At 65.2% G+C, this 55116-nt stretch carries 56 protein-coding genes and 1 pseudogene (2 of these 57 only partly in view); 17 read left to right on the top strand and 40 right to left on the bottom strand.

All coding sequences use genetic code 11. The features are described 5' to 3' along the window. Positions 1-107 carry the end of an SDR family NAD(P)-dependent oxidoreductase gene (locus NJ75_RS16090; RefSeq protein ID WP_039336279.1) on the top strand. Its footprint begins 667 nt before the window's first position, so only the last 107 of its 774 coding nucleotides appear in the window; the start codon falls outside the window, past its left edge; it ends in the stop codon at positions 105-107. A 23-nt stretch (positions 108-130) separates the two neighbouring features. On the opposite strand, the gene NJ75_RS16085 is transcribed toward NJ75_RS16090, so the two are convergent. Continuing rightward, a complete protein-coding gene (locus tag NJ75_RS16085; protein ID WP_236727167.1) occupies positions 131-2221 on the bottom strand; it encodes a protein-disulfide reductase DsbD family protein in 2091 nt (696 codons plus the stop codon). Positions 2222-2287: 66 nt separating this feature from the next. Between NJ75_RS16085 and NJ75_RS16080 the strand changes: the two genes are divergently transcribed. Next, the gene (locus NJ75_RS16080; protein ID WP_039336275.1) at positions 2288-3973 is read left to right on the top strand and encodes an alkaline phosphatase family protein; all 1686 of its coding nucleotides are present in this window, start codon (positions 2288-2290) and stop codon (positions 3971-3973) included. Beyond that, the gene (locus tag NJ75_RS16075; protein ID WP_039336273.1) at positions 3970-5187 is read left to right on the top strand and encodes a UbiH/UbiF/VisC/COQ6 family ubiquinone biosynthesis hydroxylase; all 1218 of its coding nucleotides are present in this window, start codon (positions 3970-3972) and stop codon (positions 5185-5187) included. The genes NJ75_RS16080 and NJ75_RS16075 overlap by 4 nt, the downstream gene beginning before the upstream one ends. A gap of 170 nt (positions 5188-5357) precedes the next feature. On the opposite strand, the gene NJ75_RS16070 is transcribed toward NJ75_RS16075, so the two are convergent. The 4 genes from NJ75_RS16070 to hemC form a co-directional block, all read right to left on the bottom strand. Next, positions 5358-5585: a hypothetical protein gene (locus NJ75_RS16070; protein WP_039336270.1), complete on the bottom strand. Its 228-nt coding sequence runs from the start codon at positions 5583-5585 to the stop codon at positions 5358-5360. A 132-nt stretch (positions 5586-5717) separates the two neighbouring features. Further along, the gene (locus tag NJ75_RS16065) at positions 5718-6653 is read right to left on the bottom strand and encodes an MICOS complex subunit MIC60 (protein WP_052242574.1); all 936 of its coding nucleotides are present in this window, start codon (positions 6651-6653) and stop codon (positions 5718-5720) included. A gap of 29 nt (positions 6654-6682) precedes the next feature. Continuing rightward, the gene (locus tag NJ75_RS16060; protein WP_039336268.1) at positions 6683-7360 is read right to left on the bottom strand and encodes a uroporphyrinogen-III synthase; all 678 of its coding nucleotides are present in this window, start codon (positions 7358-7360) and stop codon (positions 6683-6685) included. Further along, positions 7357-8292 (bottom strand): hydroxymethylbilane synthase, encoded by a 936-nt coding sequence (hemC, locus tag NJ75_RS16055; protein WP_039336266.1) that lies wholly within the window; start codon positions 8290-8292, stop codon positions 7357-7359. The genes NJ75_RS16060 and hemC overlap by 4 nt, the downstream gene beginning before the upstream one ends. Positions 8293-8337: 45 nt before the next feature. On the opposite strand from hemC, the gene tsaD reads away from it, so the two are divergent. The 4 genes from tsaD to NJ75_RS16035 are packed head-to-tail and all read left to right on the top strand — an operon-like array spanning position 8338 to position 12535. Continuing rightward, positions 8338-9483, top strand: coding sequence for a tRNA (adenosine(37)-N6)-threonylcarbamoyltransferase complex transferase subunit TsaD (tsaD, locus tag NJ75_RS16050; RefSeq protein ID WP_039336264.1), 1146 nt, complete (start codon positions 8338-8340; stop codon positions 9481-9483). Further along, entirely contained in the window at positions 9480-10475 is a 996-nt protein-coding gene (locus NJ75_RS16045) for an NAD(P)H-dependent glycerol-3-phosphate dehydrogenase (protein ID WP_039336262.1), read from the top strand. The genes tsaD and NJ75_RS16045 overlap by 4 nt, the downstream gene beginning before the upstream one ends. Continuing rightward, positions 10468-11946, top strand: coding sequence for a lipopolysaccharide biosynthesis protein (locus tag NJ75_RS16040; protein ID WP_039336260.1), 1479 nt, complete (start codon positions 10468-10470; stop codon positions 11944-11946). Before NJ75_RS16045 ends, NJ75_RS16040 begins: the two co-directional genes overlap by 8 nt. A 31-nt stretch (positions 11947-11977) precedes the next feature. Next, positions 11978-12535: a hypothetical protein gene (locus tag NJ75_RS16035; RefSeq protein WP_407668295.1), complete on the top strand. Its 558-nt coding sequence runs from the start codon at positions 11978-11980 to the stop codon at positions 12533-12535. Between the two features lies 1 nt (position 12536). On the opposite strand, the gene NJ75_RS16030 is transcribed toward NJ75_RS16035, so the two are convergent. The 4 genes and pseudogenes from NJ75_RS16030 to uvrB all read right to left on the bottom strand — a co-directional run bounded on the left by NJ75_RS16030 (position 12537) and on the right by uvrB (position 16032). Continuing rightward, positions 12537-13103: a hypothetical protein gene (locus tag NJ75_RS16030; RefSeq protein WP_052242573.1), complete on the bottom strand. Its 567-nt coding sequence runs from the start codon at positions 13101-13103 to the stop codon at positions 12537-12539. Positions 13104-13110: 7 nt separating this feature from the next. Then, positions 13111-13395 carry an addiction module antidote protein gene (locus NJ75_RS16025; protein WP_039336258.1) on the bottom strand — a complete coding sequence of 95 codons (285 nt, stop codon included), beginning with the start codon at positions 13393-13395 and terminating at the stop codon, positions 13111-13113. Beyond that, positions 13376-13579: pseudogene (locus tag NJ75_RS25380) on the bottom strand (type II toxin-antitoxin system RelE/ParE family toxin); the annotation flags it as partial. The pseudogene NJ75_RS25380 and the gene NJ75_RS16025, both read right to left, overlap by 20 nt. A gap of 263 nt (positions 13580-13842) precedes the next feature. Next, entirely contained in the window at positions 13843-16032 is a 2190-nt protein-coding gene (gene uvrB, locus NJ75_RS16015) for an excinuclease ABC subunit UvrB (protein ID WP_039336256.1), read from the bottom strand. Between the two features lie 133 nt (positions 16033-16165). Here uvrB and NJ75_RS16010 point away from each other — a divergent pair, with 133 nt between their 5' ends. After that, entirely contained in the window at positions 16166-16714 is a 549-nt protein-coding gene (locus NJ75_RS16010; protein WP_039336254.1) for a DUF3617 domain-containing protein, read from the top strand. Between the two features lie 14 nt (positions 16715-16728). Here NJ75_RS16010 and NJ75_RS23830 read toward each other — a convergent pair whose 3' ends face one another. Further along, positions 16729-16905: a DUF1674 domain-containing protein gene (locus NJ75_RS23830; RefSeq protein ID WP_082013427.1), complete on the bottom strand. Its 177-nt coding sequence runs from the start codon at positions 16903-16905 to the stop codon at positions 16729-16731. 73 nt (positions 16906-16978) lie between these two features. Here NJ75_RS23830 and NJ75_RS16005 point away from each other — a divergent pair, with 73 nt between their 5' ends. Continuing rightward, on the top strand, positions 16979-18238 hold the full coding sequence (locus tag NJ75_RS16005; protein WP_039336252.1) for an RsmB/NOP family class I SAM-dependent RNA methyltransferase: 1260 nt from the start codon (positions 16979-16981) through the stop codon (positions 18236-18238). Between the two features lie 146 nt (positions 18239-18384). Then, complete coding sequence (locus NJ75_RS24425) at positions 18385-18834, top strand: hypothetical protein (RefSeq protein WP_156135836.1); 450 nt, start codon at positions 18385-18387, stop codon at positions 18832-18834. A gap of 177 nt (positions 18835-19011) precedes the next feature. On the opposite strand, the gene NJ75_RS15995 is transcribed toward NJ75_RS24425, so the two are convergent. The 3 genes from NJ75_RS15995 to NJ75_RS15985 form a co-directional block, all read right to left on the bottom strand. Further along, positions 19012-19314, bottom strand: a complete 303-nt coding sequence (locus NJ75_RS15995) for a GIY-YIG nuclease family protein (RefSeq protein WP_039336248.1) — start codon at positions 19312-19314, stop codon at positions 19012-19014. A gap of 152 nt (positions 19315-19466) precedes the next feature. Further along, positions 19467-20111: a hypothetical protein gene (locus NJ75_RS15990; RefSeq protein ID WP_039336328.1), complete on the bottom strand. Its 645-nt coding sequence runs from the start codon at positions 20109-20111 to the stop codon at positions 19467-19469. 35 nt (positions 20112-20146) lie between these two features. Then, complete coding sequence (locus NJ75_RS15985) at positions 20147-21154, bottom strand: sterol desaturase family protein (protein WP_039336326.1); 1008 nt, start codon at positions 21152-21154, stop codon at positions 20147-20149. 282 nt (positions 21155-21436) lie between these two features. On the opposite strand from NJ75_RS15985, the gene NJ75_RS15980 reads away from it, so the two are divergent. After that, a complete protein-coding gene (locus NJ75_RS15980) occupies positions 21437-21967 on the top strand; it encodes a biliverdin-producing heme oxygenase (RefSeq protein WP_039336244.1) in 531 nt (176 codons plus the stop codon). After that, positions 21964-24534 carry an HWE histidine kinase domain-containing protein gene (locus NJ75_RS15975; RefSeq protein WP_236727166.1) on the top strand — a complete coding sequence of 857 codons (2571 nt, stop codon included), beginning with the start codon at positions 21964-21966 and terminating at the stop codon, positions 24532-24534. Before NJ75_RS15980 ends, NJ75_RS15975 begins: the two co-directional genes overlap by 4 nt. A 177-nt stretch (positions 24535-24711) precedes the next feature. On the opposite strand, the gene NJ75_RS15970 is transcribed toward NJ75_RS15975, so the two are convergent. The 4 genes from NJ75_RS15970 to glnE form a co-directional block, all read right to left on the bottom strand. Then, positions 24712-25425, bottom strand: a complete 714-nt coding sequence (locus tag NJ75_RS15970) for a M23 family metallopeptidase (RefSeq protein WP_039336239.1) — start codon at positions 25423-25425, stop codon at positions 24712-24714. Positions 25426-25610: 185 nt separating this feature from the next. Then, complete coding sequence (locus NJ75_RS15965; RefSeq protein ID WP_039336237.1) at positions 25611-26408, bottom strand: ferritin-like domain-containing protein; 798 nt, start codon at positions 26406-26408, stop codon at positions 25611-25613. A gap of 15 nt (positions 26409-26423) precedes the next feature. Then, positions 26424-26897 carry a peroxiredoxin gene (locus NJ75_RS15960; RefSeq protein WP_039336323.1) on the bottom strand — a complete coding sequence of 158 codons (474 nt, stop codon included), beginning with the start codon at positions 26895-26897 and terminating at the stop codon, positions 26424-26426. Beyond that, a complete protein-coding gene (gene glnE / locus NJ75_RS15955; RefSeq protein ID WP_039336233.1) occupies positions 26897-29569 on the bottom strand; it encodes a bifunctional [glutamate--ammonia ligase]-adenylyl-L-tyrosine phosphorylase/[glutamate--ammonia-ligase] adenylyltransferase in 2673 nt (890 codons plus the stop codon). The genes NJ75_RS15960 and glnE overlap by 1 nt, the downstream gene beginning before the upstream one ends. Positions 29570-29678: 109 nt before the next feature. On the opposite strand from glnE, the gene NJ75_RS15950 reads away from it, so the two are divergent. Next, complete coding sequence (locus NJ75_RS15950) at positions 29679-30677, top strand: agmatine deiminase family protein (protein ID WP_039336231.1); 999 nt, start codon at positions 29679-29681, stop codon at positions 30675-30677. Positions 30678-30804: 127 nt separating this feature from the next. On the opposite strand, the gene wecC is transcribed toward NJ75_RS15950, so the two are convergent. Both wecC and wecB read right to left on the bottom strand, forming a co-directional pair. Further along, the gene (gene wecC, locus NJ75_RS15945; protein WP_039336229.1) at positions 30805-32109 is read right to left on the bottom strand and encodes a UDP-N-acetyl-D-mannosamine dehydrogenase; all 1305 of its coding nucleotides are present in this window, start codon (positions 32107-32109) and stop codon (positions 30805-30807) included. Continuing rightward, positions 32099-33223, bottom strand: a complete 1125-nt coding sequence (gene wecB / locus NJ75_RS15940; protein WP_039336227.1) for a non-hydrolyzing UDP-N-acetylglucosamine 2-epimerase — start codon at positions 33221-33223, stop codon at positions 32099-32101. The genes wecC and wecB overlap by 11 nt, the downstream gene beginning before the upstream one ends. A gap of 106 nt (positions 33224-33329) precedes the next feature. On the opposite strand from wecB, the gene NJ75_RS15935 reads away from it, so the two are divergent. Together NJ75_RS15935 and NJ75_RS15930 are read left to right on the top strand one after the other, a co-directional pair. Further along, complete coding sequence (locus tag NJ75_RS15935) at positions 33330-34667, top strand: nucleotide sugar dehydrogenase (protein ID WP_236727165.1); 1338 nt, start codon at positions 33330-33332, stop codon at positions 34665-34667. A gap of 127 nt (positions 34668-34794) precedes the next feature. After that, positions 34795-35793, top strand: coding sequence for a GDP-mannose 4,6-dehydratase (locus NJ75_RS15930; protein WP_039336222.1), 999 nt, complete (start codon positions 34795-34797; stop codon positions 35791-35793). 123 nt (positions 35794-35916) lie between these two features. Here the strand turns inward: NJ75_RS15930 and NJ75_RS15925 are convergent, their stop codons facing one another. Further along, positions 35917-36588 (bottom strand): glutathione S-transferase family protein, encoded by a 672-nt coding sequence (locus NJ75_RS15925; protein ID WP_039336219.1) that lies wholly within the window; start codon positions 36586-36588, stop codon positions 35917-35919. Positions 36589-36719: 131 nt separating this feature from the next. Here NJ75_RS15925 and NJ75_RS15920 point away from each other — a divergent pair, with 131 nt between their 5' ends. After that, the gene (locus NJ75_RS15920; RefSeq protein ID WP_039336216.1) at positions 36720-38648 is read left to right on the top strand and encodes a beta-L-arabinofuranosidase domain-containing protein; all 1929 of its coding nucleotides are present in this window, start codon (positions 36720-36722) and stop codon (positions 38646-38648) included. Here the strand turns inward: NJ75_RS15920 and NJ75_RS15915 are convergent. The 10 genes from NJ75_RS15915 to NJ75_RS15870 all read right to left on the bottom strand — a co-directional run bounded on the left by NJ75_RS15915 (position 38645) and on the right by NJ75_RS15870 (position 47337). After that, the gene (locus NJ75_RS15915; protein ID WP_156135835.1) at positions 38645-39055 is read right to left on the bottom strand and encodes a DUF1801 domain-containing protein; all 411 of its coding nucleotides are present in this window, start codon (positions 39053-39055) and stop codon (positions 38645-38647) included. The two genes, NJ75_RS15920 and NJ75_RS15915, sit on opposite strands and share 4 nt — an antisense overlap. 43 nt (positions 39056-39098) lie before the next feature. After that, entirely contained in the window at positions 39099-41198 is a 2100-nt protein-coding gene (locus tag NJ75_RS15910) for a TonB-dependent receptor plug domain-containing protein (RefSeq protein ID WP_039336212.1), read from the bottom strand. 90 nt (positions 41199-41288) lie between these two features. Further along, positions 41289-41540: a hypothetical protein gene (locus NJ75_RS15905; RefSeq protein ID WP_039336211.1), complete on the bottom strand. Its 252-nt coding sequence runs from the start codon at positions 41538-41540 to the stop codon at positions 41289-41291. A 21-nt stretch (positions 41541-41561) separates the two neighbouring features. Further along, positions 41562-42005 carry a chemotaxis protein CheW gene (locus NJ75_RS15900; protein ID WP_039336209.1) on the bottom strand — a complete coding sequence of 148 codons (444 nt, stop codon included), beginning with the start codon at positions 42003-42005 and terminating at the stop codon, positions 41562-41564. Between the two features lie 22 nt (positions 42006-42027). Continuing rightward, positions 42028-42399 (bottom strand): response regulator, encoded by a 372-nt coding sequence (locus tag NJ75_RS15895; protein WP_082013426.1) that lies wholly within the window; start codon positions 42397-42399, stop codon positions 42028-42030. 23 nt (positions 42400-42422) lie between these two features. Further along, entirely contained in the window at positions 42423-42980 is a 558-nt protein-coding gene (locus NJ75_RS15890; RefSeq protein ID WP_052242571.1) for a chemotaxis protein CheD, read from the bottom strand. A 1-nt stretch (position 42981) separates the two neighbouring features. Then, complete coding sequence (locus NJ75_RS15885; protein ID WP_039336208.1) at positions 42982-44001, bottom strand: protein-glutamate methylesterase/protein-glutamine glutaminase; 1020 nt, start codon at positions 43999-44001, stop codon at positions 42982-42984. Further along, a complete protein-coding gene (locus NJ75_RS15880) occupies positions 43998-44867 on the bottom strand; it encodes a CheR family methyltransferase (protein WP_039336206.1) in 870 nt (289 codons plus the stop codon). The genes NJ75_RS15885 and NJ75_RS15880 overlap by 4 nt, the downstream gene beginning before the upstream one ends. After that, the gene (locus NJ75_RS15875) at positions 44864-47080 is read right to left on the bottom strand and encodes a chemotaxis protein CheA (protein WP_039336204.1); all 2217 of its coding nucleotides are present in this window, start codon (positions 47078-47080) and stop codon (positions 44864-44866) included. The genes NJ75_RS15880 and NJ75_RS15875 overlap by 4 nt, the downstream gene beginning before the upstream one ends. Then, positions 47077-47337: an STAS domain-containing protein gene (locus NJ75_RS15870; RefSeq protein ID WP_052242570.1), complete on the bottom strand. Its 261-nt coding sequence runs from the start codon at positions 47335-47337 to the stop codon at positions 47077-47079. Before NJ75_RS15870 ends, NJ75_RS15875 begins: the two co-directional genes overlap by 4 nt. Positions 47338-47538: 201 nt before the next feature. Between NJ75_RS15870 and NJ75_RS15865 the strand changes: the two genes are divergently transcribed. Next, positions 47539-48567 (top strand): chemotaxis protein CheB, encoded by a 1029-nt coding sequence (locus NJ75_RS15865; RefSeq protein ID WP_039336202.1) that lies wholly within the window; start codon positions 47539-47541, stop codon positions 48565-48567. Positions 48568-48680: 113 nt separating this feature from the next. Here NJ75_RS15865 and NJ75_RS15860 read toward each other — a convergent pair whose 3' ends face one another. The 10 genes in view from NJ75_RS15860 to NJ75_RS15815 are tightly spaced (at most 53 nt apart) and all read right to left on the bottom strand, a layout consistent with a single transcriptional unit that may run on beyond the window. Then, positions 48681-49064, bottom strand: a complete 384-nt coding sequence (locus tag NJ75_RS15860) for a flagellar export chaperone FliS (RefSeq protein WP_039336200.1) — start codon at positions 49062-49064, stop codon at positions 48681-48683. A 1-nt stretch (position 49065) separates the two neighbouring features. Next, positions 49066-50508, bottom strand: a complete 1443-nt coding sequence (gene fliD, locus NJ75_RS15855) for a flagellar filament capping protein FliD (protein ID WP_039336198.1) — start codon at positions 50506-50508, stop codon at positions 49066-49068. Between the two features lie 5 nt (positions 50509-50513). After that, complete coding sequence (locus NJ75_RS15850) at positions 50514-51677, bottom strand: EscU/YscU/HrcU family type III secretion system export apparatus switch protein (RefSeq protein WP_039336197.1); 1164 nt, start codon at positions 51675-51677, stop codon at positions 50514-50516. Between the two features lie 9 nt (positions 51678-51686). Then, complete coding sequence (gene fliR, locus NJ75_RS15845) at positions 51687-52469, bottom strand: flagellar biosynthetic protein FliR (RefSeq protein ID WP_039336196.1); 783 nt, start codon at positions 52467-52469, stop codon at positions 51687-51689. Positions 52470-52473: 4 nt separating this feature from the next. After that, the gene (locus tag NJ75_RS15840; RefSeq protein ID WP_039336195.1) at positions 52474-52749 is read right to left on the bottom strand and encodes a flagellar biosynthetic protein FliQ; all 276 of its coding nucleotides are present in this window, start codon (positions 52747-52749) and stop codon (positions 52474-52476) included. A gap of 5 nt (positions 52750-52754) precedes the next feature. Next, positions 52755-53483 (bottom strand): flagellar type III secretion system pore protein FliP, encoded by a 729-nt coding sequence (gene fliP / locus NJ75_RS15835; protein ID WP_052242576.1) that lies wholly within the window; start codon positions 53481-53483, stop codon positions 52755-52757. A gap of 53 nt (positions 53484-53536) precedes the next feature. Then, a complete protein-coding gene (locus tag NJ75_RS15830) occupies positions 53537-53818 on the bottom strand; it encodes a flagellar biosynthetic protein FliO (RefSeq protein ID WP_039336193.1) in 282 nt (93 codons plus the stop codon). Continuing rightward, the gene (gene fliN, locus NJ75_RS15825; protein WP_039336191.1) at positions 53818-54123 is read right to left on the bottom strand and encodes a flagellar motor switch protein FliN; all 306 of its coding nucleotides are present in this window, start codon (positions 54121-54123) and stop codon (positions 53818-53820) included. The genes NJ75_RS15830 and fliN overlap by 1 nt, the downstream gene beginning before the upstream one ends. Before the next feature lie 24 nt (positions 54124-54147). After that, positions 54148-55035 carry a FliM/FliN family flagellar motor switch protein gene (locus tag NJ75_RS15820; protein WP_039336189.1) on the bottom strand — a complete coding sequence of 296 codons (888 nt, stop codon included), beginning with the start codon at positions 55033-55035 and terminating at the stop codon, positions 54148-54150. A gap of 41 nt (positions 55036-55076) precedes the next feature. After that, on the bottom strand, positions 55077-55116 hold the 3' end of the coding sequence (locus tag NJ75_RS15815) for a flagellar basal body-associated FliL family protein (protein ID WP_039336187.1). It continues 560 nt past the right edge of the window; the window shows 40 of its 600 coding nt (coding positions 561-600); its start codon lies off the right edge, out of view; it ends in the stop codon at positions 55077-55079.

Genomic DNA, 55116 nt, shown 5'->3' with positions numbered 1-55116 from the left:
TGACCGAGATTTCGGCGCTGGACGACATGATGCTGTTCTTTGCCTCCGACGCCTCGCGGCAGGTCACGGGCACGTTCATTTCGGTCGACGACGGCCAGTCGCTCTGATGCTCAGGCGCTGACCGCCGGCCTCAGCCAACCAGGCTGACCAGCAGGTCCTTGGTGAGGACTTGCGGCAGCTGTTGCGGCTCTCCGTCCCCGTTGGGATACCACAGGTACAGGGGCACGCCCGCCGCGCCGTGCCTTGCAAGGAAGCGCGTGATTTCCGGATCGCGCCGCGTCCAGTCTGCGCGCATCACCACCACGCCACGCATCCGAAACGCCGCATCGGTCATGTCGGTCTGTATCGCAACCTTCTCGTTGACCTTGCAGGACAGGCACCAATCGGCGGTGAAATAGAGGAAAACCGGCAGGTTGTTGCGGCGTGCCTCGGCAAGGGCAGCCTCGGAAAACGGCCGTGAACCGAGCAGGTCTTCCTCGACGCCTGCCACGGGTGCCGGTGGTGGAAGCCCCACCACTCCGCCGATCATGATCAGCGCACTGACTGCGGCCAGCGCGCCAATGGGCCTGCTCTTGCGCTGCGTGATCCCGATGGCGGCCAGCGCTGCCAGAAGGATCACCGCGATTGCCACGGCGACGGCCGCGTATTGCGCGCCCCCGATCCGCCAGGTGAGCCAACCCAGGCCGAGCGCGGTCAGTCCCATAGGCAGGGCCATGATGCGGCGGAAGCGCTCCATCCACTTGCCAGGCTTGGGCAGGAGGCGGCGCAGGGCAGGGACGAAGCCCAGCAGCAGGAACGGCAGCGCAAGACCAAGGCCAAGCGCCGCAAATACGCCGAGCGCTGCCCATGCCGGCAGGACCAGGGCGGCACCCATGGCTGCGGCCATGAACGGTCCGGTGCAGGGCGTGGCAACGAATGCGGCAAGCAGGCCGGTGCCGAATGCTCCCGAATGGCCTGCACCGCGTTCGACCGAAAGGCCGGGAAGCTCATAGAGGCCAGCAAAGTTGGCAGTGATCGCCACGGCCAGCAGCAGCAGCACCGCGACCACGCCCGGCTCCTGCAGCTGAAACGCCCAGCCGACCTCTTCGCCACCCGCGCGCAGGGCCAGCATCGCACCGCCGAGCATCAGGCAGGCCAGCACTACGCCTGCCGTGTAGGCCAGGCCTTCGCTCCGTGCATTCTGCGAATTGCCTCGGGCGAGGGCGAGGGCCTTGAGGCTGAGGATCGGAAACACGCAGGGCATGACGTTGAGGATCAGGCCGCCGAGGAATGCGCCGAACAAGGCGAACGCCAGCGTCGATGCGGTGAAGGCCCCTTCGCCGCCGACTTCATCACCCCCCGTTGGCACGGCTCCCGGGGCCGAAGCGAAGGCGATGCCGCCTGCATCCTTGCCCATCGCCAGCACGCCTTCGATCCTTTCGGACGGAGCGGGTGACTTGGCCAGCGGGACTTCCACCACCAGCGTATCGCCGTTGCGGAAAAAGCGCTGGGCGGCGGCATAGTCGATGACGCGCTCGGTCTTCAGGAAAAGATGGGGTGCATCGAGCGGCGCCGAGGCGGGAAAGGGCAAGGCAAGGCGCAGGACCTTGCCGGTCAGCCTGAACGTGCCCGGACGGTCGAGCGGGGCAGGCATCGCTGAGCGCCAGCCCTCGAAGCGCTTGTCCCCCGGGCCACTTCCGACGGTAACCGTGCCCTGCAACTCGGCGCGTTCGGGCACGCAGATCTCATTGGTGCAGACCAGCCATTGCGCCTTGACCGAGATCGGCAGGATCGTGCCCGGCTTTGCATCGACGGGCAGTTTGAGCGGCACCAGCACGGCATAGTCGTGCTCGTACACGTGGTTCATCAGTCCCTGGATAACCAAGGTCTGCGGCACCGGAAACTCCATCGCTCCGGTGCTTGCGCCCTTGGGCAGGGTCCAGTCGAGCGTCAGTCCATAGCCGGCATCACCCGGGTTCGACCAATAGCCGTGCCACCCCTTTTCGGGCTGCATCAGCAGGGCAAGGGCGACCGTGCTGCCGGGCTGCGCCGGACCTTCGGCAATCAGGCTGGCGCGCATGTGGTTGGGTGCTGCTTGCGCGGGCGCGAAGACCATCAGCAACAGCGCTGTCACAAACATCGCTATTGTGCGCAAGGTCTTGATCCCGGCCAGTTCGCGTATCGGCATCAGGGCGTTACCGGTTCCATCTGGCCCCTTGAACGGGAGCGCTTGGCGGGCCATGCGTAGCGCTCTTGGGCGTCCTACGGCTGGCCTTCCTTCGAGTCCAGTGTACGTGCCCACAGGAGTATGTTTCGCGTGAAAGCCCTTACCCGTTACGCCGCAGTCCTGTTGGCATGCGCTGCCCCGATCCTTCCACTTGCGGCGCAGGAGGTATCGCCCGCGCCCGCGGTCAGCCAGCAGGTTCCGGCAGGCGCGCCCAAGCTGCTTGTCGCGATTTCCATCGACCAGTTCTCCGCCGACATCTTCGCGCAGTATCGCCAGCACTTTACCGGTGGCTTCGTGCGGCTGACTCAAGGCGCGGTATTCCCGGCGGGCTACCAGAGCCACGCCGCAACCGAGACCTGCCCCGGCCACTCGACGATCCTGACCGGCAACCGCCCGGCCCACACCGGCATCATCGCCAACTCGTGGATCGACCAGACCGTCACCACGGGCCCCAAGGTCGTCTATTGCGCCGAGGACGTATCGAAGCGCACGGCGGGATCGCGGGACTACGTCGCCTCGCCCGTGCATCTGCTGGTGCCGACGCTGGGTGAGTGGATGAAGAAGGCCAACCCTGCGGCCCGCAACATTGCTGTCTCGGGCAAGGATCGCGGCGCGCTGATGATGGGCGGGCACGATATCGACCAGGTCTACTGGTGGAAGGGCAAGCAGTTCGTCACGCTTGCCGGGCGTCAGCTGGGCCCGACGGCGGTCGCGCAGAATGCCGAGATCGACCGGCTGCTGGCCAAGGGCGCGGGTGAGTTTCCGTTACCGGCCTATTGCCGCCGCGCCGATCGTGCGGTGCAGGCGGGCGACGTTTCAGTCGGCAATGGCCACTTCGCGCTGAAGGCGGGCGAGCCCGAGCAGTTCCGCGTGTCGCCCCGGCTCGACCGCGCCACGCTGGACCTCGCGGTCAAGCTGGTGGACGAACAGAAGCTGGGCCGTAACACCGTGCCCGATCTCCTCGCCGTCAGCCTCTCGGCCACCGACTATGTCGGCCACGCCACCGGCACCGAGGGCGCGGAGATGTGCATCCAGTTGACCCAGCTTGACCTGGCGCTCGGCGATTTCTTCGCCAGCCTCGACAAGCGCGGGATCGACTATGCCGTGGTGCTGACTGCCGATCACGGCGGGTTCGACATTCCCGAACGCCTTCACGAGCAGGGCCTTGAAAAGACCTCTCGCGTCGGCCCGGAAGTTTCGGCCGAGGCGCTGTCGGCTACCCTCGGCAAGCGCTATGGCCTCGAGCCAAAGAGCCTGATCCTGTCGGATGGCCCCGCGGGCGACTACTGGCTGCGCAAGGACCTCGACATCGGCCTCAAGGGCAAGATCATCGACGACGCCAGCGCGATCCTGATGACCAGCCCCTTCGTCGAGAAGGTGCTCTCGGCCGCGGAAATCGCCGCGACACCGATGCCGCAGGGCTCGCCCGAAACCTGGACCCTGGCCGAACGCGCGCGCGCCTCGTACAACCCGCTGCATTCGGGGGACTTCGTCGTGATGCTCAAGCGGGGCGTGGTCGCCATTCCGCAGGCGCGCAAGGGCTACGTCGCCACGCATGGTAGCCCCTGGGACTACGACCGCCGCGTGCCGATCCTGTTCTGGCGCAAGGGCATGACCGGTTTCGAACAGCCGAGCGGCGTGGAAACGGTGGACATCGCCCCCTCACTTGCGGCACTGATCGGCCTCAAGATCCCCCAAGGTGCATTTGACGGACGCTGCCTCGATCTCGATGGTGGCGTCGGCAATACATGTGGAGTGGTCAAGTGAACGAGTCGCAGGCAGACGTCGTTATTCTGGGTGGTGGTCTGGTGGGCATGACGCTCGCCATCGGCCTCGCCAAGGCGGGAATCACCTCCCACGTGGTCGACAATTCCGACCCTGCGGCGCAGACCGCCGAAGGCTTTGACGGCCGCGCCTCGGCAATCTCGACTGCCAGCTGGAACCTCTACACCAACCTCGGCATGGCCGAGCAACTGGCGCCCAAGGGCTGCCCGATTGAATCCATCGCGGTGACCGACGGGATGAAGCCGGGCCGGATCGACTTCAAGCCGGGCGAGGGGGATGGCTCGCTCGGTCGCATGTACGCCAACCGCGATCTGCGCATTGCGATGTACGGCGTGGCCGCGCGCGAAGAGGCAATCACCTTCCACCCCAACAGCCACGTGGTTGCCCGCGAGCGCGGCGAACACGGCGTTTCGGTCACGCTCTCCGATGGCCGCCTGCTCAAGGGGCGGCTCATGGTCGCAGCCGAAGGGCGCAAGAGCCCGACGCGCGACGAGGCCGGGTTCACGCCCGCCAAGTGGGACTACGGCCACCGCGCGATCATCGCTGGGCTGACGCACGAGAAGCCGCACGGCAACGTCGCGTGGGAAGTGTTCTACCCGGCGGGCCCCTTCGCGCTGCTGCCGCTGCTTGATGAAAATGGCAAGCATCGTTCGGCGCTGGTCTGGACCGTGGCCGAGAAGGACGCCGCCGCCGTGCTGGCCATGCCAGAGGCGATGTTCCTGAATGAAGTCGCCAGCCGCATGCACGGCATCTTCGGCAAGATCGAATTGGCCAGCCCGCGCTCGTCCTATCCGCTCAATTTCCACCACACCGCGCGCATCGTGGAGGACCGGCTGGCGCTGGTCGGCGATGCCGCGCACGGCATGCACCCGATCGCGGGGCAGGGCCTCAACGTCGGCCTGCGCGATGTCGCGGCACTGGTCGAGGTGCTGTCGGACGGCGTGCGCCTGGGTCTCGACGTAGGCGACGCGCAACTCCTCGCCCGCTACGAACGCTGGCGCGCGGCCGATACCTTCATGGTGGCCACGGCAACGGATGTGCTGACCCGCCTGTTCGGCATCCCCGGCAAGCTCCCCTCGGCAGTCCGCCGCCTCGGCATGGCCGGCGTGCAGCGCGCGGCGCCGCTGAAGCGCTGGTTCATGGACGAAGCGCGCGGCATGAGCGGCGACCTGCCCAAGCTGCTGCGGGCGGCGTGATGTTGGCGGCGTTGCGCCGCGGATGACCACCTAACCGTCGCCCCGTGCTCGACACGGGGCTTGGCTTTTCTTTCCAGCCCAGCGCCGAAGAAGAAAAGCCAAGTCCCGGATCAAGTCCGGGACGACGGGTTTTGGGTATCTGATGCTGCGGTTTGGAGCGCAAACCGACGCTATTCTTCCCAGCTACGTAATTGCAGAATCAAAGCTTCACCGTTGGCGAGCAAGTTATGATCTGCCTTGAAGCCCTCATAGTGCGTTGCTTGGAGCCAGCGCATGCCCTCGTCAAAGCTCACCGGCTGCCAACCTGGGATCTCCACGCGGGCAATCTTACGACTGCCGATGTTCTCGAGAATGCGATCTCGGTGATCGCTCCACCGTTGTTGTGCTGACTTCGACATCGCAACCTCTAAGTCTGTTCACCGTTGTAGGTTGTAGGCCAATGTCCCCAATTGTGTCGTCTCAGCGACGACGACGCTTGGCGCAAATCCCGGGAGAGAAGACCGCGCCAATCACCGCCCTTAACCTACCACTCAAATCTGCGGCGTGGACCCCGCCGGAGGCAGCGGCGGCACTGCAGGCGAAGCGCTCGCCGTCGGGTCAGGCGCAACCGTGGGCGCGGGTGCGGCAACCGGCTGCGCGCCCATCAGCGCTGCTGCTTCCAGCTGATCGAGCGCGCGCTGTGTCGCCATGTAATCACGGGCGCGCACCAGCCAGTCGGCGGCAGCGTCGTGGCCGGGCATCTTTTCGACTTCGGCGGCGGCGGCTTCGATCTTGCCGCCGGCGAGGAAGGCGCGGGTGCGTTGCAGGCGGCTTTCCGGCGCGGGCGAGGGGGAATCGTCGTGACGGATTACGAAGAGGTCTGACAGCTGGCGGCCGAGCCAGTCGAACGTGCCTTCGTTCGCCTTGCCGCCGACCAGCTCGGGTGCGAGCAGTTCGAACTGTTCGCCAAGCTGGGCGAGCGTCACCGGCGCGGAGCCTGCGGCAATCACCCGGTCCACCGCCGCGCCCTGCGTGGTGCCGAAGCGCGCGCGCAACTGCGCTTCGATCCAGCCGAGCGGCTGGCCGCGCTCCAGTGCGCGGCGCGCGGCGAAAGCGAGCAGCAGCGATTCGGCGTGGGTGGCATTGCCCGATGCCGCGATGGCCTGCTGGTTCAGTTCGGCCAGCCGCTGTTCGAGCATGGCGATCTTGGCGGCGGTGTTGTCAATCTGCGCGCCGATCTGCGCCTGCGCTGCGGCCGTTTCGGCGGCCGAGGGGCCGGGGGCGGGTTCCGTGGTGGGGGAAGTAACCAGCTGCGGCAGGCCCGAGCCGTCCATGCGCACGTCGATCAGGCCGTTATGCCATCCGAGCCACGCTGCTCCGGCAGCACCCGCCAGCAGGCACCCGGCGACCAGCGCAGCGATGCCGCGGCCGCCTATGCCGCTCCTTCGCGGGCTTTGCCCCCGCGCGCTGTAAACCAGATCCTCCATGCGTTTTCGCTTGTCCTGTCGCCCCGATGTCACACTGTCTGGCACATCCGCGCGCCGAGTTCCAGAACCTCCTTGTCGGTCCTGCCGGCAGCCACTGCGACTGTGCCCCAGCCATTGCCAGCGAGTTCCGCTATGCGTGGGGCCAAGCAGGCAAGATGGAGACTTTCCTTGCAGATTCCAAGTCTTTCGCATTCCTGGGCGAAATGGCGGGCAGCTTCGCCCGAGTGCAGCAGCACCACCGCACCGCGCTCCAACGCCAGTTCAAGCGCTGCAGGAACTGCCCGTTTCCGGGACGCGTAAGTTACAACCGTGACGATTCGCACCTCTTCGGGCGGGGTCAGTGTCACGCGATCTTCACCTGCGATTCGGATGTAATTCCCCGGCGGCAGCGTGGCGACCACCGGCTGCAACCCGCCTTCGCCGATGCGCGAAACGACAAAGCCGGCAGATCGTGCCGCCGCCGCCGTCGTTTCCCCCACCGCGATCACCGGCACCTCCGCGAAGGCCGCCAAGCTTGCCCCGCCATGGCGGAACACGTTGGCGCTGCCGGCAAGGATGGCGTCAAAGCGCTCGTCCGGCACTTCCCAGTCCACCGGCTCGATCTCGAAAAGCGGCGCTGCGACAGGTTCCAGCCCCAACGCGCGCGCCGCCGCGCAGGTCGTCGCATTCCCCGGCTCGGGCCGGATCACCACCAGCGGCAAGCTCATGCGCCGGAGAAGTGCACCGTTACCGATTCCGGCGCCTCTGACAGCAGGCGATGCGCCAGCCGCTTCGGCCCTTCAGGGTCGGCAGGCGCGAACGTCTCGCTCGCCTCGATCCGTTCTGCTCCGTCCGGGCTGTAGATCGCGGCGCGCACGGTGAGCGAGCTTTCGTGATGCGTCGTCAGCACCGCAATCGGGCTGTGGCAATTGCCGCCCAGTGCCGCCAGCAGCGCGCGCTCCGCCAGCACCGCCTCATGCGTCGGCCTGTCGTCGATGGCTGCAAGCCAGCCGCGCACGGCATCGCTGGCCACCAGGCATTCGATGCCGATCGCGCCTTGCGCCGGGGCAGGAAGCCACTCGAACTCCGACAGCGGCGTGCCGACGCCGGTCTCGCCCAGGCGCTGCAGGCCCGCGGCGGCAAGCAATGTCACGTCCGCCTCGTCCGCCTGCAGCTTGGCCAGCCGCGTGGCGACATTGCCGCGAAAGCCGACGATCTTGAGGTCCGGCCGGGCGTGAAGCATCTGCGCGGCGCGGCGCGGCGCGCTGGTGCCGACGCGCGCGCCGGGCGGAATGGCATGGATGGAGGCCGCACCAACCAGCACGTCACGCACGTCGGCGCGGGGAAGAACGGCGGCGATGCAGAATTGTTCAGGCCGCAGCGTTTCCACGTCCTTCATCGAATGGACCGCGAAGTCGATTTCACCTTCGAACAGCCAGGCGTCGAGTTCCTTTGTCCACAGCGCCTTGCCGCCGATCTCGGCCAGCGGCCGGTCGAGGATCTTGTCGCCGCTGGCGGTGACCGGCACGATTTCGACCATGCTTTGGTCCCAACCATGGGCGGCGCACAGTCGCTCGCGGGTTTCCTCCGCCTGAGCCATGGCGAGCGGGGAGCGGCGGGTTCCGAGCCTCAGCGGCTTCTGGGGAGTGGCTGTGTTCATGCTTTGCTTGCCGTAACGGGGATTATCATTAGAGGAAAGCGCCAGATGGCCCTGATCCTTGGCATAGAATCCAGCTGCGATGAAACCGCTGCCGCGGTGATTGACGGCAATGGCACGACGTTGGCTGCGCGCATCGTTGCGCAACGCATTGCTTCACAAGACGAAGCTCATCGCCCCTACGGTGGTGTCGTACCGGAAATCGCGGCCCGCGCGCATGTCGAAGTGCTGGGCCCGATGGTCGAGGCGGTACTGGCCGATGCAGGCATGACGCTCGATGATGTCGATGCGATTGCGGCAACCGCAGGCCCCGGCCTGATCGGCGGCGTGATGGTCGGCCTCGTCACCGCCAAGGCGCTGGCTATGGCGGCGGACAAGCCGCTGGTCGCGGTGAACCACCTTGAAGGCCACGCGCTTTCACCGCGCCTCGCCGATCCGTCGCTGCAATACCCGTACCTGCTGCTGCTGGTTTCGGGCGGGCACTGCCAGATTCTCGAAGTCGCAGGTGTCGGCCAATATCGCCGCCTTGCCACCACCATCGACGATGCGCTGGGCGAAGCGTTCGACAAGACCGCGAAGATCCTCGGCCTGGGCTATCCCGGTGGCCCCGCGGTCGAGCGGCTGGCGCGCGAGGGCAACCCCAAGGCCGTGCCGCTGCCGCGCCCGCTGGTGGGAAGCGGCGAGCCGCACTTCTCCTTCGCCGGGCTAAAGAGCGCGGTGATGCGGGCCAAGGACGCGCAGCGGACCTTCCTTCGACAGGCTCAGGATGAGCGGTCTGAGGCGAATCCCGAAACTCAAAACCCCGCTCGGCCTGAGCCTGTCGAAGGCCGCCAGCCCTACAGCGATGCCGACATCGCCGCCTCGTTCCAGCAGGCCGCGCTCGATTGCGTGATCGATCGCACGCGCATTGCGCTCGCCACCGCTGCGCCCGGGATGACGGCATTGGTCGTTGCAGGTGGCGTTGCCGCCAACGCGGCGCTGCGCGGCGCGCTTGAGGCTCTGGCTGCCGAACATGGCCTGCCGCTGGTCGCCCCGCCGCCGAAACTGTGCACAGACAATGCCGCGATGATCGGCTGGGCTGGCGCTGAGCGCTTCGCTCTGGGATATACCGACCCGCTCGACGTGGCAGCGCGCCCGCGCTGGCCGCTCGACGATAATGCCGCGCCGGTGCGTGGCGCAGGGGTAAAGGCATGACCGCTGGTGTAGGTGTCGTTGGCGCAGGCGCATGGGGCACCGCACTCGCCCAGATGCTGGCAAGCGACGGCCGCGAAGTCCTGCTCTGGGCGCGCGAGGCCGAATTGGTCGAGGAAATCAACGCCAGCCGCACCAACAGCCTGTTCCTGCCCTCGGCACGGCTTGCGCCCTCGGTCCGCGCCACGAGCGACCTTGCCGAAATGGCGTCCCTGCCAGTCCTGCTGATGGTCACCCCGGCGCAGTTTCTGGCCAGCGTGCTCGGCGCGATGGGCCGCAAGAGCGGTGACGTCGTGCTCTGTTCCAAGGGCATAGAGGCCGGGACAGGGCGTCTGATGGCTGATGTCGCGCGTGATGCGGCGCCGGGTGCGCAGATTGCCGTCCTGTCAGGCCCGACTTTCGCGCACGAGGTGGCAGCCGGCCTGCCCACCGCCGTGACGCTCGCCTGCGAAGGCGGCGAAGCGCAGTGGCAGCGGCTTTCCGCCGCCATCGCCCGCCCGACCTTCCGGCCCTATTACTCCGACGATGTGGCCGGTGCCGAAATCGGCGGCGCAGTGAAGAACGTCCTCGCCATTGCCTGCGGCGTGGTTGATGGCCTCGGCCTCGGCCAGAACGCCCGTGCAGCGCTGATCAGCCGTGGCTTTGCCGAGATGCAGCGCTTCGGCCTGGCTCTGGGCGCGCGGGCGGAAACGCTGTCCGGCCTTTCGGGCCTGGGAGACCTCGTGCTGACCTGCTCGTCCACCTCCAGCCGCAACTTCTCGCTCGGCAAGGCGCTGGGCGAGGGCGCCAGCGCGGCCGATGTGCTGGGCGCAAGGAACTCGGTGGCCGAAGGCGCCTTCACCGCGCCGGTCCTCGCCGAAATCGCGCGCAACCGGGATATCTCCATGCCGATCGTCGAGGCGGTGGTGACCCTGCTCGAAGGCGCTGCCCCGGCGCGGGACGTCGTCGCAGGATTGCTGTCGCGCCCGCTCAAGGCGGAAACAGTCCTTGTCTGAAGCCAAGCCCCCGCAACAGGATATCGCCGCGCTGGCCAAGGGCGGGCGGACGAATTTCCTCGGCTTCCTGCTGCGTCTTCTCGCGCGCATCCCGTTCCTGTTCATCGCCAGCCGTCTTTATGGCGCACCAGCGATGGGGCGCTTCGCCTCCGCGTTGGTCATGGTCGAATTTGCCGGGATGCTCGCGACATTGGGCCAGAAGCGCGGCCTGGCCCAGCGCCTTGCCGAGAACGACGAGCACCCCGCCAACGTGGTCGGCGATGCGGTTCTGCTGGCGATGTCGCTGGCGCTCGGCATGGGCGCGCTGATCTACCTGTTTCCGCAATCGATGTATCCCAGCGGCAATTTCACGCTGGCCGACCGCCTGTTGGTGCTCTCGATCCCCGGCCTCGCGCTCGGCGACCTTGCCCTCGCGGCGCTTGCCTACCGCTTCGACGTGGCGACCACGGTTCGCGCCCGCTCCGTGGTCGAGCCGTGGACGATCTCCATCGCGGCAGGCGCATTCTATTTCATCTGGCCGAGTTCCGGCCTCACTCTCGCCTATCTCGCCTCGGTCTGGGCGGCGACGGGCGTCGCGGTCTTCGTCCTGCTGCGCACTTATGGACTGCCGCGCGCGTGGAAGCCGCGCCCCGGCCCGCTGTGGCAGATCGCTCGCCGCAACATCCCGCTGGCAGGCGCAGACGCCGTGGAGTGGGGCACGCGCAAGCTCGACGTGTTCATCCTGCGCTTCTTCGTGGGTGAGGCGCCGGTCGGCATCTATTACTTCGCCCAGCAGATCGCCTCGCTGCCGCAGAAGCTCAAGACCAGCTTCGAGCCGGTGCTTGGGCCCGTGATCACGCGCAGCGTCAAGGACAAGGACTACGCTGCGATCGCCAAGCAGGTTTGCCAGGTCGGCTTCTGGATCGGCGCGGCGCAGATCGGCATCGCGCTGGCGCTTGGCATTCCCGGCGAGGGGCTGATGGGCCTCGGCGGTCCCGCTTTCGTTTCCGGCACGGCGGCGCTGGTGTTTCTGCTGGTGGCCGAAGTCGTCGCGTCCAAGGCGGTGGTGAGCGAAGCGGCGCTGGTCTACTTGGCGCGCATGCGCAACCTGTGGATCAGCCTGGCCACGATCGCGCTGCAGGCCGTGCTGACCATTGCCCTGATCCTCGTCGCCAGACAGGTGACGCCGGGGCCGATGTACGTGGCCGCCGCGGCTTCGCTGGCCCTCGCCATCTCGCTTGGCCTCTCCTCGGCGGTGAAGTCGCGGGTGCTGACCGGCATTCTCGGCCATTCGATCAGCAACTGGCGCTGGGGACTTGCCTGGGCGATCGTACCCGCCATCGCTGTGGGCGTTGCGATGACCTGGGCACCCGAGTGGGCCGAACTGGCCGTTGGAATTCCCGCAATTCTCGGTATTTACTGCTACATGTTGTGGGTCCGCGCGTTCGGGCCCGAGGACCGCGTGCTGTTCCGCAAGCAGCAACCGGCCTGAGATCGTCGCTGAGATTTTCGCGTAAGGGGTCATGCAGATGCTGCAATCGCTCGAAGCCAACCAGATTCTGCTGGCGGGCATCGTTCTTCTCGTCGCGTTCGTGGTGTGGTGGGTGTGGGGTCGCGCCAGGCCAGCCCCAAAGCGGCGCGAATACACTGACGTCCTCTCGGATGGCGCCGAAAAGGCCGCCCGCAACATGGCCCTGATCGATGCGCCAAGCGCTGCTGCCCTCGTGACGCCGCCTCCGGGCGTTGGCACCATGGCCGGGATCGGCGAAGTCGTCGCCGCTGCTGCTGCCGAGGAAGTGGTCGAGGCGGCGCCTGTTTCTGCTCCTGCCCCTACTCCGCAGGGCGGCGATGACCTCGGCCGCATCAAGGGCGTTGGCCCCAAGCTCAAGGCCCTGCTCGCCTCGCTTGGCGTCACCAGCTATGCCCAGATCGCAGCGTGGACAGATGAGGACATCGCGAAGATCGACGCCCAGCTTGGCACTTTCGCCGGCCGCGCCACGCGCGATAACTGGGTGGAGCAGGCCAAGCTTCTCGCCAGCGGCGATACCGCCGCCTACGAAGCCAGGTTCGGCAAGGTCTGACCTATTCGGCGATCTGCGCCGGAGCGACAGGCTCCGGTGCGGCAACCGGCGCAGAGCGGCGGCACTTCATGACAAGATCGCGCACCGGCGCTCCGGCCGCAACCTTGATCATCCCCGCCCCCGGTAGCGTGCCGTTGTAGGACCCGCCAAGCACCTTGGTCCGGCTGTCGTCGGCCGAGATCGTCCCCTGCCAGATATAGCCGCGCTGCCCCGGCACCGATGTCGCATCCACGGGCAGCCGCATGATCCCATCGCTCCCGACCAGCGCGAACAGCGCCTGCGCCCCCACTGGTGCGGCAGCATGGCGCGTCACGGTCAGCACGCCTTCGCGGCAGGAAACTGATACCAACGGCGTCTCCCCGGGATGCCCATAGCGCACCGAAAGCCCATCCGAACCCGCAGCCCACGACGCTTGCGAATCTCCATCACGCACCCCCGGCAAGGCCTCGCCCTCAGGCATGGCCATGCGCACCGCACCATCCGGCGCCCCCTCACGCGCGGGCATCGCGGGCGATTTCGAGCAAGCAGCAAGGGCGAGGGCGGCAATGGCTACGATCAGATTCTTCACGACAGTATCAGGCGGCCCGCTTCTGGACGGTTAATTCAAGCCCAAGCACCGACAGGACCGCCACAAGAGTTTCAAGCGTGGGGTTACCGTCTTCCGAAAGAGATTTGTAGAGGGCTTGACGTCCCAGTCCGGTTTTCCGGGCTATTTCGCTCATGCCCTTTGAGCGAGCAATGTTGCCCAACGCCGCGGCGATATGCTTGGGGTCGTTCCCTTCCATCGCGGCCTCAAGGTAGAAAAGGATGTCCTCCTCTGTCTCAAGGTAGTTGGCGGGATCAAATGGGCGAAGCTCCATTGGTGCGCTCGATCTCTTCCTTCAGCCGCCTTGCATGGGCAATGTCGGCATCCTGCGTGCGCTTGTCGCCTCCGCAAAGCAGAATGACAAGCTCTTTGCCCCGCTGGAAGAAATACACCCGGTAGCCCGGTCCATAGTCGACGCGAAGTTCGTGAACGCCGCCCTTCAAGGACTTGCTGTCACCAAAATTCCCGTCTGCCTAGCGTTCGAGACGAACCACGATCCTTGCCCGCGCTCGCCGGTCCCGCAAGGAGCCGAGCCAATCCGAGAAGTCGGGCGTTTCCGACAGCTGAAAGGCCTGTCCTTTATAGGGGACATTTGCTCGCGGGTCAACGGATTGAGTCAAGGCCATCTCCTTCGAGAGAATGCCTGGCCCATTGCATTGTTAAGGTCGGGTCTCACTTTTGACTATTTTGGAGGCAGGCGACATCACGGGGGCGCGTGCTCTCACTTCCCCCACTTCGTCTTCTGACTCTTGCCGTACCGCGTCTTGCGCGTCCCCGGCTTGCCCTCGTTGCTCCGCCCGACAATCGGTGCCTTGCGCTCACCCTCCGGCAGGCCAAGCTCCGACGCTTCCAACTGCCTGATCTCGTCGCGCAGGCGTCCAGCCAGTTCGAACTCCAGATCCGCCGCCGCGGCCCGCATCTTCTTCTCCAGTTCCTCGATGTAGCCGCGCAGGTTGTGGCCGACGAGGTTGTTGGCGCCGTCGGCGTCAATGTCGACCAGCACGCCATCGCGGCTTGCCGTGTCGGCAACGATATCGTGGATATTGCGCTTGATCGTCTGCGGGGTGATGCCGTGTTCTTCGTTATAGGCCTGCTGCTTGGCGCGGCGGCGGTCGGTTTCGGCGATCGCGCGCTCCATGCTGCCGGTCATGCGGTCGGCATACAGGATCACCCGGCCATCCACGTTGCGCGCGGCGCGGCCGATGGTCTGGATCAGCGAGGTTTCGCTGCGCAGGAAGCCTTCCTTGTCGGCATCGAGAATGCAGACGAGGCCGCATTCGGGAATATCCAGGCCCTCGCGCAGCAGGTTGATGCCCACGAGCACGTCATAGACGCCCAGCCGCAAGTCGCGGATCAGCTCGATGCGCTCCAGCGTCTCCACGTCGGAGTGCATGTAGCGGACTTTCAGCCCTGCCTCGTGCATGAACTCTGTCAAGTCCTCGGCCATGCGCTTGGTCAGGGTGGTGACGAGCGTGCGATAGCCTTGCTGGGCGGTCAGCTTGCACTCGTTGATGCAGTCCTGCACCTGGTCCTCGACCGGGCGGATCAGCACTGGCGGGTCGATCAGGCCAGTGGGGCGGATGACCTGCTCGGCAAACACGCCGCCTGCCTGCTCCATTTCCCATTGCGCTGGCGTGGCCGAAACCGCGATCGTCTGCGGGCGCATCGCGTCCCACTCGTTGAAGCGCAAGGGCCGGTTGTCGATGCAACTGGGCAGGCGGAAACCATACTCCGCCAGCGTCAGCTTGCGACGGTGGTCCCCGCGCGCCATCGCGCCGATCTGCGGCACGGTCTGGTGGCTTTCATCGAGGAACAGCAGGCAGTTGTCGGGCAGGTATTCGAACAGCGTCGGCGGAGGCTCGCCTGGCAGGCGGCCGGTCAGAAAGCGGCTGTAGTTCTCGATCCCTGCACACGAACCGGTGGCAGCGATCATTTCCAGATCGAAATTGGTCCTCTGCTCAAGCCGCTGCGCTTCGAGCAGCTTCCCTTCCTCGACCAGCTCCTTGAGTCGCTCGGTCAGTTCGAAGCGGATAGCCTGCGCCGCCTGCTGCATCGTCGGCCCCGGCGTCACGTAATGCGAGTTCGCATAGACGCGCACGTTGTTCAGCTTCGCGCCGCTCTTCCCGGTCAGCGGATCAAACTCGACGATCTCCTCCACCTCGTCGCCGAAGAAGCTGATCCGCCACGCGGTATCGTCATAGTGCGAGGGAAAGATCTCGAGATTGTCGCCGCGCACACGGAAGTTGCCGCGCGCAAAGCCGGCATCGTTGCGCTTGTACTGCAGTGCCACCAGCTTGCGGATGATCTCGCCGCTGTCGACCGTCTGCCCGACCTTCAGGTCGAAGATCATTGCCGAGTACGTCTCGACCGAGCCGATGCCGTAGATGCACGAAACCGAAGCCACGATGATCACGTCATCGCGTTCAAGCAAGGACCGCGTGGCCGAATGGCGCATCCGGTCAATCGCCTCGTTGGTCGAGCTTTCCTTCTCGATATAGGTGTCCGACCGGGGCACGTAGGCCTCGGGCTGGTAATAGTCGTAGTATGAGACGAAGTACTCGACCGCGTTTTCCGGGAAGAAGCTCTTCATCTCGCCATAGAGCTGCGCGGCGAGGATCTTGTTGGGCGCCAGGATCAGGGCGGGGCGCTGCAGTTCCTCGATGACCTTGGCCATGGTGAAGGTCTTGCCCGAACCGGTGACGCCAAGCAGCACCTGCGTCTGGTCGCCATCGCGCGCGGCAGCGACAAGGTCTGCAATCGCGGTGGGCTGGTCGCCGGCAGGCTGGTAGTCGGACACTACCTTGAATCGCTTGCCGCCTTCCACCTTGTCGGGGCGCTGCGGCTTGTGCGGCACAAAAGTGCCCGAGGTGTCGGGCTCTTCGAGTCCCCTGCGAATAACGAGTTCGGCCATCGCCCGAATATGGGGAACAAACCGCGCCCATACAACCGTGCCCGGAAGAGTCTCTGGCAGGGTGACGCGACGCACTGGCGCTTTTCCGGCAGGGCGTTAGCCTGCGTGCCGGAACGAGAGAGGACGAGACCCGATGCGTGCTGCAATTGCCCTGATCCCGCTTGCCCTGCTTGCCGCCTGCAACGATGCCGGCACCGTCGACAAGAAGAACGCCAGCACTGCCGAGGTGGCCAAGTCCGTGGCCGATGCGGGCATGAAGCTCAATCCCGGCCGCTGGGAATTGACCATGCAGTTCAAGAAGTTCGAGGTGGAAGATATGCCGCCCGAGGCCAAGGCCATGATGCAGAAGACGCTCGGCGAGACCAGGACCTTCGCCTCCTGCCTGACCAAGGAAGAGGCCGAAAAGCCCGATGGCAAGTTCTTCGGCCAGCAGGGCGAGGACTGCAAGTACGACACGTTCACCATGGGGAACGGCAAGATCGACGCCACCATGACCTGCAAAGGCACGGGCGAGGATGCCGGCAACATGGCAAAGATGACCCTCGCCGGAACCTACAGCCCCGATACTTACGACATGACCATGGACATGAACGGCACTGCCCCCAACGGCAAGGCCATGGTCATGCAGATGGCCCTCACCTCAAAGCACATGGGCGAATGCAAGGGTGACGAGCAGGGGTAAACCCGCCTGCAGGCTCAGAAATCAATCGCGATCCCGTTCTTTTCCCAGTCGCCGAAGCGTGTGGGATCAAGGCCATCGGGATCATCACCGCGCTCCATTGCCTTGGGGGCAGGGGCGGGGTCATTGGTCCAGTGCGCGGGCGGAGTGAAGTCCGCGGGGCGCTTCGTCGCACGGGGAGTGGGCTTTTCCATGCCTGCTCAGATGGAGCTTCCAAAGCCGAACTGCAATTGCATATTGGGGCACAAGCGCCGATAGGCTCCCCTGATGGCCCGCTCCACTCCTGCCGATGAAGTCCCCGGCGTTCCCGCCCGCCGCGCCGCGCTGCGCATGCTTGATGCCGTGCTGCACCGGGGCGATCCGCTCGATCAGGCAGCGCCCCCGGTGCTGCGCGCCATCGAACGCGGCGATGACCGTGCGTTGGCACTCGCCATCGCGCAGGAATCGCTGCGCTGGATGGCCGATCTCGACGCCCTGATCGATGGCGCGACCAAGCAGGTCCTGCCCGAAGATGCCAAGGTCCGCTCGGTCCTGCGCCTGATGCTGGCTCAGGCCCTGCGGCTGAACCTGCCCGGCCACGCCATCGTCGCCACCGGCCTGCCGCTGCTTGTGGGAGGCCCGCGACGGCTGGCGCACGGCGTGTTCTCCGCCGTCACCAAGAGCGGCGCAAAGCTGCCCGAAGCGCCCACGCTTCCCCCTGCCGTCGCCGCCCGCTGGCAAGTCGCATGGCCCGAGCGCCTCGGCGCGATCGCCCAGGGCCTCGCCGAACCGCCGCCGCTCGACCTGACCTTGCGTGATCCGGCACAGACCGCGCACTGGGCCGAACGCCTCGGCGGCCAATCACTCGCCCCCGGCCACGTCCGCCTCGCCCGCGCCGGTGCCATCGAAGCGCTCGAAGGCTTCCGCGAAGGCGCATGGTGGGTGCAGGACCTCGCCGCAAGCGTGCCCGCGCGCCTGTTGGGCGAAGGAAAGGGCCGCCGCGCGCTTGACCTTTGCGCCGCGCCGGGCGGCAAGACCCTGCAACTCGCCGCCGCCGGGTGGCAGGTCACCGCGCTCGACAAGTCCGCACGCCGCACCGAACGCCTCGCCGAAAACCTCAAGCGCAGCGGCCTCACGGCGCAAGTCGTCGTTGCCGATGCCCTGAACTGGCAGCCCGAACACCCGTTCGACGCCATCCTGCTCGACGCCCCCTGCAGCGCCACCGGCACCTGCCGCCGCCACCCCGACGTCCTCCACCGCCACGCCAATCTCGCCGAACTCACCGCCCTGCAATCCGCGATGCTCGACCGCGCCGCCACCTGGCTCGCCCCCGGTGGCACGCTGGTCTACGCGGTCTGCTCGCTGGAGCGCGAGGAAGGCGAGTTGCAGGCGCTGGCCTTCGACAAGCTGACCCCCGCGCCGGTCACCGAGGCCGAGCTGCCCGATGGCCTGACGCCCACCAACGGCCACTTCCGCTCTGATCCCGGCATGTTGAGCGCAGCAGGCGGCATCGATGGCTTTTTTGCTGCGAGGTGGGTGAAGGGATAGGGCGCAGCGTGTTTGGTCAAGCGGCGGTTATTGAGAGCTGTTGGACCGGAAACCGTCATTCCGCTTTGCGACGCCATTGCGGCCATTCGTTCCATGGCAGAATACGCACAGTTGCGGACACTTCTTGTGATAAGTAGTCTGACCTGATGGAAGGGACACGTTATCGATCGTTCTTGTGCTTAGCGCTGCTTTTGATGGCGGCACACACCGGAATTGCTCGTGTTCCTCATCCACCGCGTCCCCCAGCCATCGTCGATCCAGATTCTACCGCGCTTCGTACCCTCCAGTCGCGCGAGTTGGATATAGCTCGCAAAGAGGCGCAGCGGACTACACCGCCCGTGACGATGCGCTTTGTCGTTGGGTGGGAAATGCACTACGGCTACTTTTTGCTCGAAGAGCACGATCTGACCAAGATGGTCACCCCTGATTTGATGACCGCGTCGGTTAGGACATCGTTTGACGCAGAGTATAACAACGAAGTGCTTGCAAAACACCTCGGGGAGAGGCTGATTTGCGAATGTAGCGGAGTTGACTGGACTTTCAATTCAGGTCGCCGGTTCATGGTTCAAGACGCCAAACTGCTTTGGGTGCGGTGATCCACAGCCACTTCCCCCTCTGGTCCGACAGCATCCCATCCGAAAGCAGCCGTTCCAGCCACCACTGCCGGTCCTCGGAAACGGCCGTTGGTTCAGGCGCACTGCGCGGACTTTGGCGCTCCCTCCCTTCGCCGTCACCCCGGGCTTGACCCGGGGTCCCGCTTCTTCCCGCGCAAGCTATCCCACGATCACGTCGTAAAGGTCTAGCCAGTCGGGATTGCCGCGCTCGATCAGGTCGAACTTGAACTCCCTGCGCCAGCGCTTCAGACGCCTCTCGTGCGCGATGCAGTCTTCGATGCGGTCGCCGCGCTCGGCCCAGACCAGTCGTTTCAGACCATAGCGGGCGCAGAAGTCCGAACCACAGCCGTTGCGGTGCTGATGGATGCGCGCAGCAATGTGTGAGGTCACGCCGACATACATTGCGCCTCGGTAGCGGTCAGCCATGATGTAGACCCAGCCGCCGAGCCTTTCCCTGTCCATGGTGCGAGGAGAAAAGAAAGCGGGACCCCGGGTCAAGCCCGGGGTGACGGTAATGGTGCGGTTGTGGAAGTTGTTCCGGCTCAAACCGCATTGCTGCTTTTCGCCACATTGGCTGACAAGCCCTGTCGCGGAAGCTCACCGAACCTAACCCCCTAACCCTCCCCCGCCAGCCTCCGCCGGAACATCCGCCGCACCAGCCACGGCTCCAGGAACCGCCCAACCAGGTACAAAAACGCGAAGATCCCCGAGAACACATAGGCTGCCGTTGCCGAAGGCTTGCGCTTGCGGCTGCCGCCTTCGCCGTCCTTGGGCTTTTCCGGAGCGGGTGCGCCGAGGAACTTGTCGATCGGGTGCAGGGTCAGGACCGGTTCGTCCTTCTTCTTCTCGTCCTTCTTCGCCCCTGCGGCCTTCTCCTTCGCCTCGGCCTGCGCCTTCTGATAGGCGCCTACCGCAAGCGTCAGCTGGCCAAAGCCGATGAACACGAACGGCAGCAGGAAGCAGAACAGCATGAAGCGGCTGGTCAGGCGATAGCGCAGCACGCGCCCCGTCGCCGTTTCCTCCACCCGCAGCGCACCCTTTTCGAACGTGGCCAGCGTGTCCTGCGCGGCGGGGGAGGGGTTGGCATAGGCAAGGCCTTCGCCCGTCGGCTGAACGCTGTAGCCATCGCTTTCGAACGCCGGCGAAACCCGCGCCAGTGCTTCATCCGCGCCCAGCCCATCGGGTACAGGCACTTCATCTCGCACCGTCCAGATCCAATCGATCAGGCGCTTGGCCGAGCGCGGCTTTTCAGGCGTCATCGGTTGCGTCCAGGGCGATGTCGCAGCCAGACCGCTCATTCCGCCGGAACCGCCGTATGCGCGCCACCCATGTGATTGCCGAATTTGGCACCAAACTTCGCCCGCAGCGTCTTCCACGCCTCGCTGAACGGATAGTGCATCACCTCGCGGATATGCATGCGGCGGCCGCCTTCCATGCCCAGCACTTCGGCCTCGCCGTCGACGCAGGTGCCGAACATCCGGTCGATGATGATCCACGTGCCCGAATAGTTGCTGCGCGTGGCTTCATAATCGAGCGAGTGGTGCACGCTGTGATGCTCGGTCGTGTTGAACAGGAAGCGCCACCAGCGCGGCGTGTTGAAGCGCACGTTGATGTGCTGATAGGTGCTCACCGCCAGGCCGAACGTGCCCGCGATCAGGAAGGCGCGCGGCAGGAAGTCGAAGAAGCCGCCGATGCCGAGGCCGATCAGGAACAGCTCCACCGGATTGCCCACCGCGCCCTTGTTGATGTTGAGCTGGGTGATGAAGTGGTGCGGCGCATGGGTCAGCCACAGCGGATACCAGTTGTGCATGCCGCGATGCATCCAGTACTGGCCGAAGTCGAACACGAACGAGATCAGGAACGCCTGCAGCAGCAGCGGCAGCCCGGTGAACCATGCCACCTTCCCGAAGTCGAAGTTGCTCTGCAACATGCCGATGATCGCATCAGACCCGATGAACTGGTCAACGATGCGCAGCACGGTGTAGCCAAGGCCGACATAGAACAGGTCGGTCACCAGTTCCTTCCACGTCAGCTGCCATGAACGGAAGCGCGGGTTCACCCACTCCAGGGCGAGCAGCAGCACCTTGAAGCCGATGCCGATGGCAATGCCGGTCGATGCCACGGCCCATTCGTTCGGCGCATAGTACCAGAAGAGCAGGAAGCCGAACAATGTGACCGGCTGGAACCAGGTAAAGAATGCCCGCTTGAAGGGACCTCCTTCCACCTTCGGCACGTTTTCCCAACCGACTGTCACTGGCGCGTCTGCGCCGATGATCCGATTGCCAACCTGAACACCTGCCATCTGCCGACCCTCGATCTGCATGCCATGCGGCGGGAAAAAGGCCCCGCTTCGGGTCGCACTATGGACAGTCCGCTGCGCAGGTATACGCGTCGAATGACGTATGCCCTTTGTGGCGGGATTTCAGGGGCTTGCTCACGGCTCAGCCCGGGAATCAGGCGATCTGCACAGGATTTGAAGTCGGCGCAGGAAACTTTTGCCACGCGATGCGTTCATCGTCGTTAACGCTAGTCTTGTGGTCGGTGGCCGTTGTCGATTCCTGAATTCTCCGGCCAGTCGGCCCGCATGCTCCTTCGCGAAAGCACCCGCCCGGATCACGATCGCGTCGACGCCGCCTTTGCCCGGTTCGACCTTGGCGATCCTGTCGATTACCGCGCGTTCCTTCTCGCCCAGGCGTCGGCCTTGCTCCCGATCGAAGCCGCGCTGACCGCTGCGGGCGTGCAGGAGGTCGTCTGCGACTGGCCGCAACGGCGACGGGCAAGCCGCGTCCTCGCCGACCTCGCGGACCTCGGCCTCGCCACTCCCAAGGCACTGGAGGCGCCGCAGCTTGGCTCAACGGCGCAGATGCTGGGGGCTCTCTATGTCGTCGAAGGCTCGCGCCTCGGCGGAGCGATGCTCGCTCGACGCGTGCCCGCGCATCTTCCCTGCCGCTTCCTGTCGGACGCGGACTCCTCGCGCTGGCGCTCGCTGGTCGCGCTGATCGATCACGAACTCGCCTCTCCCGCAAGCCAGGCGGCAGCCCTTGCCTCTGCCCGCGCGGCGTTCGCCCTTTTCGAAGCCGCCGCTCATGCGCAAGCCGGAGTTCGCGTCCCTTGAGCACTGACCCATTGGGCACTGGCAGCGCGGTCGACCTGACCAACTGCGATCGCGAACCGATCCATATCATCGGCACCATTCAGCCCAGCGGCTTCCTCATCGCGTTGACCGCCGACTGGTTGATCGCCCGCGCCTCGGCAAACCTTCCGGAATTCATCGGCTGGGAGCTTGCCGATACCTACGGGCGCTCGCTTGACGAGGTTTTCCTGCCGCAGGCCGTGCATGACCTGCGCAACCGCACCACGATGCTCCGCAACGAAGACGCGGTCGAACGCATGTTCGATGTCCCCCTCGTCGCGGGCAAGGGCAACTTCGACGTCGCCGTCCACTACAGCGGCGGCCAGATCGTCATCGAGGCCGAACCTTCGCGCGGCAGCCTCGGCGACGTCACCGGCATGGTCCGCTCGATGTTTGCGCGGCTCGATCAGTGCAAGAACATGAGCGCGTTCTACCGCGAAGGCGCCCGCCAGATCCGCGCGCTGATCCAGTTCGACCGAGTCATGGTCTATCGCTTCGCTCCCGACGGATCGGGCGAAGTCGTGGCCGAAGCCTGCCGCCCCGGCATCGGCCAGTTCCTCGGCCTGCATTACCCGGCCAGCGATATTCCGGCCCAGGCGCGCCAGCTCTACTTGCGCAACGTCCTGCGCGTGATCGGCGACGTCCAAGCCACGCCCGTGCCGGTGCTTCCCGCGCTGGACGAGACCGGCGCCCCGCTCGACATGTCGCTCTCGCTGTTGCGCTCGGTTTCGCCGATCCACATCGAGTATCTCAAGAACATGGGCGTCGATGCCTCGATGTCGATCTCCATCATCGTCGATGGCAAGCTGTGGGGCCTGTTCGCCTGCCACCATTACTCGGCCAACAACCCCAACTTCGAACGTCGCGCGGTGGCAGAGCTGTTCGCCCAGATGTTCTGCATGCGCCTCGAAAGCCGCGAGCGGCAGGATACGATGGAGTTCGAACGCCGCGCCCGCGATATCTCCGACCAGCTGCTCGGGGCTGTCGCCTCTGATGAAACGCTTCTGCGCGATCCCGACTGGCTGGCCGACATCCTCACGCACGCCATTGCGGCGGACGGCGTGGGCGTCTGGCTCTCGGGCGGTTATGCCTTCTCCGGCCAGTGCCCACCCACCGAGGACTTCCGCCGCATCATCCGCGCGCTGAACACCACTGCCGCCGGCAAGGTCTACGCGACAGATCATATCGGCTCGCTGATTCCGGATACCTACCGTTTTTCCGACAAGGTCGCGGGCCTGCTTGCCATCCCCATCTCACGCTCTCCGCGCGATTACGTCGTGCTTTTCCGGTCGGAGATGGTGCGCTCGGTCCGCTGGGCAGGAGATCCGCACAAGCCCGTCGAGTACGGCCCCAACGGCCCGCGACTGTCCCCGCGCGAGAGCTTTGCCGAATGGAAGGAACTGGTCCGGGGCAAGTCCAGACCATTCACCTCCTCGGAACTGCGCGTAGCCGAAACCCTGCGCGCCACTCTGATCGAGGTCGTTTTGCGCCTGTCGGACGAGGCCACCGCCGAACGCCAGCAGGCAAGCGACCGGCAGGAACTGCTGATTGCCGAGCTAAACCACCGCGTCCGCAACATCCTCGGCCTGATCCGTGGCCTCATCCGCCAGTCGCAGGCGAGCGATCCGGCGCTGGCGGGCTTCGTCAAGCTGATCGACGGCCGCATCCATGCGCTCGCCAGGGCGCACAACCAGATCACCGAGGACCACTGGGGCCCGGCGCCACTGCAATCCCTCATCGACGCCGAGGCGGCGACGTTCATGGTGGACAGCAGGCGCATCCGCAGTTCGGGCGAGCAGGTCATGCTCAATCCGCTCGCCTATTCGACGATGGCCTTGGTCCTTCACGAACTCGTCACCAATTCCAGCAAGTACGGCAGCCTCTCGGTCCCCGATGGTCATGTCACGATCGCCTGGAATTTCTCAGCCAAGGGTGACCTTCTGGTCGCATGGCGCGAGGTTGGCGGTCCGCCCGTGCGCGAACCGCAGCGGCAGGGCTTTGGCACCACGATCATCCAGCGCTCTGTGCCCTACGATCTCGGCGGCGAGGCTGCGGTGCGCTTTCAGGAAAGCGGGTTCAAGGCTGACTTCTGCATTCCCAAGCGCCACGTTGCCGAGGCCTCGGGTGCAGCGCGCGTGATCCATTTTCCCAAGTCAGGCCCCGGCCACGTCGAGGAACCTCCGCAGAACCTGCTCACCGGTCAGCGTGTCCTGCTGGTCGAGGACAGCCTGATCATCGCGCTCGATGCCGAGGATATCCTCTCCCGTCTTGGCGCCGAGTCTGTCGTGACCGCAGGCTCCGTCGACGCCGCCCTCGATCTGATCGACGCAGCCCGGCCGACCATCGCCTTGCTCGACATCAATCTCGGCATCGGCACCAGCTTCCCGATTGCCGATGTCCTGCATGAACGCGAAGTGCCTTTCATGTTCGCAACCGGATATGGCGAACAGGCAAAGTTCCCGGACGTCCACCGCGCCCGCCCGGTGGTGCAGAAGCCCTATACCATCGGCAACATCGCAAGAGCTTTGGCGACGCTGCTGCCGGACTGAAGAGGTGCTTGAACTCCCCCTCCCGCAGGCGGGAGGGGCGGGGGTGGGCATTCGCCGTCAGGCGAAGTTTGCGCAAAGCCTGAGGCACAAACAGAAAAGGGCGCCGTCACCGGCGCCCTTTTCCGCATCCTCTCCAAGATGCTCCGTGATGAAACGGGTCTTTGGCGACCCTGTTCCTTATTCTTCCGGACCGCCGCGGCCTTCGGCCTTGTCGTTCGAGGCATAAAGCGCGTCGCCCTTGCCCTGCATGTAGGGCAGCGGGTTCACAGCTTCGCCCGAAACGCGGACTTCATAATGGAGGTGAGGGCCGGTCGAACGGCCGGTCGAACCGACGTAGCCGATGATGTCGCCCTTGCGGACCTGCTGCCCTTCGGCAACCGCCACGCGCGACATGTGGCCATAACGGGTTTCCATGCCACCGCCGTGGTCGAGGCCAACGAACAGGCCGTAGCCGCCGAACCATTCAGCCTTTTCCACGACGCCATCGGCGCTGGCGCGGATTGGGGTGCCGGTCGGTGCGGAAAGATCGATGCCCTTGTGGGCGCGGCGGCCGCCGAGCACAGGATGTTCGCGCATGCCATAGCCGCTCGAAAGGCGGGTCATCGCCACAGGCGCCAGCGACGGGATCGAAACCGATGCCTTGCGGATGGTGGTCGGCTTCGAGGAAGGCAGGATGCCGTTGTCGAGCTGCTGCCAGCTGGCGAAGAGGCGGCGGAATTCTTCGTCACCGCGATCGGCCGAGACGCCTGCCTTGGCGGCTTCGGCAGCGCGAAGCGGGGCGGCGATGTCTGCGGAAGCGGCGCTGTTTGCGAATGCCGGCGCGGAAGAGAATGCAACAACTGCCGTAAGGGCGCTGAATACAGTCTTGAAGGTGTTTGTGTTGAACAACATTACGACCCGTACGACCTTTTTCTCGGCTCTCCGCTTCCGGCGTTAGGCCGTGAAGCAGCAAGCCCTGAAACCCCCAGAGCGAACCCGATTTGCGGCAACAGACAGACGTGCGGCCTGTCGCCCGGGATTTTTCAGAGTTGGTCGGAACCCCCCGCCATCTCGTGAATTGGGGTATGCGGGGCAGGTTACTGGCAGGCAACCCCTGCCATCATTTCGCGCGACAAACCGGCTGATCGACGCGCCGAGTCGTTGAACGGTGGCTTAACGACACCGCGAAAGTGCTGCCGGACCAAGGTTTTCCAAAGGTCCGCGGGGGATTCGCCCCTCGTTTGGCAGACTGCGGTGAAATGTGTTGTGCCGAACCGCACATGGCGAATTTCATCGTCAACGATTCTTTGCAGGATGCGGGCAGAGCGATCGTCACCGCCTGCCAGAAACCGCTCGACGGTCGCGGGCGTCACATCCAGTGCACGTGCTTCCAGCACCATCGGCACCACGGCCAGCCGAGCCGCCACATCGTGCGCCGTCTCGCGCGCCGCATCCCACAATCCGTCATGCGCCGGCATCGCTCCATAGAAGCTGCCCAGCGTGCGCAAGCGGCGGGAAATCAGCGCGAAATGCATCGCTTCGTCCGCTGCGACTGACAGCCAGTCGTCAACGAACTGCCGCCCCATCTCCGCACCGAATCGTCCCGCCGCATCCAGCGCCAGGTCGATCGCCACGAATTCGATGTGCGCCAGCGCATGAAGCAGGGCGAGCCTTCCGTGCGCCGATCCGCGCCCGCGCTTGGGCATGGCACTGGGCGGCAGCAGCTCCGGCTTGTCTGGCCGGGCCGGATAGTCAGGCATCGCCACGTCGAACACCATCGCCAGCTCACCGCCACGCCAGCGGCGCACCACGTCGCGCGCTGCCATGACCTTGTCCTGCGGCTCAGGCGTCAGCATCACCGCGCGGATGGCGCGGGCGAGGGTAGGTGCGTTCATTGCTCGTGTTGCCGGTCAGAGCGCCTTGGCTGCAGCCAGCACTTCCTCGGCGTGGCCCTTGACCTTCACCTTGTTCCACACCTGCGCAATCTTGCCATCCGTGCCGACAAGATAGGTCGTGCGCTCCATGCCCATGTAGGTGCGTCCGTACATCGACTTCTCGGTCCAGATCCCCAGCGCGTCGGAAACCCCGCCTTCCTCGGCATCGCTGGCGAGCGGCGCGACAAGCGCGTGCTTTTCGGCAAACTTGGCATGCTTCTTCGGCGGGTCCTTGCTGACGCCGAGGACGGCAACGCCCGCGGCCTCGAACTCGCCATGAAGCGCCGAAAAGTCCTTGTTCTCGGTGGTGCAGCCCGGTGTGTCGTCCTTGGGGTAGAAGAACACGACCAGCTTGCGCCCTGCGAAATCCGAAGCCTTCACGCTGCCGCCATCGGGCTTGGTCATCGCGATGTCGGGGAATGCCTCGCCCGTTCCGATCCGCTCGCTCATCATGCAATCTCCAGTTGAATATCGAACACCTGCGCCCAGCCACGGCCCACGCAATGCCGTGCTGCCAGCACCGCATCCAGCAGCGCGTCCCAGCTTTCCAGGCCGCAGGACCGCGCGACGATGCCCCGGCTCGCTTCTGGCGGGAACATGCCATCAGGGGCAACCAGCCGCACCACCACCAGCAATCGCGCCAGCAGGTCATGCGCCTGCCGCATGCCGGCGGGCAGCAGCCCAAGGTCTTCGAGCGCCTGCACCGCCGCGCCAAGATCCGGCGTCTGCGCCAGATGGTCGCGCAATTGCAGGAAATGGACCATGAATTCGATGTCCACCAGCCCGCCCCGCGCCAGCTTCACGTCGAGAGGGCCCTTGGCCGGCTTGTGCTCAGCCATGGTCCTGCGCATTTCCAGCACATCGGCGCGCAGCTTTTCCGGGTTACGCGGGCGCTCCAGCACCCGCGCGATGATCGCCGAAAGCGCCGCCCGGTCCGCGTCGGTCCCGAACATCGCCCGCGCCCGGCACAGTGCCATGTGCTCCCACGTCCAGGCATCCTCGCACTGATACTTCTCGAAGCTGTCGAGGCTTACGGAGATTGGCCCTTGCGCCCCCGAAGGCCGCAGCCGCGTGTCCACCTCGTAAAGCGCGCCCGCCGCCGTCGGCACCGAAAGCGCGGCGATCACCCGCTGCGCCAGCCGGTTGTAGTACAGCGTCGCCCCCAACGGCCTGCGCCCGTCGGATTCGCTCGCATGATCGCCGCTGAACAGGAACACCAGATCAAGGTCCGATGCATGCGTCAGCGCTGCACCGCCCAGCCGCCCGAGGCCGAGGATCGCCAGATCGCTCTCCGGCACCACACCGTGATTGACACGAAACTCCTCGATGGCCGCACGGCCCAGCACCTCGATCGAAGCCTCGGCCACCCGGCTCAGCGCCGCTGCCACCTCAAGCGGATCGCGCTGCCCTTCAACCAGCTGCACCCCCAGCGCAAAGCGCATCTCGCCCACGCGCAGGCGCACTGCATCGAGCAGCCGCTGGTAATCGTCCCCTGCTTCCCCGCGCGAAAGCTCGGCCGCAATCTCGGCAACGCTGCCCGGCAGGTCGAACGCCGACCGGTCGATCAGGATGTCGAGCAGGTCCGACCGTCGCGCCAGCTCGTCCGCCAGGGTCGGTGCGTGGGCCAGCACTCGCATGACGACGGCCAGCAATCCCGGCCGCGCCTCCAGCAGGCGGAACACGTTGATCGCACTCGGCAATCCCTCCAGCAGGTGTTCCCACCGCAGCAGTGCCCGCTCCGGGTCCGGCGCCTCGCACAGCGCACGCAGCAGCTGCGGCCGAATCCGCGCAAACGCCTCGCGCGCCTCGGCGGAGCGCAGGCAACGGTACTGCCCGCCCTCCCAGGCCTGCACCCGCTCGGCAAAGCGATCGACCACCGGGTCGGACTGGTCGGGCACCTCCACTTGCACCGCGCCCGTCGGCGCATACGTCTCGATCAACGCATCGAACCGCCGCCCGACAGTCTCGGAGATTGCCGTCAGTTCCGCCACCAGCGCCGCGCCATCTGCCAGCCCGTCCAGCCGCGCCACGCCATCGAGCGCGGCCGCATCTCCCGGCAGCGAATGCGTCTGCTGGTCCGCCACCATCTGCAAGCGGTGCTCCAGCGTCCGCAGCCGGTCATAGCTCTCGCCCATCACGGCGGCATCCTCGGCCCCGATGATCCCGGCTTCGGCGAGCGCATCAAGGCTCGCCCGCGTACCCCGGAGCCGCAGCGCGGGATTGCGCCCGCCATGGATCAGCTGGTGCGTCTGCGCGAAGAACTCGACCTCGCGAATCCCGCCGCGCCCGCGCTTCAGGTCATAGCCCGGCCCGATCGCCTGCCCTGCCGAATAGTGATCGCGGATCCGCGTCGTCAGCCGCCCGATCTCGGCAATCGCCCCGAAATCGAGGCTGCGCCGCCACACGAAGGGCCGGATCGTATCGAGGAAGGCCTGTCCCCGCGCCACATCGCCCGAAGCCGCCCGCGCCCGGATATAGGCCGCCCGTTCCCACGCCAGCGCGCTCGATTCGTAATGCGTGATCGCCGCTTCGAACGGCAGGGCTAGGGGGCTGACCTCCGAGGCGGGCCTCAATCGCAAGTCCACCCGGAAGACATAGCCATCGCCCGTCACCGCAGACATGATCTCCATCAGCGACCGCGCCACGCGCTGCGCCGCATCGGCTGGATCGTCGCGCTCGCGGCGCGGCAGGACATCGGGATCGTAAAGCAGGATCGGATCGATGTCCGATGAATAGTTCAGCTCCTGCGCCCCGTGCTTGCCCAGCGCTATGGCGGTAAATCCGGTGCTGTCCGCATCGGGCACGCGCCGCCGGATCGCCGCCGCAATCGCCGCGTCGAGCGACCGGTCGGCAAAGTCCGATAGCTCCGCCACCACGCGCCCCAGCGGAAACGCCCCCGCCAGATCGCCGATTGCCACGACCAGCGCCAGCGCCATCCGCTCCCGCCGCAGCGCCACCGCGGCATCCTCGATGCCAGAGCCGGCAGCCTTGGCCCGGGCCAGCGCCCCTTCGGTATCCCCTGCCGCCAGCAAGGACTCGACCTCAGGCAAGCGGCCAAGCGCCATCGACAGAAACGGGGAGTGCGCACGCGCGCGGGCAAGGGCGCTTGGAAAATCGGTCATCGTCCGTCCCGAATGCCCCGCTTGCCGCGCGTGATCAAGCGCCATGGAAAACGCCCGCCTTCTGCTCTAAGGCGCGGGGCCAATTCCTCGGATTCCGGACCAGACAGCCATGACCGCCCACTTCACCATGCCCCCCGAATGGCACCCTCAGGACTGGCTGTGGATCGGCTTCCCGCACCTCGCCGAGGAATGGTCGGGGGTGATCGACAAGGCGCAGGAGCAGATTGCTGCCTTCGCCAGCGCCGTCGCCGACAGCGGCCAGGAAGTGCGCCTTGTCGTGCGCGATGCCGCCAACGAAATGCGCGCAAAGTCGCTGGTCTCTGCGGCAGTAAAGCTTGAACGCCGCACCTATGGCGATGTCTGGCTGCGCGATACCGGCCCGCTCGTCGTCCTCGATCAAGCCGCAAACCGCAGCGCCCGCCTGTTCGGCTTCAACGGCTGGGGCGAGAAGTACCTGATGCCGGGCGATCAGGAAATCGGCGCCGATCTCGCCGCTTCGGCCGGCCTCGAAGCCTCGAAGGCTGACTGGATTCTCGAAGGCGGCGCGCTGGATGGCGATGGCACCGGCCTCGTTGCCACGACCGAACAGTGCCTCCTGAACCCCAATCGCAACCCGCACCTGACCCGCGCGGACCTCGAGATGCGCCTCAACCGGGATCTCGGCTACACCCGCGTCCTCTGGCTGGGCGACGGGTTGATCAACGACCACACCGACGGCCACGTCGACAATCTCGCCCGCTTCGTCGGCCCGAACCGCCTCGCGCTCCCCCGCGCCACCGGCCCGAACGATCCCAACGCCGGGATCTATGCCGACGCCAAGGCCCGCGCCCAGGCCGCGGGCGTGGACGTGGTCGAAGTCCCGTCGCCGGGCCGCATCGAGTGGGGCGACATGATCCAGCCTGCCAGCTACATGAACTTCGTCATCACCACGAACCTCGTGGTCGTGCCGATCTTCGGTTCGCCCCACGATGAAGATGGCGTCGCCGCTATCGCCGAACTCTTCCCCGACCGCGCCACCATCGGCCTGATGGGCGATGCCGTCCTCGCAGGCGGCGGCGGCTTCCACTGCGCCAGCCAGCAGATGCCGCGGGCGGTGGTGGCGTCCTGATAAGCTACCGTCACCCCGTGCTCGACCCGGGGTCCCGCTTTCTTGCGGTTTCAGCTTTGGCCAAATAGGCAGCGGGACCCGGATCAGGTCCGGGGTGACGAACTTCTTTATTGATTAGCGGACGGCCTCAACTCGCCAGCCGCAACCCCGCACCAGCCACATCAACCCCTGGCTGATCCGGCCAGATCCCGCGCGTGTCGTAGACCACCTTGCCCGAACGCTCGGCCAGCGGCACCACCTTGAACACGTCGTGGTCCACCAGCACGATCAGCACGCCGCATTCTTCCAGCGCGGTGTCGAGGTCGATCTGCACCGCACCCGTTCCCTCGAACTCGCGCGGCAACTGGCCCGCATAGGGTTCCACCACGTTGATTCGGCTGCCGAACTTGCGTGCCAGGCTCGCTGCCACATAGCGCGCCGGGCTCTCGCGGAAATCGTCGATGTTGGCCTTGAACGCCAGCCCCAGGCAGGCAACCTTCACGCCCGGATGGGCCTCGACCAGTTCCGCAGCCTTGGCGACGACATGGTGCATCTTGCCATCGTTCACGTTGCGCGCGGTGCGGATCAGCGGCGTTTCATCAGGAGCGCCCGCGACGATGAACCACGGGTCCACCGCAATGCAGTGCCCGCCCACGCCAGGGCCGGGCTGCAGGATGTTCACGCGCGGATGGCGGTTGGCCAGCCGGATCACTTCCCACACGTCCAGCCCCATCCGGTCCGCCACCATCGAAAGCTCGTTGGCAAAGGCGATGTTCACGTCGCGGTAGGCGTTCTCGACCAGCTTGGTCATCTCGGCCGAGCGCGCATCGGTCGTCACGCAGGTCCCGCGCACGAAGCGCTTGTAGAATGCCAGTGCCTTGCGCGCGCAGCGCGGCGTGATGCCGCCGATCGAACGGTCGTTGTTGGTCAGTTCTTCCAGAATGCGCCCCGGCAGCACGCGCTCCGGGCAATAGGCGATGGAAACGTCGGGCGTCTCCTTCGTCTTTCCGGGGAACTTGAGGTCGGGCCGCAGCCCCGCCATCAGATCCCGCATCTGCTCAGTCGTGCCGACAGGCGAGGTCGATTCGAGAATCACCGTGTCGCCTGCCTTGAGCACCGCCGCAACTTGCGTCGCAGCCGCAAGCACATAGGAAATGTCCGGCGTGTGATGTCCGTCCTTCTCGAACGGTGTCGGCACCGCGATCACGAAAACGTCGGACGGCGCGATCTGCGTCGATGCGCGCAGCAGCCCGCGCTGCACCACGCCATGGACGAGGCCATCAAGGTCGACTTCCTCGATATGGATCTCGCCCCGGTTGATCGTGTCGACCACGTGCTCCGACACGTCGAGGCCGAGCACCTTGCACCCTGCGCGGGCTATGATGGCAGCGGTTGGAAGTCCGATATAGCCGAGCCCGACAACACAGACGTCCGGCTTCACATCACCCATCATTCGCCAGCAACTCCACGATACGGCGCGCCGATTGCCCATCCCCGAACGGGTTGTGCGCACGCGCCATGGCCGAATAGGCAGCCTTATCGTCGAGCAGGGTGAAGATTTCGGTAACGATGGTGTCCACGTCGGTGCCGACCAGCTTCGCGGTCCCGGCAGTCACGCCTTCGGGCCGCTCGGTCGTCTCGCGCATGACCAGCACCGGCTTGCCCAGCGCAGGGGCCTCTTCCTGCACGCCGCCCGAATCGGTCAGCATGATCTCGGCCACGGACAGAAGGCGGGCGAAGTGCGGGTAATCCAGCGGCTCGATCATTGCCACGTTGGGCAGACCGTTGAGCGCCGCGTCCATCACCTTGCGCACATTGGGATTGGGGTGGACCGGAAACACCACTGCCACGTCCTCGCGCGCAGCAATCTGCCGCACGGCCTCGGCAATGTTCTCCAGCCCCCCGCCAAAGTTCTCGCGGCGATGGCTGGTCACCCCGATCACGCGCTTCCCCGCAAACCGCGCCTCGATTTCGGCAAGCCCGGAAGCAAGCGCCGGTTCGGCCTCGATCTTTGCCGAAACCCATTGGAGCGCATCGATCACCGTGTTGCCGGTCACGTGTACGCCCTTGGCATCGACATTCTCCGCCAGCAGCGCCGCTGCCGAAACATCGGTCGGCGCAAAGTGCAGCCTGGCAATCGTGCCGATGATCTTGCGGTTCACCTCCTCGGGCCAGGGGTGATAGATGTTGTGGCTGCGCAGCCCCGCCTCGACATGGGCCACCGGCAGCTTGCGATAATAGGCGGCCAAGGCGCCGGCCATCGCGGTTGCCGTGTCGCCCTGAACCACCACCCAGTCGGGGTTCACCTGATCCATCACCTTGCCCAGCCCGGTCAGCAGCGCAGCCGTCAGCCCGTCGAGCGTCTGGTCCGGCTTCATCAGATCGAGGTCGAAGTCCGGCACGATCCCGGCAATCTCCAGCACCTGATCCAGCATTCCGCGATGCTGCGCCGATACGCAGGTCACCACGCGCGTGCGCGGATCGGCCGCAAGGGCGTGGACCACGGGAAACATCTTGATCGCTTCGGGGCGGGTGCCAAACACCACGAGAATGGTCTTTTCCGTCATGGCGCTCCCAATAACCTTCGAGTGTTAACCGTGAAATAAGAGCCTCGATTTAAGCAGGGCGGCAATCCGGCGCTTCAAGCGTCAACCATGAAAGGCCGCCTGTCCCGTGACAGTCCAGTTCCCGACGCTTGCTCCTGCTCCCGTTCCCGGCAATGCTCGGGGCCTCGATCCGCTGGTTTCGGCGACCACCCGCGTCACTGTGCTCGGCCTTGGTTACGTCGGCCTGCCGCTGGCTGTCGCCCTCGCCAAGAAGTTCTTCGTCACCGGCTTCGACATCGACGTCCAGCGCATTTCGGAATTGTCCGAAGGGCATGACCGCACACGCGAGATCGAACCGGCGCTGCTCTCGATGTCGAGCCTCGGCCTCACCTGCGATGCCGGCGTCTGCCCGCCGAGCGACTTCTACATCGTCACCGTGCCAACCCCCATCGACAACCAGAATCGCCCCGACCTGCGCCTTGTCGAATCCGCCTCGCGCACGGTCGGCAAGATGCTGCCCGCTGCCGTCAAGGAAGGGCGCGCGCCCGTCGTCGTGTTCGAAAGCACCGTCTATCCGGGTGTCACCGAGGACATCTGCGGTCCGATTCTCGAGGAAGTTTCCGGCCTCAAGTGCGGTCAGGACTTCTTCCTCGGCTACAGCCCGGAACGCATCAACCCCGGTGATCGCGAACATACCATCGAGCGCATCACCAAGGTCGTCTCCGGCCAGACGCCCGAAGTGCTCGATCGCGTGGCCGATCTCTATGGCGCGATCACGTCTGGCGGCGTGTTCCGCGCCGCCTCGATCAAGGCTGCCGAAGCCGCCAAGGTGATCGAGAATGCCCAGCGCGATATCAACATCGCCTTCATGAACGAGATCACCCAGATCTTCTCGAAGATGGACCTCTCGGTCTGGGACGTGCTCGCCGCCGCCGGCACCAAGTGGAACTTCCTGCCCTTCACCCCCGGCCTCGTCGGCGGGCACTGCATCGGCGTCGATCCCTATTACCTCTCGGCCCGCGCCGAAGCCCTCGGCCACGATCCCCAGGTGATTCTCGCCGGGCGCGGGGTGAACGATGGCATGGCGCAATGGGTCGCGCAGCAACTCCATGCCCAGCGCGGCGGCAAGCCGGGCACGGTCCTCGTCCTAGGCTTCACCTTCAAGGAAAACGTGCCGGACCTGCGAAATTCCAAGGTCGCCGATGTCGTCGCCGAACTCCAAGCGCTCGGCCACAAGGTCGCCGTCCACGATCCCCATGCCGACAACGCCGAGGCCATGCTCGAATACGGCATTGAACTGGCGGGCGATGCCTTCGAACAGACCTTCGACCTCGTCTTCCTCGCCGTGCCGCACAAGTACTACCTCGCTGCCGGGGCAGACCGCATCGCCGCCCTGCTCGCGCCGGGCGGGACGCTCGCGGATCTCAAGGGCGTGCTGGGCGAACGCGCCGACTGGAAACTCTAATTTATCCCTTTACCCTGCGTCCCCGCGAAGGCGGGGACCTCGGTGTTCAGACGGAACGCCAGCATAAACCGACTGAGGCCCCCGCCTGCGCGGGGGATCAACTGCTTGATTCGAAAGTGAAGCCAACGTGAAAGTCCTCGTTACCGGAGCCGCCGGCTTCATCGGCTATTCGCTCATCACTCGCCTGCTCGCGCGGGGAGACGAGGTCGTCGGCGTCGACATCGTCAACGATTATTACGACGTCAGCCTCAAGGAAGCGCGCCTCGCCCGGCTGGTGGAGCAGGGCGAGGCGCGTTTCTCGTTCTGTCGCAATGACTTCGCCGATTACGCGGGCCTTGTTGCCGCGCTGGAAGGCAAGCAGTTCGAACGCATCGTCCATTTGGGCGCGCAGGCCGGGGTGCGCTATTCGATCGAGAATCCGCACGCCTATGTGCAGTCCAACCTCGTTGGGCACCTCAACCTGCTCGAAATCGCCCGCCATCGCGGCGCGGAGCACATGGTCTATGCCAGCTCGTCCTCGGTTTATGGTGGAAATTCAAAGCTTCCCTTCTCGGTGGACGACCGCGTGGATCACCCGCTCTCGCTCTATGCCGCCACCAAGAAGGCAGACGAACTGATGAGCGAGACCTATGCCCACCTCTATCGCCTGCCGCTGACCGGCCTGCGCTTCTTCACCGTCTATGGCCCCTGGGGCCGCCCGGACATGATGATGTGGCTGTTTACAAAGGCAATTCTGGCGGGCGAGCCGATCAACGTCTTCAACCATGGCGACATGTACCGCGATTTCACTTACGTCGACGACATCGTCAGCGGCGTCATCGCCTGCCTCGACAACCCGCCGCCGGACGACGGTTCGGTCAAGGCCGGGGGCAGCGAGAAGCCCCACCGCCTCTACAACATCGGCAACCACAAGTCCGAGCACCTGATGAAGGTCATCGCGATTCTGGAGGAGCAGCTGGGGCGCAAGGCCGAGATGAACCTTATGCCGATGCAGCCCGGCGACGTCCGCCAGTCCTTCGCCGACATCGACGCCATTTCAGGCGACCTCGGCTATCGTCCGACGACGAGCATCGAGGTCGGGGTGCCCAACTTCGTGAAGTGGTACAAGGACTACCACGGGGTGTGACATTGCCCCCACTTTGCTCGCAAGAGTTGCGGGGGAGTTAGGGGGGAGTTGGGGTAGAGTTGAGGGTGAGTTGGAAAGTATGTGTTCGTCGCCCCATTCCCAATCAACCCGAACCCAAAACCATCACGCGTTCACGTCGGCATAGTGGCTCGGCGGCTGGATCACGTCCATGCGCTCGGCCAGGAGCGGGCGGAAGCTCGGGCGGCTCTTGAACACCGAATACCACCCGCGCGCCTGCTCGTGCCCCGACCAGTCGATCCCGCCGAGATAGTCGGCCACCGAGATCTGTGCAGCGGCGGCAAGATCGGCCAGGCTCATCGTCGAGCCTGCCAGCCAGGGCCGGTTGTCGATCAGATAATCGATATAATACAAGTGCTCATCGGCCAGCCGCATTGAATCGCGCAGGCGCTTGCTGTCTGGCGGGCTGCGATAGACGAGGCGCTTCTTCATCCGCTCTTCCAGCAACGGCAGCGTCACGTCGGCATAGAAATTCTCGTCGAACAGGGCCACCAGACGGCGGATTTCCGCGCGGTTCACCGCCGTGCCGTTGATCATCGGCGTCTTGTCGACGGTCTCTTCGAAATACTCGCAGATCGCGCGGCTGTCGGCCAGAACCACGCCGCGTTCAGGGTTCTGGATTGCCGGAGTGCGATAGGCGGGGCTCAGCTTCCCGAACGCCTCGGTCCGCTCCCACGGGTTCTCCCGCACGAGATCATAGGCCACGCCCTTCTCACTGAGGAGAAGGCGCACCTTGCGGCTGAACGGACACAGGGGAAATTGATGTAGCTGCCACATGCGTGGAAGCTTTGCGCGGGGAGCGACGCAGGGTCAAGGACATGCGGCATGCTGCGTGCTTGACCACAGTAGTGACAAGTCCGCTCTTGGCAGTTAGTCTGACTAATTCCGAACTCTTGCAAGTGGCAGGCATGACTGTAATCCCCCTCGGCCTTGGTGCGACCCGGCGCTCGTTTCTTCAGGGAGCAAGCGTGCTTGGCCTGTTCTCGCATAATGTCAGCGCGTTCGCGGCAGCTGCAAAACCGGGGCGGGCACAGGCCATGAACCGGGTCCAGCCTTTCGACATGTCTGACATAACGCTGGCCGAGAGTCCGTTTCTCCATGCCCAGCGCATGACCGAGGCCTACCTCCTGCGGCTGTCGCCTGACCGGATGCTGCACAATTTCCGCAGGAATGCGGGGCTCGAGCCGCGCGCGCCGGTCTATGGCGGATGGGAGTCCGAGAAGACCTGGGAGGACATCAATTGCCACGGTCACACCCTCGGCCATTACCTTTCCGCCTGCGCACTTGCCTGGCGCGCCACTGGCAAAGCCGAATATCGCAACCGCATCGAATACATCGCCAGCGAGCTTGCGGCGTGCCAGAAGGCTTCGGGTTCAGGCCTCGTCTGCGCCTTTCCCAAAGGTGCGGCGCTGGTGGTCGCGCATCTGCGCGGAGAGAAGATCACCGGGGTTCCGTGGTACACGCTGCACAAGGTCTACGCCGGCCTGCGCGACGCGACGCAACTGGCGGACAGCGACAGGGCGAGGGACGTGCTGCTGCGGCTCGCGGACTGGGGCGTGATCGCGACGCGGGACCTTTCCGACGAAGCGTTCGAAGCGATGCTGGATACCGAGCATGGCGGCATGAACGAGATCTATGCCGATCTCTTCGCGATGACCGGCAAGGCGGAGTATCGGACGCTTGCCCTGCGCTTCTCTCACAAGGCCATCCTGCGTCCGCTGGCAGAACGCCGCGATCATCTCGACGGGCTGCATGCCAATACGCAAGTGCCCAAGATCGTGGGATTCCAGAGGGTTCATGAAGTGACGGGCGCGCCGGAGTATCACCGCGCCGCGCAGTTTTTCTGGCAGACCGTCACCGGCCCGCGGGCCTTCGCCACCGGGGGGCATGGCGACAACGAACATTTCTTTCCCATCGCCGATGGCGGGGCACACGTCTTTTCCGCCAAGGGTTCGGAGACCTGCTGCCAGCACAACATGCTCAAGCTCACGCGCGCCCTGTTCATGGCTGAACCCAAGGCGGATTACGCCGACTATTACGAAGGGACGCTGTACAACGGCATCCTCGCCTCGCAGGACCCTGACAGCGGCATGGCGACGTACTTCCAGGGCGCAAGGCCGGGCTACATGAAGTTGTACCACACGCCCGAGGATTCGTTCTGGTGCTGCACCGGAACAGGCATGGAGAACCACGTAAAGTATCGGGATTCCATCTATTTTCACGACGCGGACGCGCTCTGGGTCAATCTGTTCATCCCTTCCGCTGTGCGCTGGCGCGGCATGGGGGCGGAACTCGCGCAGGAGACCGCATTCCCGGAAAAGGCAGAGACCTTGCTGCGGTGGAAGTGCGCCCGGCCGTTCGAGGCGACGCTGAACCTGCGTCACCCCAGCTGGAGCCGGACGGCCCGCGTTCTGGTCAACGGGGCAGAAGTCGAGACGTCAAACGAACCCGGGCGTTTTCTCGCGGTGCGCAGGACATGGCGCAACGGTGACACGGTTGCTTTGCAACTGAAGATGGAAACGACCGCCCAGGCCCTGCCGGCAGCGGACGACATCGTGGCGTTCAAGCATGGGCCGCTGGTGCTTGCCGGAGCGCTGGACCCGGTTCCGCAGGGTAGCGACATCGTGGTCAACGAGCGGCTCTATGGTGCCTACAACGATGCACCGGTGAAGGTCCCGCACCTGGCTGGCGAGGCTCAAGATCTGGCGAAAGCGATCCGCAGCAGGGCCAAACCGCTGGAGTTCGAACTGCCGGCGGCGGATGGCTCGGCTATCCGGCTGTTGCCGTACTTCAGGATCGCCCACCAGCGCTACGCGACCTATTGGAAACTCGCCTAGCGCTTGCGCGCCGGCTCCTTTGCCAGATTGAACGCCACCGCCGCACGAATCAGTGCAACGAAGGCCTCGCCATCAAGCGCATCGCCCTCGCGCAGATCGATGGCACGGCGCGTGCCGCCGGTCAGGCTGGCATTGAACAGGCGATCAGGATCGGACAGCGCGGCGCCGTGGGCGAAAGTCAGCTTCACGTAGGCCTTGTAGACCTCGCCGGTGCAGATCACGCCGCCATGCTCCCAAGTCGGCACGCCTGCGGGATTCGTGGGTTTTGCCCACTTCACGCTTTCGATCACGTCCGGGTCGGCGCGATGGATAAGCTCCCGCACTCGAGCGAGCATCTCGCCGCGCCAGTCGGCAAGCTCGGCGATGCGGGCGTCTATTCGGCTGGCGAGAGAGGCTTGCTCGGTCATCGTCTGAGGTTGGCAGTCAATGCCTTATAGATAAACAGGAATCTCAGATGCTCCCCTTCACCGTCAGGGTGAAGATCGGGCCGATCAGGCGATCGCGGGTCTCGACGAAGGCAATGGGCGAGTTGGGGCGGGGGCCGGCGAAGACCTCGCGGTCCCAGCGCTGGCGGCCATTGAGCAGGTTGTTGGCGCTCGCTTTCACCGTCAGGCCCATGACGTTCTTGTGCTCGATGTAGACTCCGGCAAACACCGGTCCTTCATAGGCGCGACCACGCTCGAAGCGGCGGTGGTAGAGCGACTGGTGGTTGTATTCGTAGGATGCGCCTGCCGCCCAGTCCGTACCTTGGAAGTCCTGGCGGAAGTTCAGCTCCCAGTAGCGGTCGGTGATGCCGCCATAGGGGATGTGGTTGGCGGGATCGAACGGATCGCGCAGCTTTGTGAAGGTCAGCTCGACGTTGAAATCGAGCCGCGCGCCTTTCCAGCCAAGCGGATCGAACTGCAGCGTGGTGTTGCTGACAATCTGCCGTTCCTGCGCCGATCCGACGTTGCCGATGGATTCGCCGTTCGTGCCGATCGGGATCACGGTCACGTAATCCTGCACATTGCGGCCGACGAGGCGCAGCTTGGTCGAGCCCAGCTTGCCGAAGGTGCGATTGAGTTCGAGTTCGGCCGACCAGTCCTGCTGCGGCACGAGATCGGCGTTGCCGCTGTTGGCATTGCCATCATCGAGGAAGCGGCGGGCAAGGAAGTCGTAGAACGAAAGCTGGCCGACCGAGCGCTTGATCTTGAACGAGACATCGAGACTTTTTGCAGCCTTCCAGCCCAGCGAGAGCGAGCCCTTGGGCCGGAAGAACGAGCGGCTGAGGTTGCCGTCGGGGCCTGTCGCGCCAGTCTGCATCAGCGTCGATTTCTCGGCGCCGGCGATCAGCTGCAAGGTCAGGGTGCTGGAAAGCGGGCGGCTGAACGAGAGGCTGGCATCATAGCGGTCTTCTTTCACGCCGCCGGTGCCTTCGGGGAAGGGGATCTCCACGAACTGGCCGGTGTCATCGAGTTCCGCAAGGCTGGCGACGTTGCGCAGCGAATTGAACGCGCCTTCTCCCGCGAGTTGCCAGTCTCCGCCCAGCATCTTCCAGGAATATTCGCTGCGAACGATGCGCTCGCTGCTGTCGCCGGTCTGGGCGAACCGGTCACCCAAAGCGGGCGACCCGTCACCAAACGTGGTCACGACCTGCTGGCTGTAGGGCTCGTGCTCCTCGCGGTTGAGGCCGATCAGCTTGAGGCGGCCGGGCCCAAGCGCGAACTCGTAATCGCCGCCGATTTCCCAATTGCGGGCGGAGGATTTGTCGATCAGGTCGCGCACCACGGTCGAGCCATCGACATTGGTGCGTACCGAGTGTTCGGTGAACCGGCGGGGCACGCGCTGGAACGAGCCGTTGAGGTTGGCGATGGACGAGCCGGGGCCGTCGATGGTCAGGCGCACAGCGAGCTTGGGATCATCGCGGTTGGCCTTGACGACGTCCTCGCGGGTCTGGATCACCGCGCCGTTGCGGTCGGTGATGATCGTCGGCCCACCGGCTGCGCCGCGATTGGCGTTGTTGGTGAGGCTGATTGTGTATTCGACCGGCCCCTGGCGGCCCGATACCGACACTTCGCCGTTGGTGTAGCGCGGGTCTGCATAGTGTGCGCGGTATTCCGGGCTGTAGCGGAACTGGCCGGAAAAGCTGGAGGAGCGGGCAACGACATTGGCGACCTGTCCCGTGAGGCCGGGGATGTCGAGCTTGGCGCCATCGACCAGTTCGATACGCTCGACGGTGGAGGCCGGGATGCGCGAAAGCTGGGTCCAGATATCGTCCGACTTGGATGACAGGCGCTTGGAGTTGACCAGCACGTTGCCGCTGGCCTGGCCGAGGCCTCGCGCTTCCTCGCCTTCGCGGATGGTGAAGCCCGGAACCTGGCGCAGCATGTCCAGGGCATTGCGCGGGGCGAAGCGTTCGAAGTCCTTGGGCGTGAACGTGCTGCGGCTGCCGGTCGTCTGGGCGGCGGGAGGGGCAGTTTCGGGGGCTTCCTCTGCGGCGCGCACCGGCATGGCAAGGGCAAGCATGGCACAACCGCACAGCAGCGGGATTTGTTTCGATAGAAACTTCATGCCCCGCCGATGGCGCAACTCTGCAGGGCTGACGCGACAGGCTCGACCAACGACATGCGCGGGCCGACCAAAGCCATGTGTCGGTTGGAATCAGCCCGAAAGGCGCATCCGGTCACGCAGGACGTCGATCGCGATGCGTTCTATCGCGTCAGCAGGGCGATCAGCCAGCAGGAGACGAGCGAGCGTGCGCTGCTTCTGCGCGATAAGGTCGATCGCCTGGAGCTTGTCCATGTGGTTGATGGCCACGCTCATGTCGTCGCACAGGGCGGAGCCAAGTGCTTCGACTTCTTCGGCCAGCTCATCAAGGACGACCGCAATCTGGCGATGGGTGGCTTGTGCCATGGGCCTTTGCCCTCCCTTGGGTCAGGCTGCTTCGGCGATCTGGGCGCCATCGGAAAGGGCGGCGAGGTTCAGGACCATGACCATGCGGTCCTCGATCGCGGCGAGGCCTTCAAGGAAGGGCACCACCGTATCGCCTGCCGTGGTCGGCGGCGGCGGCTGGAGCGCTTCGCTGTCGATGGTCACGATGTCGCTGACCGAATCGACGATCCAGCCTGAGATCTGTGCGCCCTGCTGGGTAACGATGATCGCGTGACGGGGCGTTGCTTCGGTGGCGCGCCAGCCGAGTCGGGCGGCGAGGTCCACAACCGGAAGGACCGTGCCGCGCAGGTTCACGACGCCTGCGACATAGTGCGGCACGCGCGGCAGGCGCGTGGTGGGCGACCAGGCGCGGATTTCGCGGATGGCCATGATGTCGAGGCCGAAGACCTGGCCTTCAACCTCGAAGGTGATCAGTTCACGCAACATGTCTGGTTCCTTCCAGCAGGGTTCAGTGGGAGACGCGGCGGACGGCGGCGACGAGCTTTTCCGGGTCGAACGGCTTGACGATCCAGCCAGTCGCACCGGCCGCGCGGGCGCGAGCCTTCTTCTCGTCCGAGCTTTCGGTCGTCAGCACGAGGATCGGGCGATCGCGGTGGCGGCTGCCCTCGCGCAGGCGCTCGATGAGGCCGAAGCCGTCAAGCCGCGGCATGTTGATGTCGGTAATGACCACATCGACCTCGTTCATGGCCAGCCAGTCGAGCGCGGCCATGCCGTCCTCGGCCTGCGATACGTCGAAACCGTGCCCCGACAGGGCATGGTTGAGGAGCGCCCGCATGGAGGGGCTGTCGTCTACGGTAAGGATCCGGGTAGTGTTGCTCATGGATGGGACTCGCTTCTCGAAGATCAGAACAGTTCGACATCGCCACGAGCAAGTGCCGGGCGCGGGGTGGGCTGGACGGGTGGCGCGAACCGGTCTTCCACAGTGCGGTGGCGGACCTGGCCCGATGCCGGGCGGAAATCGACGCGGCGCGCCTGGGTGCCGCCCAGGTCCTCACGCAGGAGCGCAATGCCTTCACGACGGAGGAATTCGCGCGCGAAATCGGCGTTCATCGAGCCGATGCGCATCATGTTGCGATTGACGTTCGCGCCGCCATAGAGGTGCGCCTTGAGGTTGCCCTTGCGGGCGCCTCGGGCGAGCATCTCGTTGACCAGCAGCTCCATGAGGTAGACGCCGTAGTGCTCGTCGACCTTGGTGCCTGTAGCGTTGGCGGGCGGCTCGGACAGCAGGAAGTGGTTCATGCCGCCGATCCGCGCCTCCGGATCATAGAGGCAGGTGGCCACGCAAGAGCCCAGCACGGTCGAGTACTCGATAGAGGGGCTGCCGCTTGCCAGCGCCTGGCCCTGCATGACCGTTACCCGTTCGAGCGGCGGCGCGCCGGGAATGGGGGTTTCGAAGCTCATTTCAGGCGGCCTTGCTGAAAGCGTGGCGCGCGATTGCACCGAGGGGGGCGACAATCCGGGCAGCGCCGAGATGGATGGCAGCGCGGGGCATGCCGAACACGGTGCAGGTTGCCTCGTCCTGGGCAATGGTGCGCGCGCCGCTCTGCGCCATGGCGAGAAGGCCCTGCGCTCCGTCGGCACCCATGCCGGTCAACAGAATGCCCACTGCCCGAGGGCCGACAGTCTTGGCCACGGATTCGAACAATACGTCGACGCTCGGCAGGTGGCCCGAAACCGGGGCGCCGGAACGCAGCTTGCAGTGCAAGGTGGAAGATCCGCCCACCGAGAGGTGGCGATCGTCGCCGGGGGCGAGATAGACGTGGCCATCCTTGAGCGGCATGTCGGGTTCGGCGACGACGATGCGCGGCGGGCAGGACTGGTCGAGCGTGCGCGCGACGGCGGGGGCAAAGCGCGCGTTGATGTGCTGGACGATCAGCGTGGGCGGGCAGTCGGCCGGGAAACCCGAAAGCACGGTCTGCAGCGCTTCGACGCCGCCGGTCGAAGAACCGATGGCGATCAGGGCAGGGCGATCCGCCAGCAATCCGCGCGCTTCGCTGGCGACGCGGCGCGTTTGTGGGGCGCGCGCGGTGAATTGCACTTTCGCGGCTTCACGGATCATGCCGGCAAGCCGGCCTGCGTCGTCCAGCCCGTGCCCGCCACCCGACTTGGCATAGCAATCGACGGCGCCGAGCGCGAGCGCGCGGGCGGTCATCTCGTTGCCTTCCTGCGTCGAGCCGGACACGATGATCACCGGGGTCGGGCGCAGTTCCATGATCTTGGCGAGGAAATCGAGGCCGTTCATGCCGGGCATCTCGATGTCGAGCGTGACCACGTCCGGGTCCAGTTCACGGATCATCTGCCGGCCTTCGGCGGCATTCGCAGCGGCGGCGACGACTTCGATATCGGGCTCCTTGCCGAGCCGGTTCATCAGGATCGCGCGCATGGTGGGCGAATCCTCGACGATGACGACGCGAATTGTCATGCAGCCCTCTTGCGGTAGATGGTTGGTCCCATGGTGGAGAGTTGGTCGAGAGCCGGGCCGGTAACCCGCTCGGAATGACCGATGTACAGCCAGCCGCCGGGCGCGAGCTTTTCGGCGAAACGGGCGACCAGACGTTCCTTGGTCGGGCCGTCGAAATAGATCATCACGTTGCGGCAGAAGATGGTGTCGAACTGCCCCTGCATCGGCCAGTCACCAAGCAGGTTCAGTGACCGGAAGCGCGCGATCTGCTGCACCGCCGGATCGATGGTGCATTCATCGCCCGCTGTGCGCGTCCAGGCACGGCGGAGGGCTTCGGGAACAGGCTTGAGATCTTCGGCGCGGTATGTCGCGGCACGGGCCTTGGCGAGCGCGTGACTTGCGATGTCGCTGGCGAGCAGCCGCAGATCCCGTCGGGCAATGGCGTGGCCAGCCCCGGAGTCTTCGCCCAGCAGCGTCATCAGCAACGACCAGGTCTCCTCACCGCTCGAACAGCCTGCTGACCACAGGCGGACCTTGCCGCCGCGCTGGAGCCTATCGACGTATTCGGGTCGGACATCGCTGGCGAAATGCTCGAAGTGATGTGCCTCGCGATAGAAGAAGGTGTGGTTCGTGGTCAGCGCGCAGATGGCCTTCTGCCGTTCGGCAAGGTTTTCGCGGATGCGCAGGACATAGGCCCCGAATGTGACGCATCCGGAATCGCGCACCAGCGGCGCAAGGCGGGAATAGACCAGCATGGCCTTGCCCGGCGGCAGCACGATGCCGGCTTCCGCATGGGCGATCTCCGAGATCGCGCGGAAATCGGCCTCGTCGAACACTCCGGGGCTGACCCCCGGCATGCTCGCGTCAAGAACATCCATCAGGCTCATGCGGCTTCGGCCATGGCAGCGGATGAGGCCGATGAAAGGCTGCGCGAGACCAGCCCGTCCACGTCAATGATAAGGGCAACCCGGCCATCACCCAGGATGGTAGCCCCGGCGACGCCTTCGACAGACCGGTAATGGGTGTCTAGGCTCTTGATCACGACCTGGCGCTGGTCACAGATGGCATCGACCATCAGCGCGGCTCGGCCTGCGCCCTCGGTTTCGACCACGATGAGCACGGCCTCGCGCGGGTCGCTGACGGCTTGCGCCGCGCCGACCGAATGGGCCAGCGAGATGACGGGAATGAACCTGCCGCGCACGTTGATCATGCTGCGGCTGGCGCCAAGGCCCTGCACTTCATGCGGTTCCGGGCGCAGGCTTTCGACAACGTTCGCGAGCGGCACGACCAGCGTCTGGTCGCCGACGTTGACGACCATGCCGTCCGAGATGGCCAGGGTGAGCGGCAGGGTCAGGGTAAATGTCGTGCCCTTGCCCGGTTCGGAATCAATCGTGATGCGCCCGCCAAGGTCCTTCACGTTCTGGCGGACCACGTCCATCCCGACCCCGCGACCCGAAATGTTCGAGACCTGTTGCGCGGTGGAGAAACCAGGGGCGAAGATCAGCAGGTCGATCTCTTCCTTGGACAGGATGGCATCGGGTGCGATCAGGCCCTTTTCAACGGCCTTGGCAAAGACACGCTCGCGATCGATGCCCTTGCCGTCGTCGCCAATGCGGATGAGAATCCGGCCGGAACGATGCTCGGCCGAAAGGGTCAGCGTGCCCTCGGCCGCCTTCCCCGCAGCGATACGCTCGTCGGCCGGTTCGATGCCATGGTCCACGGCGTTGCGGATGAGGTGGGTCAAAGGTTCGCCCAGACGCTCGATCACGGTCTTGTCGAGTTCGGTGCTTTCGCCCGATACTTCCAGGCGGACATGCTTGCCCGTGGTGGACGACAGTTCACGCAGGATGCGCGGTACGCGGCTGAAGACCGAGCCGATCGGTTGCGCACGGATCGACATGGCCGATTCCTGGATGTCGCGGGTCAGACCCTCGATCATCGCCATCTCCTCGGCAACGGCGAGGCCTTGTCCGGCAAGGCGCTGCGCCATCATGGCTTGCGCGATCACGAGCTCGCCGACAGCATCGATAAGCTTGTCGAGCTTGCCAAGTTCGATGCGAATGGACTGACCCGGAGCGGGGGGCGCGGGCGGTGCCGAACTGGTCGAGGCGGCGGCGCGCGATGGCGTAGCATCCTCGGCAGCGGCGGGAGCGCTTGAAACGGGGGCAGGCGCCGGTGCCTCGACTGCGACGGGAGCCGGGGTCTGCGGTGCCGCAGGTGACGGCGGCGCAGACTCGGCTATCTGCACCGGCGGCATCTCCGCGTCGGCTCCGAACGCCAGCGAGCAATCATCGCCGACGAAGTCGAAGATGTCGCGGATGCTGGCTTCGGCAACGTTTGAGGGAAAGCTGAACGCCCAGCCGAGGTAGCCGCGGCTGGGATCGAAGGAATCGAGTGGTGGGACCGAGGAAACGTCGCAGACTTCGCACCGGCCGCCCAGAGCCGCCATTTCGCGCAGCATCAGCAGAGGCTCGCTGCCATTGCGCATCGCGCCGCTGTGGGGGCGAAGGCGCATGTGCCACCGTTCCTGCGTCGTTTCGACATCAGGGGCAGGCCCGGCTTCTGGCGTGATTTCGCCTGAAATGTCGTCAAGCAGAGCATCGAGATCGAAGTCGAAATCGTCGCCGTCGTCGCTTGATGCTTCGACGGCAATCGGCTCGACGGCGACTGCCAGCTCGGGCTGCGGGGCTGGTGCCGGAGCTGCCGCAGGGGCGACACCGGCATTGGCAGCCATTGCCGCGGTAAGATCGGCCTGGAGCGCGCCGTCCTCGGGGGGCTCGGTACCATCGCGCGCGGCAGTCACATGATCGCTCAGCGTATCGAGCGCACGCAGGAGAAGGTCGGTAAGCGGGCCGGTGATCGGCACGGTGCCGTCGCGTACATCGGACAGCAGCGTTTCGAAGGTATGGGTGAAGCCCTGCAGCGCGACGTAGCCGAACGCACCCGCGCCGCCCTTGATCGAATGGACTCCGCGGAACACGGCGTTGACGGTATCGCTGTCCTGGGTGCCTTCGCGGCAAGCGGCGAGACCCTGTTCGGCTGCGGCCAGCGATTCTTCGCATTCGGCAAAGAAGATCGCCTGGATTTCGTCGGCGGTCATGCCAGCACTCCCGAGAAGAGTTCGTCAGCGAGCCCGGTCAGCGCGGCGGCTTCGCTCAGGGCATCGGAAGGGAGAATCACCGCGCCGTCACCCGTCTGGCGGGCGCTCACCAGCAGTTGCAACATGGCCTGTCCGATCTGCCGGCACTCGCGCGCATCGATCTCGAGCGGGCCGGATCCCAGCGCTGCCAGCATTTCGGGCAACAAGGCTTCGGCAGCGGCGCGGTCGCAGCGCTCTGGCAGGGTGATCGATGTCATGGAGATGCTCTTCCTCCGGCTCGGTTGGGCCGACCGGGGAGACCCGACGCGGCAACTGGTCTTCCGGAATAGAGCACGAGGGAAAAGGCGGGCTTTCGCCGGGCCTACGGTGAGATACGTAAGGGCCGGAACATGAATTGATGGTGCTTCGCGCGTAGAACGAACCGAGGCGAAACAGCGCCTTGGAAGGTTTCTCTTGAAATGCACGAAGCCCGTGTTCTTGTAGTCGATGATTCCGCAGCAATGCGGGCTCTGTTTTCCGACATCCTCGATCAGTCCAAGAACGTGACCGTTATCGGCGCGGCGGCAAATGCGGCCGAAGCGCGTGAACAGATCAAGGAACTGCGACCCAACGTGGTGACGCTCGACGTCGAGATGCCCGGCATGAGCGGCATCGAGTTCCTGGAAGAGATCATGGGCTCCAACCCCTTGCCGGTGGTCATGCTTTCCAGCTTGACCCAAGCCGGAACCGAGACGTCGCTGAAGGCATATGAACTGGGTGCGGTCGAGTGCTTTCCCAAGCCGCTCAAGGCAACGCCCGAACAGTTCAGCAAGACCGTGGGCAAGCTCGGCAAGATCGTGCTGGCGGCGGCAAACAGCAACGTGAAGGACCGCAAGGCGCCACGCGAACACAAGCAGGCTGAAGCGCACTTCGAATGGAACGGACACCTTCTTGCGCTGTCCGCTTCGATGGGCGGCATCGACGCCCTGACCCAGCTGCTTTCCTATTTTCCCGAAAAGTGCCCTCCCACGGTGATTGCCCTCAACGCCGAGCCAGGCATTGTCGAGACGTTCATCAAGCGCATGGACGGCGAGCTGAAGTGCAACGTCAAGGCGGCCAAGGACGCCACACCCCTGACGCAGGGCACCATCCACATTGCATATGACCCCGAACGTCACGTGGTGATAGAGCCGGGCACTCCGGCGAAGTTGCGCCTGATTGATCGCGATCCGGTGGATGGCATGCGGCCTTCGGCCAATCTGCTTTACGGTTCGATCGCGCGCGGTTCAGTCCCGGCGGCAGGCGCGATCCTGACCGGCATGGGCGCCGACGGCGCCAAGGGCCTGAAGCTGATGCGCGATAACGGGTGCAAGACTTTTGCCCAGGCGCGTCAGTCGGCGCTGGTCGCCGAAGCGCCGGCTGCCGCCATCGATGCCGGCGCGGCCGAGAGCGAGCTTGACCTCGATGGTCTGGGCGAGGCGCTGATCGCAGCCTGCAACATCGGGTAGGAACCATGTCCTGGAGATCCTGCGCGGTCCGTCCCCGTCCGCGCAGGTGAGGAAGGCCCGGAACCGACAAGGTTCCGGGCCTTTTCTTGACGGCTAGCGGCCGAGAACCGGTATCAGGCCGGGATGCTGCGCAGCATGGCCTCGCGGATTTCGGTGAAATCCTGTCGGATGGCCTGTAGCGTGCGCGCATCGAAACGCGTCACGCAATCGAGGATCGCATTGCGGGCCGATTGATACAGCTGGATCAGCGCGCCGGCGGTTGGATTGGCCAAGTCCACGCCCATCTGCAGCGCGGTAAGAGCGGAGATTGCACGTGTGAGCGCTGCACTCTTGGCGGCGTTGTCGCCACGCTCCTGCGCATGGACGGCGCGGCCGACCGAGCCGATGACCTGTTCGAGGCACAAGTCCACCAGCTGGCGTGAATCGGCACCGCGAACACGGGCGTCGAAATCAACGCGGCGATAGGCTTCGGTCGGGTCTTTTCGATGGTGCAGCATATCAGTTGTTGCTCGATGCGTTCCAGGCTTCGATCTGGGCCTTCAGGAAGGACAGGGTGGATTGCGAACCGCTGACGCGCGTGTCCATGGCGGCAAAGCGGGTGACGAGCTGCTGGCGCAACGTCTCCTGCTTTTCGGCAAGGGTGGCGGAACGGTCGGCCAGCGTCTTCTGCAGGGCTGTGTTGCGCGTGACGGAACTGCCCAGCGAGATTCCGGTCGTTGAATTGGCATTGCGCGCGATCTTGTCGATCGCTGCAAAAACGCCGAAAATGCCGGTCGTCCACATCGCTCCGGCTTCCTGGGGCGAGTTCTTGAGCGTCTGGTTCAGGCGATCCGCATCAAGGCTGAAAGTGCCGTCCCGCTCGGTCTTGAGACCCAGGTCCGCCAGGGTTGACGGAGCGCCGGGTGCGGCATTGACCATGATCTTCTGACCGGCGAGCGACATCAGCGCGTTGCGCAGTGCGCGGGCGCCGGGGTCGTTGTTTAGCTCGCCCGTGTCCTTGTTCATGGCCTGGTTGAGCTGCGAGGCAACTTCATTGAGCGCATCTTTGAGGTCGCTCATCGCCGTGGCAATGCCCGACGATGGATCGCTGAAGCTGATCGTTGCCGGATTGCCGACGTTCGTTGCCGTCAGCTTGAGGTTGAGGCCGGGGAGCGCGTCATTGATCGTGTTGCTCGTACCCGTATAGGCCACACCGTCGAGCAAATAGGCAGCATCGGTTGCGGTCGACTTGAGCTGGGTGGTGTTCGTCGCAGGTGTCCACGCAAGGTCCGAAAGCGCTTCGCCGCCGACCGCCGGGCTTGCCTCGATGATAAAGCCGCTGTTCGCGCCTTCCTTGCCCTTGATCACCAGTTGCGCGCCGGCAGAACCGTTGGCGACATAGGCCGATACGCCCGCGCCCGAAGCGTTGATGGCACTGGCTACATCGGCAAGCGTCGCTCCGGCCGGGACGTTGATGTCAACGGCGTCCTGCGCGGCATCCGCAGTGAATGCACCGCCCGAAACGGTGCCGAAGCGTAGTGTCAACGTGCCTTCGCCCACCGTCGAGGTCGACGAGGCGTAGGCCGGCATCACCAGCTTTTGCGCATTGGCAAGCGAAGTCACTTCCAGGCTGTAGGTGCCGCTGCCGCTCAACGTGCCCTTGCTCACGGTCGCCACGCTGCTGTTCGAGATCGAGGGCTTCACCGCCAGATCGCCGGTTCGGATCAGCGTGCCGATCGATGACGATAGCGTGCTGATAAGGGACTTGAGGTTCGACGCGCTGGAGATCTGGGCTTCGAGCTTCTCGGTCTTTGCCGAGAGCTGATCGATCCGTGTTGCGAACTGCGCAGCCGCCAGCTGTTCGGCAAGCTGTGCGGTGTTGATGCCACTACCCGCGCCCAGCGCCGAGACGATCTGCGCCGTGGCGGACGTGGATGCCGTGGAGGATGTGGTCGTTGCCATGGTTGCTAGGACGGCTGCCTTGATGCGGTCTTAAGGTCGATCACCGCTTCGGGGCGGCCATCTGCGTCGAACCGCATGTGGATCGGCAAGTCGATGGCGGGCAGTTGCACCTGATCGCCCCGCTTGAGCGAGAGCACGAAGGCCAGGACCGACGCGACGGCGGCATAAAGATCCTCGCGGATCATCTGGTTTTCGCGCGTGGTGAAGTAGACGGAACGGGCAAGCGGCGGCAGTTCGAGCGTCGGAACGCCGAGTTCTGCTGCCAGCTCGCGCATGGCCAGCGCCTTTTCGCCACGTCCCTTGGCCAGCACGACTGGCGCGGGGGCAAGTTCAGGGTCGTAGACCATGGCGACCGAGAAGTGCGTCGGGTTGGTGATGACGAACTGCGCCTTCTGCATCGCCTGCTGCATCGCCCCCATCGCCAGCTGACGCTGCTTGTTGCGGATGGCGGCCTTCTTCTCGGGCGAGCCTTCGGCTTCCTTGTGCTCGTCCTTCACTTCCTGCAGTGTCATGCGAAGACGCAGCAAGCGGCGGACCCATTGGATCGGGAAGTCGATCAGGGCGATCACGATCAGCCCGGACGCAAGCGCGAAGGCAAGCGAGGTGATCGTATCCCACGCGGTGACAAGCTGGCCGTGGATGCTGCCTTGGCCGAGGCCGACGATCGCCGCGATGCGCCCTGACGCCCAGAAGTATGCAATCGAGCCAAGCAGTACGAGCTTGGCGAGGCCCTTGGCCAGTTCGATCCAGCCTTGCGGGCCGAACATGCGCTTCAGGCCCGACAGCGGATTGATGCGTGAAGCCTTGGGCGCGAGATTGGCAGGGATCCAGCGCCCGTCGGACAGGCCGATCTGTGAAAAGACCGAAGCGGCCAGCACCATCAGGCCGAGCAGGAAAACCGGCGGCAGGACGGCAACCATAGCGCCCGTCAGCAGCTTTGCCGGGGCGAAGTCCTCGATAGCCGCGCGATCGAGTGTAAACGAGGCGCGCAGCGTGTCCTGCAGGGCGTCCATCATCCACGGCCCCGCGAACTTCAACCAAACCGCGCCTACCAGCACGCCGACGGCGGTTGCCAGGTCCTTCGAGCGCAAGACATCGCCATTCCTGGCGGCGTCCTTCTTGCGCTTCTCTGTCGGGGCAAAGGTCTTTTCGCCTTCCTGCTCGGCCATCCCCGCCTCCTACTTCAGGACCAGCGCGCCGGCATTGGCGACGGCGGTGGCGGAGATGTCGACCATAACGTCGGTCAGCATCGGGGCGGCGGCGATCATGGCGGCAAGGCCGGCAAGCACGCCTGCGGGCAGGCCGAGCGAGAACAGGTTCAGGCTAGGGGCCGAGCGGCTGATGATGCCGGTGGTCACCTGAACCAGCAGCAGGATCAACGTGACGGGCAAGGCGATGAGGATCGCGGTTACGAACATCTGCGTGGCGAACTGGCCGATCAGGTCGATGCGGTTGGCCGCCAGCCACGACGTGCCGGGTGGGAAGGTGCGGTAGCTGTCGACCAGCAGAGCGATCCAGTTGAGGTGCGCGCCGGTGCCGAGGAAGATCACGGTGAGAACGACGGCGAAGTACTGGCCCATCGCCGGGGAGTGCGCGCCGCTGACCGGGTCGGCCGTGGTGGCAATGGACATGCCCATGCCGCCGCCGATCACTTCGGCGGCAAGCGTAGGCGCGGCAAAGGAAAGCTGCAGGGCAAAACCCATGGCAAGGCCGATCAGGACTTCGTTGGCCGCGCTGAGCAGGCCATTGATCGAAAGCAGCGCGGTCGGCGCTTCAACCGGGGTCCAGCCGCACACCAGCATCGCGATCGCGCCCGAGGCGACGATGCGGATCTGGTAAGGCACGGTGCCGGTGCCGAACAGCGGCGCTGCAAACATGGCGGCGGCAATCCGTGTCATCACGAACAGCCAGCGCCAGAAGTCCGCCTCCAGCGCGCCAAAGCCGAAGTTCAGCTGCAGCACAGGATCAGCCTTTTCCGGTCATGGCGATCTGGTCAAAGATTTCCTTGGTGAAATCCCCGACGAGGCCGAGCATGGCCGAACCGAACAGCACAAGCACGAGTGCGGTGACGGCAAGCTTGGGTACAAAGGTCAGCGTCTGTTCGTTGACCGAAGTTGCCGCCTGAATCACGCCGACGACGAGGCCGACGGCGAGCGAAGCAATGAGGATCGGCGCGGCCACCAGTGCGGTGATCCACAGCATCCGGTCAGCCAGCGCGAGGAGGGAGGCAGTGTCTTCCATCGCCCTTACCCGAAGCTGGCCGCAAGGCTGCCCATCAGCAGCGCCCAGCCATCGACGAGGACGAACAGCAGCAGCTTGAACGGGAGCGAGACGATCGTCGGGCTCATCATCATCATGCCCAGGCTCATCAGCACCGAGGAGACGACGAGGTCGATCACAAGGAAGGGCAGGAACAGCATGAACCCGATCTGGAAGGCTGTCTTGAGTTCGCTCGTCACGTAGGCCGGGAGCAGGATCGAATAGGGCACGTCGGCCGGAGTCGCGAACTTGGGCGCCCGTGCCATTTCCGAGAACATGCGCAGGTCGGTTTCGCGGGTCTGGCGGATCATGAAGGCGTGAAATTCGCGCCCGCCGGCAACGAAGGCCTGTTCGGCACCGATTTGCCCGGCGGAATAGGGCTGGATGGCGTTGGCGTTCACCTTGTCGAGCGTCGGGCCCATGATGAACAGCGAGAGGAACAGCGACAGGCCGATCAGCACCTGATTGGGCGGCGATTGCTGCAGGCCCATGGCCTGGCGCAGGATCGACAGGACAACCAGCACGCGGGTGAAGCTGGTCATCATCAGGATCAGCGACGGCAGGATCGTCAGCAGGCCCATGATGAGCAGCAGCTGCAACGACAGCGACAGCGAGCCGCCGCTCTGTGCGCCTGCCATTTGCCCGAAGGCGCGGTCAAGCGCGCCTGAGATTGCGGCCGGTTGCTGGGCCGGGGCGGGGCCGGCAGCCTGTGCCATCGCGTAATGCGGCAGCAGTGTCAGCGTCGTGACAAGGATCGCGAAAAGGCGCTTCACTGTGCGTCCTCCGCTTCCACCCTGGGCCGCGCCGGGGCTTCGGCAAGGCGGACGAGGCCGTTCTTGCCGGCAGAAACGAGAATCTCGCGGCCGTGAAACTCGATCACGGCAAGCCGCAGGGTGGGGCTGAGCATCTGCGTCTCGACGATGCGCACCGACTTGGGCGCGCTGCCCGCCATGAAGCGGCCTTCCATGCGCTTGGCGAACTTGAGACTGGCCCAGGCGAGGCCGCCGATCAGCGGCAGCAGCACCAGGAGCTTGAGGACGTACCAGAACATCAGGCGACATCCCCCTTGGCGGCTTTCTTCGCCGGGGCCGCAGGGGCTTCCTCGGGCTCGCTGCCGGCAAGCTCGACGATCCTGAGGCCGAAGCGGTCGCCTTGTGCAACCACTTCGCCGCGCGCGATGAGCTTGCCGTTGACCATTACGTCGAGCAGTTCATCGGTCAGGCGGTCGAGCATGACCACGGACTCCTCGGTAAGGCCGAGCACGTCCTTCAGCTTCATCGATGTGCGGCCGAGTTCGACGGTCAGGCGAACGTCCACGTCCTTGAGGAAATCGAAACCGCGGGGCTGGAAGGTCATGGGGTCAGGGCCTCTTCGGGTAAATCAGGAAAGCTGGTTGAGCTGGATGGCGACGCGGTCTTCGAGCGCGCCGATTGTGCCGGTGGCGTAAGTCTTGTCGCCGACCTTGACCGGCACGTTGCGTGCGATCGGCACGGGCAGGACCTGTCCGATGCGCAGGCCCGAGACGACCGCGAGCGGGAGCCGCATGTCGACCAGCACCGCCGCAAGCTCGACCGGCAGGTCGGCAAAGGGGGCGTCGGTCGGCTGCGCCGGACCGCGCCGGGGCTTGGTGGGGCGCTTGGCATCGCCGTGGGCGAACATCAGGCCAAGCGTATCGTGCGGGAAGGCAATCGAGATGGCCCAGGGCATCCGTCCCTGCTCGACGACGTTCAGCGTCAGTCCGGCAACCCTGGTCGCATCGGGCATCGCCTGAAGCTGGGCAAGGCTGGCATCGCGCCGCACCGCACGGATTGGACCGCCATTGCCACCCAATGCGACGGTGAGCGCGGAGGCGACGAGCTGTTCGATCCGGCCGATCATCAGCTCGGCAGAAAGCGGGAATTCCTTCGGCAGCGACGAAGGGGTATCGCCGGGACCGCCAAAAGCGCGGTCGACCAGGCGCAGCACGTTCTCGCCTTCGACGGTGACCATGAAGGGGGCGCTGCCGATGTGCATCAGGCTGTTGGCGGCAAGTCGCGGGATTTCCGAGCAGAAATCGGCAAAGTCCGTGTCCATCGGCTTCATCGGATTGATCTGCGGTTCGGCTCCGCCGAGAAGGGGGACGAGCGCCCCGCGCACCGCCTTGGCCAGGCGTTCGCTCATCCGGGTGAGCGCCGGGATCAGTTCCGCGGCACTGGGACCGGGGCGCAGCAGGGCCGGATCGTGCCGGGCAATGGCACGTTCGGCGATGAAGGCGCGTTCTGGTTTCATGGGGGCGCTGGAGCTTTCCGGCTTGCTGGACGATGCCAGAATTACTGAACGATGAAGGTCTTGAAGTAGACGTTGTCGACG

It is taken from the genome of Novosphingobium subterraneum (assembly GCF_000807925.1).
Lineage (GTDB): Bacteria > Pseudomonadota > Alphaproteobacteria > Sphingomonadales > Sphingomonadaceae > Novosphingobium > Novosphingobium subterraneum.
The sequence above is the reverse complement of the archived record's forward strand: the minus strand, read 5'-3'. Positions and strand labels throughout refer to the sequence as shown.

Excerpts from the sequence above, each read along its gene's own strand:
- tsaD (WP_039336264.1), top strand. The coding sequence starts at position 8,338 with ATGGCCCTGATCCTTGGCATAGAATCCAGCTGCGATGAAACCGCTGCC.
- NJ75_RS16025 (WP_039336258.1), bottom strand. The coding sequence starts at position 13,395 with ATGGAGCTTCGCCCATTTGATCCCGCCAACTACCTTGAGACAGAGGAG.
- NJ75_RS15995 (WP_039336248.1), bottom strand. The coding sequence starts at position 19,314 with ATGGACAGGGAAAGGCTCGGCGGCTGGGTCTACATCATGGCTGACCGC.
- NJ75_RS23830 (WP_082013427.1), bottom strand. The coding sequence starts at position 16,905 with ATGGAAAAGCCCACTCCCCGTGCGACGAAGCGCCCCGCGGACTTCACT.
- NJ75_RS15870 (WP_052242570.1), bottom strand. The coding sequence starts at position 47,337 with ATGACATCGATCACCCTGCCAGAGCGCTGCGACCGCGCCGCTGCCGAA.
- NJ75_RS15910 (WP_039336212.1), bottom strand. The coding sequence starts at position 41,198 with ATGAAGTTTCTATCGAAACAAATCCCGCTGCTGTGCGGTTGTGCCATG.
- wecC (WP_039336229.1), bottom strand. The coding sequence starts at position 32,109 with ATGATGGGTGATGTGAAGCCGGACGTCTGTGTTGTCGGGCTCGGCTAT.
- uvrB (WP_039336256.1), bottom strand. The coding sequence starts at position 16,032 with ATGGCCGAACTCGTTATTCGCAGGGGACTCGAAGAGCCCGACACCTCG.
- NJ75_RS15925 (WP_039336219.1), bottom strand. The coding sequence starts at position 36,588 with ATGTGGCAGCTACATCAATTTCCCCTGTGTCCGTTCAGCCGCAAGGTG.
- NJ75_RS15965 (WP_039336237.1), bottom strand. The coding sequence starts at position 26,408 with ATGAACGCACCTACCCTCGCCCGCGCCATCCGCGCGGTGATGCTGACG.
- hemC (WP_039336266.1), bottom strand. The coding sequence starts at position 8,292 with ATGAACACAGCCACTCCCCAGAAGCCGCTGAGGCTCGGAACCCGCCGC.
- NJ75_RS15885 (WP_039336208.1), bottom strand. The coding sequence starts at position 44,001 with ATGACAATTCGCGTCGTCATCGTCGAGGATTCGCCCACCATGCGCGCG.
- NJ75_RS16035 (WP_407668295.1), top strand. The coding sequence starts at position 11,978 with ATGCAGATGCTGCAATCGCTCGAAGCCAACCAGATTCTGCTGGCGGGC.
- NJ75_RS15990 (WP_039336328.1), bottom strand. The coding sequence starts at position 20,111 with ATGACGCCTGAAAAGCCGCGCTCGGCCAAGCGCCTGATCGATTGGATC.
- fliD (WP_039336198.1), bottom strand. The coding sequence starts at position 50,508 with ATGGCAACGACCACATCCTCCACGGCATCCACGTCCGCCACGGCGCAG.
- NJ75_RS15915 (WP_156135835.1), bottom strand. The coding sequence starts at position 39,055 with ATGACCGAGCAAGCCTCTCTCGCCAGCCGAATAGACGCCCGCATCGCC.
- NJ75_RS15900 (WP_039336209.1), bottom strand. The coding sequence starts at position 42,005 with ATGTTGCGTGAACTGATCACCTTCGAGGTTGAAGGCCAGGTCTTCGGC.
- NJ75_RS16045 (WP_039336262.1), top strand. The coding sequence starts at position 9,480 with ATGACCGCTGGTGTAGGTGTCGTTGGCGCAGGCGCATGGGGCACCGCA.
- NJ75_RS16060 (WP_039336268.1), bottom strand. The coding sequence starts at position 7,360 with ATGAGCTTGCCGCTGGTGGTGATCCGGCCCGAGCCGGGGAATGCGACG.
- glnE (WP_039336233.1), bottom strand. The coding sequence starts at position 29,569 with ATGACCGATTTTCCAAGCGCCCTTGCCCGCGCGCGTGCGCACTCCCCG.
- NJ75_RS15970 (WP_039336239.1), bottom strand. The coding sequence starts at position 25,425 with ATGTTGTTCAACACAAACACCTTCAAGACTGTATTCAGCGCCCTTACG.
- NJ75_RS15865 (WP_039336202.1), top strand. The coding sequence starts at position 47,539 with ATGCACGAAGCCCGTGTTCTTGTAGTCGATGATTCCGCAGCAATGCGG.
- NJ75_RS16085 (WP_236727167.1), bottom strand. The coding sequence starts at position 2,221 with ATGGCCCGCCAAGCGCTCCCGTTCAAGGGGCCAGATGGAACCGGTAAC.
- NJ75_RS15920 (WP_039336216.1), top strand. The coding sequence starts at position 36,720 with ATGACTGTAATCCCCCTCGGCCTTGGTGCGACCCGGCGCTCGTTTCTT.
- NJ75_RS24425 (WP_156135836.1), top strand. The coding sequence starts at position 18,385 with ATGGAAGGGACACGTTATCGATCGTTCTTGTGCTTAGCGCTGCTTTTG.
- NJ75_RS16065 (WP_052242574.1), bottom strand. The coding sequence starts at position 6,653 with ATGGAGGATCTGGTTTACAGCGCGCGGGGGCAAAGCCCGCGAAGGAGC.
- NJ75_RS15960 (WP_039336323.1), bottom strand. The coding sequence starts at position 26,897 with ATGAGCGAGCGGATCGGAACGGGCGAGGCATTCCCCGACATCGCGATG.
- wecB (WP_039336227.1), bottom strand. The coding sequence starts at position 33,223 with ATGACGGAAAAGACCATTCTCGTGGTGTTTGGCACCCGCCCCGAAGCG.
- NJ75_RS15860 (WP_039336200.1), bottom strand. The coding sequence starts at position 49,064 with ATGCTGCACCATCGAAAAGACCCGACCGAAGCCTATCGCCGCGTTGAT.
- NJ75_RS16070 (WP_039336270.1), bottom strand. The coding sequence starts at position 5,585 with ATGTCGAAGTCAGCACAACAACGGTGGAGCGATCACCGAGATCGCATT.
- NJ75_RS15840 (WP_039336195.1), bottom strand. The coding sequence starts at position 52,749 with ATGGAAGACACTGCCTCCCTCCTCGCGCTGGCTGACCGGATGCTGTGG.
- fliN (WP_039336191.1), bottom strand. The coding sequence starts at position 54,123 with ATGACCTTCCAGCCCCGCGGTTTCGATTTCCTCAAGGACGTGGACGTT.
- NJ75_RS15895 (WP_082013426.1), bottom strand. The coding sequence starts at position 42,399 with ATGAGCAACACTACCCGGATCCTTACCGTAGACGACAGCCCCTCCATG.
- NJ75_RS15890 (WP_052242571.1), bottom strand. The coding sequence starts at position 42,980 with ATGAGCTTCGAAACCCCCATTCCCGGCGCGCCGCCGCTCGAACGGGTA.
- NJ75_RS15820 (WP_039336189.1), bottom strand. The coding sequence starts at position 55,035 with ATGAAACCAGAACGCGCCTTCATCGCCGAACGTGCCATTGCCCGGCAC.
- NJ75_RS16080 (WP_039336275.1), top strand. The coding sequence starts at position 2,288 with ATGTTTCGCGTGAAAGCCCTTACCCGTTACGCCGCAGTCCTGTTGGCA.
- NJ75_RS15875 (WP_039336204.1), bottom strand. The coding sequence starts at position 47,080 with ATGACCGCCGACGAAATCCAGGCGATCTTCTTTGCCGAATGCGAAGAA.
- NJ75_RS15850 (WP_039336197.1), bottom strand. The coding sequence starts at position 51,677 with ATGGCCGAGCAGGAAGGCGAAAAGACCTTTGCCCCGACAGAGAAGCGC.
- NJ75_RS15905 (WP_039336211.1), bottom strand. The coding sequence starts at position 41,540 with ATGGCACAAGCCACCCATCGCCAGATTGCGGTCGTCCTTGATGAGCTG.
- NJ75_RS15830 (WP_039336193.1), bottom strand. The coding sequence starts at position 53,818 with ATGTTCTGGTACGTCCTCAAGCTCCTGGTGCTGCTGCCGCTGATCGGC.
- NJ75_RS15980 (WP_039336244.1), top strand. The coding sequence starts at position 21,437 with ATGCTCCTTCGCGAAAGCACCCGCCCGGATCACGATCGCGTCGACGCC.
- NJ75_RS15985 (WP_039336326.1), bottom strand. The coding sequence starts at position 21,154 with ATGGCAGGTGTTCAGGTTGGCAATCGGATCATCGGCGCAGACGCGCCA.
- NJ75_RS15880 (WP_039336206.1), bottom strand. The coding sequence starts at position 44,867 with ATGAGCCTGATGGATGTTCTTGACGCGAGCATGCCGGGGGTCAGCCCC.
- fliP (WP_052242576.1), bottom strand. The coding sequence starts at position 53,483 with ATGGCACAGGCTGCCGGCCCCGCCCCGGCCCAGCAACCGGCCGCAATC.
- NJ75_RS16005 (WP_039336252.1), top strand. The coding sequence starts at position 16,979 with ATGGCCCGCTCCACTCCTGCCGATGAAGTCCCCGGCGTTCCCGCCCGC.
- NJ75_RS16010 (WP_039336254.1), top strand. The coding sequence starts at position 16,166 with ATGCGTGCTGCAATTGCCCTGATCCCGCTTGCCCTGCTTGCCGCCTGC.
- NJ75_RS15950 (WP_039336231.1), top strand. The coding sequence starts at position 29,679 with ATGACCGCCCACTTCACCATGCCCCCCGAATGGCACCCTCAGGACTGG.